The sequence below is a fragment of the Pseudodesulfovibrio thermohalotolerans genome (assembly GCF_021353295.2).
Taxonomy (GTDB): domain Bacteria; phylum Desulfobacterota; class Desulfovibrionia; order Desulfovibrionales; family Desulfovibrionaceae; genus Pseudodesulfovibrio; species Pseudodesulfovibrio thermohalotolerans.
Window position 1 is genome coordinate 2445620 of sequence record NZ_CP120635.1, and the last position, 57671, is coordinate 2503290.

48 protein-coding genes, 2 tRNA genes and 1 other RNA gene (2 of these 51 running past the window's edge) are annotated in these 57671 nt (G+C 59.9%); 19 read left to right on the top strand and 32 right to left on the bottom strand.

From position 1 onward, the window contains the following. On the bottom strand, positions 1–711 hold the 5' portion of the coding sequence (uvrC, locus tag LF599_RS11720) for an excinuclease ABC subunit UvrC (RefSeq protein WP_279520892.1). Its footprint begins 1098 nt before the window's first position; only the first 711 of its 1809 coding nucleotides appear in the window; the start codon lies at positions 709–711; the stop codon falls past the left edge of the window. A gap of 277 nt (positions 712–988) precedes the next feature. Between uvrC and LF599_RS11725 the strand changes: the two genes are divergently transcribed. From LF599_RS11725 to LF599_RS11765, 9 genes are all read left to right on the top strand, one after another. Further along, positions 989–2332: an outer membrane homotrimeric porin gene (locus LF599_RS11725; RefSeq protein ID WP_269942293.1), complete on the top strand. Its 1344-nt coding sequence runs from the start codon at positions 989–991 to the stop codon at positions 2330–2332. Between the two features lie 174 nt (positions 2333–2506). After that, a complete protein-coding gene (gene hisD / locus LF599_RS11730) occupies positions 2507–3811 on the top strand; it encodes a histidinol dehydrogenase (protein ID WP_279520893.1) in 1305 nt (434 codons plus the stop codon). A gap of 23 nt (positions 3812–3834) precedes the next feature. Continuing rightward, positions 3835–4731: a phosphoribosylaminoimidazolesuccinocarboxamide synthase gene (locus tag LF599_RS11735; RefSeq protein ID WP_279520894.1), complete on the top strand. Its 897-nt coding sequence runs from the start codon at positions 3835–3837 to the stop codon at positions 4729–4731. 269 nt (positions 4732–5000) lie between these two features. Further along, complete coding sequence (gene rpsF / locus LF599_RS11740; protein WP_269942291.1) at positions 5001–5291, top strand: 30S ribosomal protein S6; 291 nt, start codon at positions 5001–5003, stop codon at positions 5289–5291. 11 nt (positions 5292–5302) lie between these two features. Further along, positions 5303–5566, top strand: a complete 264-nt coding sequence (gene rpsR, locus LF599_RS11745) for a 30S ribosomal protein S18 (protein WP_014321549.1) — start codon at positions 5303–5305, stop codon at positions 5564–5566. Between the two features lie 12 nt (positions 5567–5578). Continuing rightward, entirely contained in the window at positions 5579–6130 is a 552-nt protein-coding gene (rplI, locus tag LF599_RS11750; protein ID WP_269942290.1) for a 50S ribosomal protein L9, read from the top strand. Next, a complete protein-coding gene (gene dnaB / locus LF599_RS11755; RefSeq protein WP_279520895.1) occupies positions 6099–7553 on the top strand; it encodes a replicative DNA helicase in 1455 nt (484 codons plus the stop codon). The genes rplI and dnaB overlap by 32 nt, the downstream gene beginning before the upstream one ends. A gap of 21 nt (positions 7554–7574) precedes the next feature. Beyond that, positions 7575–8864, top strand: a complete 1290-nt coding sequence (locus LF599_RS11760) for a phenylacetate--CoA ligase family protein (protein ID WP_279520896.1) — start codon at positions 7575–7577, stop codon at positions 8862–8864. Positions 8865–8873: 9 nt separating this feature from the next. Next, entirely contained in the window at positions 8874–9371 is a 498-nt protein-coding gene (locus LF599_RS11765) for a DUF456 domain-containing protein (RefSeq protein WP_269942289.1), read from the top strand. A gap of 237 nt (positions 9372–9608) precedes the next feature. Here the strand turns inward: LF599_RS11765 and LF599_RS11770 are convergent, their stop codons facing one another. Further along, entirely contained in the window at positions 9609–10493 is an 885-nt protein-coding gene (locus tag LF599_RS11770; RefSeq protein ID WP_279520897.1) for a patatin-like phospholipase family protein, read from the bottom strand. A gap of 167 nt (positions 10494–10660) precedes the next feature. Between LF599_RS11770 and thrC the strand changes: the two genes are divergently transcribed. The 3 genes from thrC (at position 10661) to LF599_RS11785 (ending at position 13873) form a co-directional block, all read left to right on the top strand. Continuing rightward, positions 10661–12109, top strand: a complete 1449-nt coding sequence (thrC, locus tag LF599_RS11775; protein WP_279520898.1) for a threonine synthase — start codon at positions 10661–10663, stop codon at positions 12107–12109. A gap of 134 nt (positions 12110–12243) precedes the next feature. Beyond that, the gene (locus tag LF599_RS11780) at positions 12244–12993 is read left to right on the top strand and encodes a TlyA family RNA methyltransferase (protein WP_279520899.1); all 750 of its coding nucleotides are present in this window, start codon (positions 12244–12246) and stop codon (positions 12991–12993) included. A 4-nt stretch (positions 12994–12997) separates the two neighbouring features. Then, complete coding sequence (locus LF599_RS11785; protein ID WP_269942286.1) at positions 12998–13873, top strand: DMT family transporter; 876 nt, start codon at positions 12998–13000, stop codon at positions 13871–13873. A gap of 17 nt (positions 13874–13890) precedes the next feature. On the opposite strand, the gene LF599_RS11790 is transcribed toward LF599_RS11785, so the two are convergent. The 4 genes from LF599_RS11790 to LF599_RS11805 form a co-directional block, all read right to left on the bottom strand. Next, positions 13891–14715 carry a rhodanese-like domain-containing protein gene (locus LF599_RS11790; protein ID WP_279520900.1) on the bottom strand — a complete coding sequence of 275 codons (825 nt, stop codon included), beginning with the start codon at positions 14713–14715 and terminating at the stop codon, positions 13891–13893. Positions 14716–14815: 100 nt separating this feature from the next. After that, on the bottom strand, positions 14816–15526 hold the full coding sequence (locus LF599_RS11795; protein ID WP_279520901.1) for a cobalt transporter: 711 nt from the start codon (positions 15524–15526) through the stop codon (positions 14816–14818). Then, a complete protein-coding gene (locus LF599_RS11800) occupies positions 15526–16266 on the bottom strand; it encodes an energy-coupling factor ABC transporter ATP-binding protein (protein WP_279520902.1) in 741 nt (246 codons plus the stop codon). Before LF599_RS11800 ends, LF599_RS11795 begins: the two co-directional genes overlap by 1 nt. Before the next feature lie 139 nt (positions 16267–16405). Further along, positions 16406–17620, bottom strand: a complete 1215-nt coding sequence (locus LF599_RS11805; protein WP_279520903.1) for an OmpP1/FadL family transporter — start codon at positions 17618–17620, stop codon at positions 16406–16408. 276 nt (positions 17621–17896) lie between these two features. On the opposite strand from LF599_RS11805, the gene LF599_RS11810 reads away from it, so the two are divergent. Further along, positions 17897–18334 (top strand): hypothetical protein, encoded by a 438-nt coding sequence (locus LF599_RS11810; protein ID WP_279520904.1) that lies wholly within the window; start codon positions 17897–17899, stop codon positions 18332–18334. Between the two features lie 40 nt (positions 18335–18374). On the opposite strand, the gene LF599_RS11815 is transcribed toward LF599_RS11810, so the two are convergent. Together LF599_RS11815 and LF599_RS11820 are read right to left on the bottom strand one after the other, a co-directional pair. After that, entirely contained in the window at positions 18375–19121 is a 747-nt protein-coding gene (locus LF599_RS11815) for a DUF4198 domain-containing protein (protein ID WP_279520905.1), read from the bottom strand. A 132-nt stretch (positions 19122–19253) separates the two neighbouring features. After that, positions 19254–20177, bottom strand: a complete 924-nt coding sequence (locus tag LF599_RS11820) for a bile acid:sodium symporter family protein (protein WP_279520906.1) — start codon at positions 20175–20177, stop codon at positions 19254–19256. 251 nt (positions 20178–20428) lie between these two features. Here LF599_RS11820 and ffs point away from each other — a divergent pair. Next, positions 20429–20522: signal recognition particle sRNA small type (gene ffs / locus LF599_RS11825), an RNA gene on the top strand. Between the two features lie 41 nt (positions 20523–20563). Here the strand turns inward: ffs and LF599_RS11830 are convergent. From LF599_RS11830 to LF599_RS11855, 6 genes are all read right to left on the bottom strand, one after another. After that, positions 20564–23989, bottom strand: a complete 3426-nt coding sequence (locus tag LF599_RS11830; protein ID WP_279520907.1) for a hybrid sensor histidine kinase/response regulator — start codon at positions 23987–23989, stop codon at positions 20564–20566. A gap of 311 nt (positions 23990–24300) precedes the next feature. After that, positions 24301–24951, bottom strand: a complete 651-nt coding sequence (locus LF599_RS11835) for a transporter substrate-binding domain-containing protein (protein ID WP_269942273.1) — start codon at positions 24949–24951, stop codon at positions 24301–24303. Positions 24952–25733: 782 nt separating this feature from the next. Then, positions 25734–26297 carry a pseudaminic acid biosynthesis-associated methylase gene (locus LF599_RS11840; RefSeq protein ID WP_279520908.1) on the bottom strand — a complete coding sequence of 188 codons (564 nt, stop codon included), beginning with the start codon at positions 26295–26297 and terminating at the stop codon, positions 25734–25736. Between the two features lie 317 nt (positions 26298–26614). After that, a tRNA-Ser gene (locus LF599_RS11845) sits at positions 26615–26706 on the bottom strand. 61 nt (positions 26707–26767) lie between these two features. Then, entirely contained in the window at positions 26768–27685 is a 918-nt protein-coding gene (locus LF599_RS11850; RefSeq protein WP_279520909.1) for a dihydroorotate dehydrogenase, read from the bottom strand. 9 nt (positions 27686–27694) lie between these two features. After that, the gene (locus tag LF599_RS11855; RefSeq protein WP_279520910.1) at positions 27695–28480 is read right to left on the bottom strand and encodes a dihydroorotate dehydrogenase electron transfer subunit; all 786 of its coding nucleotides are present in this window, start codon (positions 28478–28480) and stop codon (positions 27695–27697) included. 11 nt (positions 28481–28491) lie between these two features. Here LF599_RS11855 and LF599_RS11860 point away from each other — a divergent pair, with 11 nt between their 5' ends. After that, positions 28492–30480: a peptidase U32 family protein gene (locus LF599_RS11860; protein WP_279520911.1), complete on the top strand. Its 1989-nt coding sequence runs from the start codon at positions 28492–28494 to the stop codon at positions 30478–30480. 45 nt (positions 30481–30525) lie between these two features. Here LF599_RS11860 and LF599_RS11865 read toward each other — a convergent pair whose 3' ends face one another. Further along, a complete protein-coding gene (locus LF599_RS11865; RefSeq protein WP_279520912.1) occupies positions 30526–32532 on the bottom strand; it encodes a methyl-accepting chemotaxis protein in 2007 nt (668 codons plus the stop codon). A 24-nt stretch (positions 32533–32556) separates the two neighbouring features. On the opposite strand from LF599_RS11865, the gene LF599_RS11870 reads away from it, so the two are divergent. Then, positions 32557–32811 (top strand): hypothetical protein, encoded by a 255-nt coding sequence (locus LF599_RS11870; protein ID WP_279520913.1) that lies wholly within the window; start codon positions 32557–32559, stop codon positions 32809–32811. Between the two features lie 100 nt (positions 32812–32911). On the opposite strand, the gene LF599_RS11875 is transcribed toward LF599_RS11870, so the two are convergent. From LF599_RS11875 to carB, 7 genes are all read right to left on the bottom strand, one after another. Next, positions 32912–33250, bottom strand: coding sequence for a phenylpyruvate tautomerase MIF-related protein (locus LF599_RS11875; protein WP_269942268.1), 339 nt, complete (start codon positions 33248–33250; stop codon positions 32912–32914). Between the two features lie 8 nt (positions 33251–33258). Next, the gene (locus LF599_RS11880) at positions 33259–34041 is read right to left on the bottom strand and encodes a PhzF family phenazine biosynthesis protein (RefSeq protein WP_279520914.1); all 783 of its coding nucleotides are present in this window, start codon (positions 34039–34041) and stop codon (positions 33259–33261) included. Positions 34042–34058: 17 nt separating this feature from the next. Continuing rightward, positions 34059–36407: a penicillin-binding protein 1A gene (locus tag LF599_RS11885; RefSeq protein WP_279520915.1), complete on the bottom strand. Its 2349-nt coding sequence runs from the start codon at positions 36405–36407 to the stop codon at positions 34059–34061. A 10-nt stretch (positions 36408–36417) separates the two neighbouring features. Beyond that, complete coding sequence (locus LF599_RS11890; protein ID WP_279520916.1) at positions 36418–36981, bottom strand: zinc/iron-chelating domain-containing protein; 564 nt, start codon at positions 36979–36981, stop codon at positions 36418–36420. Further along, positions 36981–37994, bottom strand: a complete 1014-nt coding sequence (locus LF599_RS11895) for a KpsF/GutQ family sugar-phosphate isomerase (RefSeq protein WP_279520917.1) — start codon at positions 37992–37994, stop codon at positions 36981–36983. The genes LF599_RS11890 and LF599_RS11895 overlap by 1 nt, the downstream gene beginning before the upstream one ends. A gap of 126 nt (positions 37995–38120) precedes the next feature. Continuing rightward, on the bottom strand, positions 38121–39533 hold the full coding sequence (purF, locus tag LF599_RS11900; RefSeq protein WP_279520918.1) for an amidophosphoribosyltransferase: 1413 nt from the start codon (positions 39531–39533) through the stop codon (positions 38121–38123). 26 nt (positions 39534–39559) lie between these two features. Beyond that, positions 39560–42793, bottom strand: coding sequence for a carbamoyl-phosphate synthase large subunit (carB, locus tag LF599_RS11905; RefSeq protein ID WP_279520919.1), 3234 nt, complete (start codon positions 42791–42793; stop codon positions 39560–39562). Between the two features lie 311 nt (positions 42794–43104). On the opposite strand from carB, the gene LF599_RS11910 reads away from it, so the two are divergent. Continuing rightward, positions 43105–43374: a FeoA family protein gene (locus LF599_RS11910; RefSeq protein WP_279520920.1), complete on the top strand. Its 270-nt coding sequence runs from the start codon at positions 43105–43107 to the stop codon at positions 43372–43374. A 130-nt stretch (positions 43375–43504) separates the two neighbouring features. Next, positions 43505–44455, top strand: a complete 951-nt coding sequence (locus LF599_RS11915; RefSeq protein ID WP_279520921.1) for a YbgA family protein — start codon at positions 43505–43507, stop codon at positions 44453–44455. A gap of 54 nt (positions 44456–44509) precedes the next feature. Here LF599_RS11915 and LF599_RS11920 read toward each other — a convergent pair whose 3' ends face one another. The 8 genes from LF599_RS11920 to murA all read right to left on the bottom strand — a co-directional run bounded on the left by LF599_RS11920 (position 44510) and on the right by murA (position 55132). Then, a complete protein-coding gene (locus LF599_RS11920) occupies positions 44510–45292 on the bottom strand; it encodes a hypothetical protein (protein WP_279520922.1) in 783 nt (260 codons plus the stop codon). A gap of 364 nt (positions 45293–45656) precedes the next feature. Then, positions 45657–47600: a methionine--tRNA ligase gene (gene metG / locus LF599_RS11925; protein WP_279520923.1), complete on the bottom strand. Its 1944-nt coding sequence runs from the start codon at positions 47598–47600 to the stop codon at positions 45657–45659. A 45-nt stretch (positions 47601–47645) separates the two neighbouring features. Further along, complete coding sequence (locus LF599_RS11930; RefSeq protein ID WP_279520924.1) at positions 47646–48776, bottom strand: PSP1 domain-containing protein; 1131 nt, start codon at positions 48774–48776, stop codon at positions 47646–47648. A 177-nt stretch (positions 48777–48953) separates the two neighbouring features. Further along, positions 48954–49349 (bottom strand): response regulator, encoded by a 396-nt coding sequence (locus LF599_RS11935; RefSeq protein ID WP_279520925.1) that lies wholly within the window; start codon positions 49347–49349, stop codon positions 48954–48956. A 111-nt stretch (positions 49350–49460) separates the two neighbouring features. Then, positions 49461–50342 carry an MBL fold metallo-hydrolase gene (locus LF599_RS11940; RefSeq protein WP_279520926.1) on the bottom strand — a complete coding sequence of 294 codons (882 nt, stop codon included), beginning with the start codon at positions 50340–50342 and terminating at the stop codon, positions 49461–49463. Then, the gene (locus LF599_RS11945) at positions 50342–51205 is read right to left on the bottom strand and encodes an HDOD domain-containing protein (protein ID WP_279520927.1); all 864 of its coding nucleotides are present in this window, start codon (positions 51203–51205) and stop codon (positions 50342–50344) included. The genes LF599_RS11940 and LF599_RS11945 overlap by 1 nt, the downstream gene beginning before the upstream one ends. Before the next feature lie 49 nt (positions 51206–51254). After that, positions 51255–53714, bottom strand: coding sequence for a DNA internalization-related competence protein ComEC/Rec2 (locus LF599_RS11950; RefSeq protein WP_279520928.1), 2460 nt, complete (start codon positions 53712–53714; stop codon positions 51255–51257). A gap of 161 nt (positions 53715–53875) precedes the next feature. Beyond that, positions 53876–55132 carry a UDP-N-acetylglucosamine 1-carboxyvinyltransferase gene (murA, locus tag LF599_RS11955; RefSeq protein WP_279520929.1) on the bottom strand — a complete coding sequence of 419 codons (1257 nt, stop codon included), beginning with the start codon at positions 55130–55132 and terminating at the stop codon, positions 53876–53878. 67 nt (positions 55133–55199) lie between these two features. Between murA and LF599_RS11960 the strand changes: the two genes are divergently transcribed. Then, positions 55200–55275 (top strand) — tRNA-His (locus LF599_RS11960). Between the two features lie 7 nt (positions 55276–55282). Here the strand turns inward: LF599_RS11960 and LF599_RS11965 are convergent. Then, complete coding sequence (locus tag LF599_RS11965) at positions 55283–56032, bottom strand: lipid-binding SYLF domain-containing protein (protein ID WP_279520930.1); 750 nt, start codon at positions 56030–56032, stop codon at positions 55283–55285. Positions 56033–56063: 31 nt separating this feature from the next. Continuing rightward, a protein-coding gene (gene selB, locus LF599_RS11970) for a selenocysteine-specific translation elongation factor (RefSeq protein WP_279520931.1) crosses the window boundary here: on the bottom strand, positions 56064–57671 show its 3' portion. 300 nt of this gene lie beyond the right edge of the window; the window shows 1608 of its 1908 coding nt (coding positions 301–1908); its start codon lies off the right edge, out of view; its stop codon occupies positions 56064–56066.

The following is a 57671-nucleotide window of genomic DNA, read 5'->3' on the forward strand; positions in this document are numbered from 1 at the left end:
CTTTTGCACCGCCCTGATCTGGTCGCGATACTCGGCGGCCCGCTCGAATTCCATATCCCGGGACGCCACCTTCATCTTGCGAGTCAGGTCGTCCACCAATTCCATACTCCGCCCGGAAAGCAGCATCTCCACCCGATGCACCATCTCGGCGTAGGCCTCTCGATCCACATCGTTGACGCAGGGCCCCCAGCACTGGCCGATGTCATGGTACAGGCAGGGACGCACACGATTGCGGAAGGCGGTGTCCTTGCACTTGCGCAAGGGAAACACCTTGCCGAGCAGCTTCCAGACCGTGCGCGCTGCCGATGCCGAAGTGAACGGTCCAAAATACACCGCCCCATCGCGAACCACCTTGCGGGTCATGGCCAGACGGGGAAACTCGGACTGCCGGTCGAGGCGGAAAAGAACGTACTGCTTGTCGTCCTTGAGGACGATGTTGTAGCGCGGCCGGTGCTTCTTGATGAGTCCGGACTCCAGGAGCAGAGCTTCCTTCTCGGTGGCCGTGAGCAGTATGTCCACATGCCGGATGTGGCTGACCAGAGCGCGCGTCTTGGGTGTATGGGCGGCGGTGTTCCTGAAGTAGGAAGCGAGCCTTCGGCGCAGTCGTTTGGCCTTGCCCACATAAAGAATGCGGCCCCGCCCATCCTTCATTAAATAGACACCCGGCGTGTCGGGAAAATGATCGGCAAAAAATTTGTACTCGGTATCCATGTCGATGTGTTTTTTTCAATGTTTTTTGAACGGCATAAAATCATAGCGAAAAAAGCGACGTAAATCACTCTAGATAGAATAAAACACAACATATTGGTTTTTTTAGATTTATTCTCCTACCAAAAACAAATCGGTTCAATTTTTTTGCCGGTAAAAAATTTTTTACTCTGTTGCATTTTTTAACCGGAATTTGTTGCAAAAGCCGTCAGGCTAAGATAAACGGAATGCAGTTAAGGCGTTAACTTGGTCTTTAATTGCAAAAAAAGGAAGATTACAAATGAAACGTTTGACTCTGCTCGCAGTCGCCCTGGTCATGGTCCTGGGTATGGCTGTGTCCGCTTCCGCGGCTCCCGAGGTTTCCATCTCCGGTAACCTCCTCGTGAACGCCGTCTGGATGGACAACTGGAACTTTAACGATTCCGAACGCACCAAAAACTTCAACATCGTCGAGCGTGCCGATCTGTACTTCACTGTGACCGCCAACGAAAACCTGAAGGGTGTTCTCGGCCTGCGTTCCCAGAAGAGCGACGGCTCCCGCACCGGTCGTTGGGGTGGTCCTCAGTTCGGTCTGGACAATCCCGGTGGCGTCAACGCTGCCACGCTGGGCGTCCGTGACGCTTACATCGACTTCAACTGGCCCGGCACCGACGTCAACGTCAAAGCCGGTGTCTACACCGTCGGCCTGCCGCAGGCCGTTGGCGGTGCTTCCATGATCGTGGCCGAACGCGCTGGTGCCGTCATGGTTTCCGCTCCGCTGACCGAAAACATTGGCGTCCTGGCCGGTTACACCCGCCTGTACGACAACGACGACAACAGCGAAGGCTTCGGCGACAGCTACCTGGACGGCTACCTGGTGGCCGTGCCCCTGACCTTCGAAGGCGTGTCCGCCACCCCGTACTTCCTGTACGGCAATGCCGGCGACAACTTTGATGTTACCACCGGCGGAGCTCTCGTCAACACCGAGGATGAAGACGCCGCCGCCTACTGGGTCGGTACCGACTTCACCCTGTCCGTGCTGGATCCCTTCATCATCAAGGCTGACCTGGCCTACGGTAACCTCGACAGCGACACTGAAGCGAACGAGGCTTCCGGTTGGATGTTCGACGTGGCTTTGGACTACACCGGCTTCGACTTCATGACCGCGTCCGCCTACTTCGTGTACACCTCCGGCGCCGACGACGACAACAGCGACGGCCTGGAATCCATGCCTGTCCTCCAGGGCGACTGGGCCGTTGGCTCCTTCTACTTCGGCGGCGGCTCCATCACCGGCGACGATCTGGATGCCGAAGACGGCAACCGCCTCGGTTTCTGGGTCCTCGGTCTGTCCCTGACCGACATCCAGTCCTTTGCCCAGGGCCTGACCCACGACTTCCACGTCTTGTACGTCCAGGGTACCAACGACGAAGACTCCTACAACACTGGTGACTCCATTGGCTCTTACCTGACCGAAGAAGACTCCCTGTGGGAAGTTGACTTCAACACCACCTACGCCCTGTACGACAACCTGAGCCTCATCGGTCAGGTCGGCTACATCAGCTCCGACTTCGACGAAGATGTCTGGGGTTCCGACGTCGAGAACGACGCTTGGAAGATCGCCACTGGTGTTGTTTACAAGTTCTAAGCTCGCTTAGAACCTTAAGCTGAATAGCTTATCTGCCAAGTGACGCCAGAGGGCCGGGGAGTGCAAACCCCGGCCCTCTTTCTTTGTGAGCCCGCCCTCGACTTTTGATCTTCGCTCGGCTATTAGATATCCCCTTGGACGAACAAATAGACAACCGCCTTTCATGAGGTCGACATGCCCTGTAGAGATTTGACATACACCAACCCGGAAGACTGGACCGCCATCGGCGCGTGGCTTGAGAAACGCAAGGATCCGGACACCAAAGTAGACGCCATCGTGCGGAACATCCTCGCCGATGTCCGCGAGCGCGGAGACGATGCACTGGCCGAATACACCCGTAAATTCGACTGCCCGTCCTTTGACGCGGCCGCTCTCTGCGTTCCCGTCGAAGCCATTTCCGCCGCCCTTTCCGACATCCCCGTCGAGGACGCGGACATCCTCAGGGAGGCCATCGACCGTGTCCGCACCTTCCACCTGAACCAGAAGGAAAAGTCCTGGTGGACCACCGCCGAAGACGGCACCATACTCGGACAGATGGTTCGTCCCGTCGACCGCGTGGGCCTGTATGTACCCGGCGGGCAGGGCGGCGAAACCCCGCTCATCTCCAGCCTGATAATGAACGCCATTCCGGCCCAGGTGGCGGGTGTCGGGTCCATCGCCGTAACCTCGCCCCCGCGCAAGGACGGCACGCTCAATCCCTACATCCTGGCCACCGCGGCACTGCTCGGGCTGGACGAAATCTATTTGGCCGGTTCCGCATGGGCCATCGCGGCTCTCGCCTTCGGCACCAAATCCATCGCCCCCTGCGACGTGTTGGCCGGTCCGGGCAACATCTTCGTGGCAACCGCAAAGTCTCAGCTCATCGGTCAGGTGGGCATCGACATGGTGGCCGGTCCATCTGAAATCGTCATCCTCGCCGATGAATCGGCCAACCCCGAATGGCTGGCCGCCGACATGCTTTCCCAGGCCGAACACGACCCCTTGGCCGCTTCCATCCTTGTCACCACGGACACAGCGCTGGCCGCAAAGGTGCACGAGGCGCTCAAGCCGCAATGCGAGGCCCTGCCGCGCTGCGACATCGCCGCCAAATCCCTGGAGAACTGGGGAGCCATTATCACCGTGCCCGACATCGCGGCCGGAGCGGAGATAGTCAACCTGCTCGCCCCGGAACACCTTGAACTCGCCGTGACCGACCCGTGGTCCATCCTCGGCTCCATCCGTCACGCCGGAGCCATCTTCATGGGGCACAACTCCCCCGAACCCGTGGGCGACTACTTTGCAGGCCCCAACCACGTTCTGCCCACCCTGCGCACGGTTCGTTTTTCCTCGGCCCTTTCCGTGCAGAACTTCTGCAAGAAGTCCAGCGTGATCGCCGCAAGTCCGAGCTACGTCGCCGAACACGGCGCGAAAATCGCCCGCCTGGCCAGATTGGAAGGGCTCGAAGCCCACGCCCGCAGCGTGGAACAACGCAACAAGTAACAATACCTTAAAGAGGGAATACCATGGCTGCCGTTCTTGAAACCAACATTTCCGAATATCCGCTCATTTCCCGGGGCAAGGTCCGCGACATCTACGAAATCGACGCGGACACCCTGCTTCTGGTGACCACCGACCGCATCTCCGCCTTCGACGTGGTCATGCCCGACCCCATCGAGGGCAAGGGCAAGGTCCTCAACCAGATCACCCTGTTCTGGATGAAAATGATGGAAGACCTGGTTCCCAACCACATCATAGCCACCAATGTCGACGACTACCCGGAGCCGCTGCACAAGTACCGCGAGCAGCTCCAGGACCGCTCGGTACTGGCCAAGAAGGCCAAACCCCTGCCCATCGAGTGCATCGTTCGCGGCTTCATCACCGGCTCAGGCTGGTCCGACTACCTCAAGACCGGCGAAGTCTGCGGCCATAAGCTGCCCGAAGGCCTGAAAGAATCCGAGATGCTCGAAACGCCCCTGTTCACCCCGTCCACCAAGGCCGAACTGGGCGCGCACGACGAGAACATCTCCCTGGACAAGGCCGCCGATCTGCTCGGCGAAGAGATGATGCGCAAGGTGGAGAAGCTGGCGCTTTCCATCTACACCCGCGCCCGCGACTACGCCAAGGAGCGCGGCATCCTCATCGCGGACACCAAATTCGAATTCGGCGTCCTCGACGGCGAACTGATCTTCATCGACGAAGCCCTGACCCCCGACTCTTCGCGCTTCTGGCCCGAAGAGGGGTATGCGCCCGGCCAGACCCAGCCGAGCTTCGACAAGCAGTACTTCCGCAACTGGCTGATGGAGATCGGCTTCAACAAACAGCCGCCCGCGCCGCGTATTCCCGCTGAAATCGCCGAGCGGACCCGCGGAAAATATCTGGAAGCCTACAAGCTCCTGACCGGAGAGGACCTGAAACTTTAGGGAGATCACATGCCTGAATGGCTGCAACTCGTCCTACTGGTGATCCTGGGCCTGGTCATAGGCCGGGTGATGCGTGGGAAATTCGGCGGGGGATGAGGCCCCGGCGCGAATCAGTGCGGCTGGACGCCGCCTGACGACAAGGATAAGGATAAAGATTAGAAAAGGGAACGGGTGCGCCTCTTGACAGGCGCGTCGAATCCAAATATGTAACCTCTCTTGCCTTGCTCTCCGCCACGTGGAGGAGGGCCAATGACCAAAAGGAGTACAAAATGGCAAACAATTACGAGACGCTCGTCCTGCTCTCTCCGGAGCTGGCCCAGGAGGACAGAAGCTCCATCCTGGACGGCCTCACCGGAATCATTGAGCGCGATGGCGGCAAAATGGTTGAGACCGACGACTGGGGAATGCGCCAGTTGGCCTACCCCGTCCAGAAGCAGACCCGTGGATACTACGTTCGCATGGTGTTCGAAGCCCCCGGCGCGCTGGTTGCCGAGCTTGAACGCAACATCCGCATCACCGACGGCATCTTCAAGTTCATGACCGTCAAACTGGCTGCCTAGGAGGTTTCACCATGGCTTTCCGTAAAAAATTCACCCCGAGGAAGAAGTTCTGCCGCTTCTGCGCGGACGCAGAGCTGCCCCTGGACTACAAGCGTCCGGATATCCTCCGCGATTTCGTCACCGAGCGCGGCAAGATCATTGCCCGCCGCATCACCGGCACCTGCGCAAAGCACCAGCGTCGGCTGACCAACGAGATCAAGCGCGCCCGTCAGATGGCCCTGCTTTTCTACACCACCGTTCACAGCACCGATGTGAAGAAACGGAGCTCCATGTAGGAGGGAGGACCCATGAAACTTATCTTACGCGCTGACGTCGACGCTCTGGGTCGACTCGGAGACATCGTTACTGTCAAGCCCGGTTTCGGCCGCAACTACCTGATCCCGCAGGGTCTGGCCAAGCCCGCAACCACCGCCAACCTGAAGGCCTTCGAACTGGAACGCCGCAAGCTGCAGGAGCAGGCTGATTCCCTGCGCGCCCAGGCCGAGGGCCTGGCCGATCGCATCGCCTCCACCCCGATCGAGATCGAGGTGCGTGTCGGTGACGGCGACAAGCTGTACGGTTCCGTGACCACCGTCAACATCGGTGACGCCATGGAAGCCGCCGGCATCGAGATCGATCGCCGCAAGATCATCCTGCCCGAGCCCATCCGCTCCCTGGGCGAATACGAGATCGAAATCCGCCTGCACCCCGACGTGCGCGGCGAGCTGAAGCTCACCGTCGTCCGTCACGGCGGTTCCGTGATCGAAGAACCCGTGGAAGTTGAAGAAACCGAAGAAGTGGCCGAGGCCGTCGAGGAATCCGTAGAGAATGCCGAAGACGCCGAGACCGCAGAGGCCTAGTTCGGGCCAATACGCAGATAATCCGGAAGAGGCCCTGGACAGGGCCTCTTCCGATATCTTACGCAAAGTCCCTCCCCACTCTTTCGAGGCCGAGCAGGCAGTGCTCGGCGGTGTATTCCAGTCCGAAAGCATGTTCCACCAACTGGTGGACATCATCGGTCCGGATGATTTCTATTCGCCTGTCCACCGGGACATCTTCAAGGCGTTCACACAGCTTTACGACGACCACCAGCCCATCGACGTCGTCACCGTGGCCAACCAGTTGGCCAAGAACGATACACTTGATACCGTTGGCGGCCCTGTCTACCTCGCTGAGCTTTCCGATTCCGTGGTCAGTGCGTCCAACGCTCTGCACCACGCGCAGATCGTCCGCGACAAGCACATCCTGCGTGAACTCATCGACATCTCCAGCGGAATCATCTCCAACTGCTTCTCCTCGCACGACGTAGGGGAAGTCCTGGACGAATCCGAAAAGGAAATCTTCCGCATCGCCCAAAGCAAGGAGATGCGCGGGATGCAGTCCAGCGGGCAGTTGGTGCCCAAGGTCTTCGATGAACTGACCGCCCGGTTCAACAACAAGTCGGTGGTCACGGGCATCCAGACCCACTACCACGACTTCGACAACATGACCGCCGGGTTGCAGGACTCCGACCTGATTATCATCGCGGGCCGCCCGTCCATGGGTAAGACCGCCTTCGCCCTGAACGTGGCCCTGCGCGCCGCGGCCCGGTCCGAATGTCCCACGGCCATCTTCTCCCTGGAAATGTCCATGGAACAGCTCATGACCCGTCTGCTCGCGGTACAAAGCAAGGTGGAGCTGTCCAATCTCCGTACCGGCTACCTCGACGACTCCGACTGGAACAAGCTGTACGAGGGCGCGGACGTACTCAGCAAGGCCCCGATCTTCATCGACGACACTCCGGCCCTGTCCACGTTGGAACTACAGGCGCGTTGCCGGCGTCTCAAGGCCGAGCATAATCTCGGCCTGATCGTGATCGACTACCTCCAGCTCATGCGCTCCAGCGCCCGGCCGGACTCTCGTGAACAGGAAATTTCGGACATCTCCCGGCACCTCAAGGCTCTGGCCAAGGAGCTGAACGTACCTGTCATCGCCCTGTCCCAGCTCAACCGCAAAGTGGAAGAGCGTACGGACAAACGCCCCATGATGTCGGACCTTCGCGAATCCGGCGCTATCGAGCAGGACGCTGACATTATCATTTTTCTTTATCGCGATGCCGCCTACAACAAGAGCGAGGACAACCCGCTCAAGAACCACGCGGAAGTCATCATCGGCAAGCAGCGCAACGGTCCCACGGGCCGGTGCGAGCTCTTCTTCAAGAAGGAATACACGCTTTTCGAAAACATGGACGCCACGGCCTATCCCTCCGAACTGCCTGAGGGATTCCACCAGGACGGCGAATAACCTCAATCCCGCGGAACCGCTATGTACTACGATCCAGTAGAAACCATGGACCGCGCCGCCCTGGAAAACATCCAGGCCGAACGCCTCAGAGAGACCATCGAAATCGCCAAGCGTTCTCCCTTTTACGCCGAACGGCTCAAGGGGATCGAACCAGGCGATATCAAGACCCCGGCGGATGTGGCTGGCCTGCCCTTCACCACCAAGGAAGACCTGCGCGGCCAGTATCCCCACGGGCTGCTGACCCGCCCTCTTGAGGATTTCGTCCGTCTGCACGCTTCCAGCGGCACCACGGGCTCCCCGGTGGCTATTTTCTACACCCGCAAGGACCTGGACACCTGGGCCGATCTCATGGCCCGGTCCATGTTCTGTTGCGGCTGCCGCCGGAGCGACGTCCTGCAGAACACGTCGGGCTACGGCCTTTTCACCGGCGGACTCGGCATCCACTACGGTTCCGAGCGGCTCGGCATGTTGACCATTCCGGCAGGCACGGGCAACACCAAGCGTCAGATCAAGCTCATCCGCGACCACAACGTCACGGTCCTGCACATCATTCCGTCGTTCGCCCTCTATTTCGCGCAGAAAGTCCGTGAAGAGGGGTATGACCCCAAGGACATGCCGTGGCGCATCGCGCTCATCGGCGCGGAGCCTCACACCGAGGAGGCGCGGCGCAAGATCGAGAGGCAGATGCACATCAAGGCATACAACTGCTACGGCCTTTCCGAGATGAACGGACCGGGCGTGGCCTTCGAATGCGAACACCAGAACGGTATGCATCTGTGGGAAGACGCCTACATCCCCGAGATCATCAATCCCGAGACGGGAGAGCATGTCGCCGAAGGCGAGGTGGGCGAGCTGGTCATGACCACCCTGCGCCGCGATGGAATGCCGATCATCCGCTACCGCACCCGCGACCTGACCCGCTTCCTGCCGGGCCAATGCGAATGCGGCCGCACTCACCGACGCATCGACCGCATCTCCGGCCGCGCCGACGACATGATGATTCTCAAGGGCGTGAACATCTACCCCATGCAGGTCGAACAGTGCCTCATGACCATGCCCGAAGTGGGACAGAGCTATCTTATCGAACTTATCCGCGAAGGTGTTTCCGACCAGATGCGGGTCAAGGTCGAAATCAAGGACGAATACTTCGTTGAAGACATGCGCGCCCTCCAGGGATTGCAGAAGCGCATAGCCAAGAATCTGTGCAACGAAATCCTCGTCACCCCGCGCGTCGAACTGTGCCAGTCCAACTCCATTCCCAAGGCAGCGGGCAAGGCCGTCCGCGTCGTCGACCTTCGGGACAAGGAATAGGCAACGGCAGTGGAATACGTCTGGGCCATCCTGCTCATCCTGGGGTTAATGCTCTCCCAGGTGCTCCAGCTCTTCAGTATGCCCGCCAACTGGGTGGCGCTGGGACTGGTCGCCCTATGGAAGTACATCTATCCCGAGTCCATGGCCTGGAACTTCGTGATCGTGCTCGGCGTGGCCGCCGCCCTGGGCGAAGCCCTGGAATTCGGGCTTCAGGCCTGGGGCGCGGGCCGCTATGGCGCGTCCGTGCGCGGCAATGTGGGCGGAATAATCGGGGCCATCGCCGGAGCGATCTTCGGCGCCCCCTTCTTCCTCGGCCTGGGCGCGCTTCTCGGCGCTCTGGGCGGTGCGTATCTCGGCTGCCTCATAGCCGAAATGCCCGGCCGCACCAGGCCCGAGGCGTTCCGCGCCGCCAAGGGAGCATTCGTGGGCAAGGCGCTCGGCTTCACGCTCAAGACCGCCATCGGCGCAACCATGGTCATCCTGGCCATTCCCCGCATCTGGCCGTAACCCCTTCACGACGATCCGGTAAAATGTGCGCAAGCCCGCTTCCCGGGCCGCCGCCTTTCTCCGATAACCGCTTCCGCACACGCCCATACCGCCTATTCGCAGCACGCCATTAGAAAAGCGAATAACCACCTAGAATGCCTAGCCATTCCGCCCGGCTTTCCCCACGCACGTAAAATATTAGCGGCCCGATCAATCGGGCCGCTTTCTTTAATGACGAACGGTGGAAGACGCCGAGGACTAACGCGACTCGAAGACGGCCGGAAGATTCTTGGCAGCCAGGTTATAGCCGTGCTCGATAATCGAAACGGCCTTGTCGAAGTCCATCATGTTGCACAGATTGATGGGGATATTCAGGACCGCGTCCGGGGGATAGGCCGCGATCTTCTGCCGGGCGATGGAGCCCTGCATGGCGTCGAAGGATTTGTACAGGATGTCATAGGCACGGATATCCTTGCGCTTCATGACGATCTTGTCGGTCATGGAACCGATGAACTCGGACACGGCATGAGACATGCCCGAACCGTTTTCATCCTCGTTGAGCTTGTCGGCCGTGATCTCGACGCCCTTGACCGGAGGCGCGCACAGGTTCACGGCGATCGTGTAATCGGTAAGATCGCTGAATGTCGGCGCGATGGGTACGGGGTTGAGGATGCCGCCGTCAATGATATCCTCGCCGTTTATCACCACGGGCTTGAAAAAGAGCGGAAGCGCGATGGACGCCTTGATCGCGTCGAAGATAGGCCCGGTCCTGATCCAGACCTCCTTGCGGCGTGAAATATTCGCCGCCACCGCCGTGTAACTGACGGAGAGGTTTTCGATGCGCTCCTCGCCGACCACGTGGCGCAAGGTGTCGATGAGCCGGTCGCCCTTGATGAGACCGTCCATGCCGAAGGATACATCCATAAGGGCGAGCATGTCGCGCTTGGTGATGCCGCATGCCCAGCGTTCATACACGTCGAGCTTGCCGATGGCGTGAATGCCACCCACCAACGCGCCCATGGAGGAACCGGCGATGGACTTGATCTCGCAGCCGTGCTCCTCCAGCCAATGAATGACGCCGATGTGCGCGAGACCACGCGCTCCGCCGCTGCCCAAAACCAACGATACCGTTTTCTTTTTCATTTAATGATTCTCCGATCTGGACGTCCGGTCCGGGAATGGCCCGCCGTCCCGTTGTTCGCGGCGCCAGCCTACACAATTTTGACTTGCCATACACTACCTTTTAAGCGAACCTTTGACGCCTTTGTGGCGAGCTGAAAGAGAGAACCTTATCCCTACCGGGTGAACCAATGACTGCCGATCTTTTTCCCTCCTACCGCGGACACATGGAATATTTTTGTCTTGGCTGCGGTAAGCGATTTCCCACTGATGAGCTGTATTACACCTGTCCCAACTGCGGCGGCGTGTTCCTGCTCGACAACCTGAATTTCGACGAGCTGAAGAAAACCAGCGGTGAAGAATGGCGTGCCATCTTCGACAGGCGCGCCGCCTCCAAGCGAACCGCCCTGCGCGGCATCTTCCGTTTCTATGAACTCATGGCCCCGGTGCTTGAAGAGGAAGACATCGTCTACCTCGGCGAGGGCAACACCCCGCTGGTGTCGTCGAGCCCTGCGCTCAACGCGGCCACCGGGCTGACCACCGCCTACAAAAACGACGGCCAGAACCCTTCGGCCTCCTTCAAGGACCGCGGCATGGCCTGCGGCTTCTCCTACCTGCGCTCGCTTATCCGCCGTCATGGCTGGGACCAAATTCTGACGGTCTGCGCCTCCACGGGCGACACCTCGGCCGCAGCCGCGCTCTACGCCTCGTATGCGGGCGGCGCGATCAAATCCGTGGTCATCCTGCCGCACGGCAAGGTCACTCCGGCCCAGCTTGCCCAGCCCCTCGGCTCCGGCGCGGTCGTCCTCGAAGTGCCCGGCGTGTTCGACGACTGCATGAAGGTTGTCGAGCACCTGGCCGACAACTACCGCGTGGCCCTGCTCAACTCCAAGAACGCATGGCGCATCCTGGGCCAGGAATCCTACGCCTTTGAATGCGCCCAGTGGTACGACTGGGACATGAAGGGCAAATGCATCTTCGTGCCCATCGGCAACGCGGGCAACATCACGGCCATCATGGCGGGCTTCCTCAAGCTTTACGATCTGGGCATCATCACCGAGTTGCCGCGCATTTTCGGCGTCCAGTCCCACCACGCCGATCCGGTCTACCGCTACTACGCGGTGGACGATCCGAACGAGCGCGAATACCACCCGGTCAAGGTCGGCGCATCCGTGGCCCAGGCGGCCATGATCGGCAACCCGGTTTCCTTTCCGCGCGTGAAATACTTCGCCGAAAAGTTCGAAGCCGTGGGCGGCAAACAGGCTTTCCAGGTCATCCAGGTAACCGAACAGCAGATCATGGACTCCATGATCCAGGCCAACCGCAACGGCCACATCGCCTGCACCCAGGGCGGCGAGTCCTTTGCCGGGGCCAAGCGCGCCTTGGAGCTGGGACTGGTCTCCAAGGAAGAACTGTGCATTCTCGATTCCACGGCCCATCAGCTCAAGTTCGTGGATTTCCAGAATATGTACTTTGACAACAGCTTCCCGCCCGAGTTCGGGGTCACGCCGGACATGACGCTCGCCAACAAGCCCGAGTTGGTCATTACCCCCGAGGAAAAGGACGCCTTGTCCGAGGCCGACTTCACCCGCAGGACCGCCGACAAAGTGGTCGCCAAACTCGGTCTCGAAAAGAAATAACCCCACTTCCCCGTCCCCCTGGCCCGCCGCAAGCGGCCCAAGGCGAGGGGGATGGAGGTTCGCGGAAAGCGGATGGGAATATCCCCATAACGGGGTATCCCGTTCCTTCCCACGACCGCCGGAGGCACACCCACATGCCCAAAAAACAGCGTGCGGATCAACTCCTGGCCTCGCAGGGCCTGGTGGAGAGCCGGGAAAAAGGCAAACGGCTGATTATGGCCGGTAAAATCCATTTCATGGATCGCGGCCAGAAAACGCCGGTGAGCAAACCGGGCCAGCAATTCCCGACAGACACGGAATTCGTGGTCCCCGAGGACAATCGCTTCGTATCGCGCGGAGCGTACAAATTGCTCACGGCCATCGAGGAATTCGACATAGATTTCCTGGGGAAAATTGCGCTGGACGCGGGCGCGTCCACGGGCGGCTTCACGGATTGTATGCTACAGCATGGTGCCGTGCGGGTGCACGCCGTGGATGTCGGCTACGGCCAGTTGCACGAAAAACTCAGGCAGGACGAGCGCGTGGTCAACCTGGAACGGACCAACGTGCGCCATGCCGAGGCCGACCTCATTCCCGATCCGATAGACGTCATCGTCGCCGACGTATCGTTCATCTCGCTGACCAAGATTCTGCCCGCGTGCCTCCAATTCCTCAAACCGGGCGGCGAACTGGTAGTCCTGGTCAAACCGCAATTTGAGGTGGGCCCGGGGCTGACCGACAAGGGCGTGGTCCGCAGCAAGCGCCTCCAGCAAGAGGCCGTGGACACGGTCATCGGATTCTGTGAAGCCGAACTCGGATTGATCGTGCGGGGCGTAGTGCCCTCCAAGATCCTGGGCCCCAAGGGCAACCAGGAATATATGGCCTACATGGCCCTCCCGGAATAACCCCATGTTTCAGGGCCTTATCTATGCGGTGATCTCCGCAGCCTGTTTCGGTTCCATGGCCATCCTGGTCAAGCTCGGCTATGCCGCCGGCATGGACGGGGCGGTCATGATGCAGATGCGCTTTTCCGTAGCCGCCATCCTGCTTCTGGTCTATTTGCTGATAAAAGACAGTCGGCTGTTGCGCATATCCATGCCGGAATTGGTCAAATGCGCCCTTCTGGGGCTCGTAGTCTATTGGACGCAGACCACCTGCTTCGTCAACGCCCTGGCAACCATCCCGGCCTCCACCACTGCGCTAGTGCTCTACGGGCACCCCGTGGCCGTGACCCTGCTCGCTTCGATGTTCCTGAGTATGCGAATCAACCGGACGGTCGTTCTCTCCCTCGTACTCGTCATGGCGGGGTGCTGTCTGGTCTTCTACGATGCCTTCCTGCGCGAAGTGGACGCCACGGGGCTGGCCTATGCCCTCGGGTCCATGGCCACCTTTTCGGTGTACCTCGTCCTCGTCCAGGTCTTGCTCAAGGGGCTCAAACCGTTGACCGCCACCTTCTACGTCCTGGCCTTCGCGGCAGTTTCCTTCACGCTATCCGGCGACATCCGGGCATGGGGAACAACGAACCTGGAGCAGGTGGGCATCAGCCTCGCGCTGGGCATTTTCCCCGGCCTGGTGGCCATAACCTTCCTGTTCGCGGCCATCGAAAAGGTCGGCAGCGCCTACGCCTGCATCTTCTCGTCCGTGGAACCGGTCGTCACCTTGTTGGCGGCGGCTGCCTTCCTCGGCGAATCCGTGGTCTGGCTGCAAATCTGGGGAGCGGCCCTGATAATCCTCGGAATCGTGGTGCCGAACCTGCGTTTCGGGCACAGGCCCGCGACAAACTGACCATACCCTGAAGCGACTCAGCTCTGCTTGTCCATCTGCTTGCCGAGCACCTTGAGATGGGCCTTCTCTTCCCTTGCCAAGAGTTGGAATATATCCATGCTGTCCTTGTTCTTGGCGCGCATGGCGCAACGCAGATAATAATCCAGGGCCTGAGCCTCGACCATGAGAGCCAATTCAAGAACGCCCTGGTCGCTATCGAAAGCGCCCGGGAAGCGGTCCATGAACTCGCTGACAGGCACCCCGCCCTCGGCGGCCTCTTCGGCATTGCGCAGGGCCACCGACTCGAACTCCTCGCGGCTCATGACTTCCTCGGCGATGCGAGTGTACAGCTCGTACAGGACATCCTTGTGCCTGTCTTCGAACCCGGCCAGCTGCATGAACAGCTCGATGCGGTCCTTGGTCTCGGCCATATCCGCCCGCTGCACATAGAAGGTCTGAAGGGTGTCCTCCATGGCGTAGGCCTTGAGCAGAGCCTCGGCGGGACTCTCCGCGCCGGTGAAGTCGACCATGCCCAGCTCCATGGGGCCGAAAGCGGACTCTCCTTCCCAGGCGGACATGCCGCCCGCCAGGTTGTTGACGTCCTTGAACCCCTGCCCCTCAAGCAAAGCCGCCGCGGCCATGGAGCGGCCGCCCGATGCGCAATAGACCAGCAGGGGCATTTCCCTGTCGAGTTCGTCCAGCCGGTCCGGCAATTCCGGGAGAGGCACCAAACGGGCCCCCGGGATATGATCCGCCTCGTATTCCAGCTCCTGGCGCACGTCGAGGAGCGTATAAGCGTCTGGTTTACCCGCCTCCATGAACTTGCGGGCCTGATCCGGCGTCATCTGGGTGATGGTGGGCATGATTCCCCCTGAGGATTACGGTCTGAAGGGTAAAAAACAACCTATTACCATAAACACTATGGGAGGACGGCGCATTCCGTCAATATAACGGGGACATTTGCTATACCAAAAACATGGCCGCCGCGATCAGCAGCACGAAGGCGGACACGACGGAATCCCGGCCGGTCCAGGAAAAATCGGGTTCCCATGCTCCGGCCCGGTCCAGCCCACGACAGGCCACGGCCAGAGTCTGATTCCAGGTCTTCTGCCCAAGATTACGGACAACCGCCTGGGGAATCATGCGCATACGCCGAAAAAAACCGGCGTCGGGGCATCGTCGCGCGACCACCTCGCGCACGCCGGACATGGTGGCAAGACAGGTCGGCAGGAAGTGGACCATCAGGGAAAGCGACAGGGCGACGCGCCAGGCCCGCTCCGCGCCGAGCAGGGGCTTGAACGCCCAGGAGACGGCCAGCCCAAGTGCGCGGGCCGAAGTGGACAGGGCCAGGCTCAGGCCAAGCATGAGCAAGGCTACCAACCGCACGGTCAACTGGGCCGCGTCCGAGGCGATATATTCCGGTGGAACGTCGGAAATGCCGTCAAGTATAGCCTTTACCGCAACCCAAAAAAATACGAAGCCCAGCAGGCTGCGCACCATCTTGCCGCCGCCGGGCAGTCCGGCCGCCAGCGGCAAGGCGAGCAGAAGCAGGAACAGGGCGCAGACTGCCGCCGCCAGGACATGCACCTTCCACAGGCAGGGGCCTATCAGCAGGGCCACCGCCAGCTTGAGGCGCGGGTCCAGGGACCGGACAAAAGCCGCGAAATCGCGCATCAGCCCTCCTCCCCGTCCCAGGGAACAATGGTCCGGCAAGCGGTCCAGGAGCCGGGCGCGCGGACGCCATGCGCCTTGACCTCGTCAAGCACGGCGGCAGGCGGGCCGTCCAACGCCAACATGCCGTTGTCGAGCACGGCCAGTTCGTCCACCAAATCGATGAAGCTGTCCAGGTCGTGGCTGGAAACAACCTGGGTCAATCCAGCTTCCCGGTTGGCCCGAATCAGGGCGCGCATCTCGCGCACGCCCGGGTAATCCAGACCGCTGAACGGTTCGTCCAAAAGCAGCACACACGGCCTGTCGAGCAATGCCGCCGCCAGACAGAGCTTCCGCTTGGTGCCCCAGGAGAGGGTCTGCACCGGGCGGTCCCAGTACTTCAGCAGATTGAGCCGCTCCGCCATGTCGCGGGCCTCGGCCGTCACAGCCTCGCTCCGCTCGCGGCCAAGCAAAAGGTCCTCTTCCACCGTGGCCCCGAGAATCTGCAAGTCCGCATCCTGCATGACCAACCGGCAGACCGAACGGATGCCGCCCTCCTTGCCCGGGCTGACACGCCCGGCCACTTCAAGGCTTCCGCTGACCGGGGCATACAAACCAGCCATCAAAGCGAGCAAGGTGGACTTGCCGGAACCGTTGGCACCGGCCAGGCCGAGCAAGCCGCCCTTAATCACTTTCAGGGAAACCTCGGACAACACCTCTTCCCCCGCAGGATAGGCAAACGTAACCGTATTGAGTTCTATCATTGTATTCCTCGATCACAACACTCCATCATCCCAATCACACTGTCAACGCCCCAATACAAAAAGGTCGTCTACCACGGTCCGAGGACAGCAACAAAAAACCCCGCCGAAGCGGGGTTTGTCATTTTCCGTTCGGCGAAGCCTAGAAGTGGTATCCGATGGAAGTGCCGACACCCCAGGTGCTGCCGTTCTTGAAATCCACATCGTAATTCTGTGCGCCGTCGCTCATGGTTATGCCGGTACGCTCTTTGGTGATGATATACATGCCAGCCACATCAACGGTCCAGTCGCTCCACTTATACCCCGCGCCCAGCGTGAACATCTGACGGTCGTTGGCGGGCAACATGGGGGATGCGTACTCCCCGCGAATGGGCGTCTGGTCGTAAACATATCCGGCGCGCAGGGCGAAGGCGTCGGTCAGCAGGTACTCGGCGCCGAGCTGAAACCGCCAGGTGGACTTGTAGTTGAAGTCCTCCACCGTATCGGGCAGCGCGGAACCGTCGAAATCGAATTCGATGCGGTCGAACTGTTCCCACTGGGTGTAGACTATGTCGAATTCGAAAGTCAGGTTCTCGATAGGCTTGAAGCCCAGGCCGACGCTGTAGCTCGCCGGGAAGTCGGCCGTCATGGTACAATCGCCCTTTCCATTGATGGGCAGGGGGCTGCGGGTCACTTCCACGTCGCCGTCACCTTCGAAATGCACCGGGGAGCGGTACATCAACCCCAGGGAAAACATCTCGTTGAAGTCATAGAGCAGCCCCATGTTGAAGCCGAAGGACGTCCCTTCGACATCGGTCTTGAGCGTTCCGCCGCCGAAGGTGGGTAATTCCCTGTGAACCGTGAAGAAACCTTTAATGATCTCGATACCACCACCCACGGACAGGGAATCGTTGATCTTATAGGAAACTGTCGGAGTCATGGAGAAGGATTCCAGCAGGGCGTCCTCAATCAACGTATCGCCGGGCCAATCGCTGTCGTAGTTGGTACCCAGGCCGAACCGGGTATACAGACCCAGGCCAAGCGTCCAGTCTTCGTTGAGCTGGTGGGTCGCGAAAGCGTGAGGCACGCCGAAGACCTCTTTCTGGGTCCGGTTCTTATCTCCGTTGATGTAAACATCGGAAGATGGAGAAACAGCGGTCACGCCGCCGTATATGTTGGTCCCTTCAAGCCGGGACATCTGCGCCGGATTGTAGGCGACGACGGAAGCGTCATTACCGGTGGCGTAGTTGGCAGTACCCATTCCCAGGGCGCGGTTGCCCCATTCATACAACGCAAAACCGCCTGCATGGACCACATTGGCGGTCGCCAGCAGGCAGGCCAGAAAACCGAGCGCAAAACATGCGTAGACGCGTTTCATCCTTCCCCCTTGTGATCGCCGCGCCAGCGACGACGTTCAGTTGAATGCCTCCTGCACCCTCCCAGATGCATTGGTGTCTTTCCACCCCGGAAACATTGCGTTACCTTATGCACAAACTGCACCCTCATACACACGGCAAATAAAAATGTAAAACCAAAAAGTCTTTTCAAACAGCTGTTTAACCCATTTCCCCAAAAGGTGAAACGCGGCACGATTCTGGCACGAAACAACGGTTGGCGGCGGGAAGCGGCATAATTTACCGACGCTGGAGGTCACATGAAACGATTCATACCGAGGCTGGACGCCAAGGAAAAAAGCTTCCACGGGCTGTTGGCCGTGGGAGGGCTTGCTGGGATCATCGAGGGCTCGATCCGGTACGGCTTCACCCTGCACACGGCATTCCCCGGCATGTTGCTGACACTGCTCGGGGCGTTCCTCGGCGGGTTCACCGGCTTTTTCGTGAAGGACTGTTTCCGCGCCTGGCGGGGCCTCAAGCCCTACCGGGGGGTAAACAACGACGGCTGGATGCTGGGAGGTTTTTTGGGTTCGTTCGTGGGCGCCCTGTTCCAGGTTGCGGCCAGCCCGGACGGGGCGAACCTGGTCATCGGTTCCATAGCCGGAGCCTTCTTCGGCGCGGCAGGCGGAGCGTTGCCTGACGAATTCATCACGCCCATACTGGGTAGAATGGCGGAAAGAACGCCCGACAGATCCTGACGCCGTTTGACGGCGGCGAGAACCTGCCGGGCGGAAAAGGTTACTGCATGTTGACCCAGATGACCGCGCCCATTTCGAGCTCGCGGCCCTCATAGGGCTGCTCGGCGGCATTCAGACCGGCGAATCCCCACCATCCCTTCCACGGGCATACGAAGGTAAAGACGCCTTGCCCGTCGGCGATCACTTCCTGCGTGACCATGCGCTCGTTGGGAGCCTGACGCTTACCGTCCTTGTTATAAAACTCCACCTCCACCCGGGTGTACGGAGCGGGCTTGCCATCAAGCATGACCACACCCTGGAAAACGTTGCCTGCGTAGTTGCCGAAGGGCCTCGTCAGCGGCACGATCTCGGTATCCAGTCCGAGCGGAGTGTTCCACTCCTCTCCCTCGCCGTAAGCGTCGATCACAACCTTGGTGATGTGCCGAATGTAATTGTTCTCGGCGTCTTCCTTATAAGGAACCGGATCGAAGACGAAGGTGTACATTCCCGGTGCCTTGGGAGTGAAAGAGGTCTTCCAGGCGGTGTGTCCCATAACCTCGGTCTTGGTCAGCGAAGACAGCAGGTCCATCTTCTGCTCGTTGTTCACGGCCACGAAAAAGGCGGCGGGCTTTTCCAGCTCCATTCCCTGACCCTCGAAAGGATGGGAGAAGGACAGGGTCAACTCAACGGTCCGCTTGTCCTGGGTCAGCTCGTCCGTATCCGGAATCAACATGCCAAAATGGGCAAAAGCCTGACCGGCAAACAGAACGACGCTCAGAATCGCCAGAACAAAAGTCAGTTTTCTCATCACACACTCCTCAATGATTATTGCAGAATAAATCCAAACCCTTGATCTTTCGATGTCACTAATAGCAAATTAGTAGCACAAGTCAAGCAAGAATACGGATATGTTACTTGCAAACACCTCGGAGTCAATGAATCAATCCTGCCGGTTGCGCCAGCGGCGGGCGAGAGTCACGCCGGAGATATTGTGCCACAGGCTGAAAAGCGCGCCGGGCAGCGCGGAAGCCGCGCCAAAGTGCTTCACGGCCAGCGCCACGCCCAGGCCGGAATTCTGCATTCCCACTTCAATGGCCAGCGTTCTGGCATCGCGCCGGGAACACCTGGCGGCGCGGGCCAAACCGTATCCGGCCGCCAGCCCCAGGGTGTTGTGCAGGACCACGGCCAACAAAGCCATGGCCGGCAGGCCGAGAAGAGTCGTCTGATTCAGGCCGATGATGCAGGCGATAAGCAGCGCGATGACGATGATGGACAGGGACGGGAACCAGCGCAGAAACGGTTCAAGCCGGTGGCGGAACAAGCGGCGCAGGATAAGTCCGTCGATGAGGGGAAAGACGACTATCCAGAAAATGGATTGCACCATGGCCCAGAACTCGATCTCCACCTGACGCTCCAGCAACAAATAGATGATGGCCGGTGTAAGCAGCGGCGCTATACACGTGGAGGCCAGAGTCATGGTCACCGAAAGGGGCACGTTGGCCTTTGCCAGATAGGCGATGACATTGGACGCGGTGCCGCCCGGGCAGGCTCCAACCACGATCATGCCCACGGCGATTTCCGGCGGAAGGCCGAGAAATCGGGAAATGACCACGGCCAGGATGGGCATGATGATGTATTGCAGGGCCATGCCCAGCCCCACCACGGGCCACTTGCGCAGAATTTGAGCGAAATCGCCGAATTCCAGGGTCAGTCCCATGCCGAACATGATTACGCCCAGTCCCAGAGGAATGTGCGGCTTCACCCAGGTGAAGGAAGGAGGATACGCCAGGGCCACGGCGGACATGACAACGGCGATAAGAAGGAAGTTTTTTTCGATATAATAGGGTATGGTGTCGATTTTCATGAAGGTGGGGTGGCCCAAATACGGGTTATTGTCAACGCCGGAACCCGAGAATCGACCCGACTGCTCCCGGATGGCAATCCTGTCCGACGGACAGCCAGCGCGACGGAGAATGGCGGTCAAAGCTCCATATTCCGGGCCACGTAAGCGGATCAACCCGAGCCGGACATGCCGACGAAAGAATCCTTGAAGATCAGGACAAGGGAAGTGTTGACGAACGGCCGGGAACGCTGTAGAAACACGATTCCCGTACAGAGGGAAGCCGGACGGCGGTTGCGTTGAAAACTCCGTCAGGTCCGAGAGGAAGCAGCGGTATCGATTGCTGCCGGGTGTCCGGTTTCCACTCAAAGGCGCGTTCATGACTGAACGCGCCTTTTTCATTTGCTGCTTCAGCCGTTTGCCGCGCCCCGGCGAAGCTCCCGTTCCATCTCCTCCAGGTGCGCCAACGCCTTCTTGAAATCATATTCGGCGATGAACTTGACCAACTGGGCGGCCTCTCCCTGAAGGTTGACTGGCCAGACCAGCGCTTTCACGGCTTTGCTCCGCTCCCGGCATTCCACCGGCGCGCCTTGGGAAAGGGGGGACCGAAGACCTTCAAGGCTTGCCAACAACTCCTCCTGCGAAGCGACCTCCCCGGCCTGGGGAAACTCGGATTCCTCGGGCTGGGCCGCCTTCAGCACGCCGATGCTGTCGAGAACCTCGTCCAGCCGGATCGAAAACTCGGACAAGGATTCAGCGGGGTCCATGTCTTCCTGCGTCGCGGCCATTTCCAAAACACTCGCAGACTCGAACAGCCCCATGGCGCCAAGCATCCCGGAAGTTCCCTTGACCGCATGGGCCAGGGCCGCCGCATCCTGACGACGGCCTGCGGACAGGTGTTCTCCGATCTGCACTGCCGCGTCCGCATACTTCTCGTCCAGCAGGAGAAGCAGGGTCCGATAAAGCTTCTCATTGCCCCTGGCGCGCCTGAGGCCGAGTTGCACGTCGATGCCCTTCATGATTGCTGGAACGGCCGCTTTGTCCACGGCGGAACGACTGGGGGGCTTTCCGCCCGGGGCCGCAACCGATGCGGCCTCCCCGTCGCTCACCAGCCATTTGGTCAGGATGGCGAACAAATCGTCCGGGTCGAAGGGTTTGGCGATATGATCGTTCATGCCCACTTCCCGGCTTTTCTCGATGTCGGCGAGCATGGCATGGGCGGTCATGGCGATAATCGGCAAATCCTTGAAACGTGCCTGGGCGCGAATCCACCGAGTGGCCTCGTGGCCGTCCATGACCGGCATCTGAATGTCCATGAGCACGAGGTCCACATCGTTCTCACTGAGAGATTTCAGGGCAATTTCGCCGTTGTGGGCTTCAAGGACATCCACCCCGACCGACTCCAGAATCTCCTGGGCCACCTGGCGATTGATCTCGTTGTCCTCCACAAGCAGAACCCGCTTGCCGGAAAGTTGATCCAGCGTCTTTTCCGGCCGTGGGACATCGTGCAGGGTGACCATGCCCTTGCCCAGAGTCTCCACCACCAGATTGAACAGAAAAGATTGATTGACCGGCTTGAACAGCAGGCCGCGGAAACCCAGCTCGTTGGTCCGTTTTACCAGCGAAGCATTGCCGTAGGCCGACACCATGAACATGGGCGGCTTGACCTTGATGGCCTCGTCGGCGAGTACCGCCTCCGCAGTCTCCAGCCCGTCCATGCCCGGCATACGCCAGTCCACCACAAGCAGACTGAAACCGCCCTCCGCCTCCCGGCCATGCAGGATGTCCAGCGCCTCGCGGCCCGATTTGGCAGTAGTCACGGACAGTCCCATGTATTCGAGCATCCCCTTGAGAATGACCCGTGAGGTAGGGTTGTCGTCCACCACCAGGGCGGGCTTCCCCTGCAATTCGCAAGGCAACGTCGCGCTCACCTTCTCCTCGCGGAAGACGGGGAAATCGACCTCGAACCAAAAGAGGCTGCCCTTGCCGAAATCGCTCTCAACCCCGATTTCGCCGCCCATAAGCTCGATCAGTTGGTTGCACAGACTCAATCCCAAACCCGTGCCGCCATATTTCCGAGTGGTGGAAGCGTCGGCCTGAGTGAAGGGCTGGAACAAATCCTGAAGTTGCGCCTGTTTGATGCCGATGCCGTCGTCCCTGACGGTAAAACGCAACCTGGCCCTGTCCGCGTCCTTTTCCACGGTGGAAATGCCCACCACCACGGCCCCTTCGTCCGTAAACTTCACGGCGTTGTTGCACAGGTTGATGAGAATCTGGGCCAACCGCATGGGGTCGCCCTGAACGGCGGGCGGCACGTCACGATCCACGTTGATGAGAAATTCGAGCTTCTTTTCGTTGGCCCTCGGCGAAACAATGGAGGTCAATTGCTCAAGCACCTGTTCGAGCTTGAACCCCACGGACTCCACCGTGAGCATTCCCGCCTCGATCTTGGACAGATCAAGCACATCGTTGATGATGCCGAGCAACGACTTGGCCGAAATATCTATCTTATTCAAATAATCCCGCTGGGCAGCCGAAAGCTCAGTCATCTTGATGAGATGGGTCATGCCGATGATGGCGTTCATGGGCGTGCGTATCTCATGGCTCATGTTGGCCAGGAACTCGCTCTTGGCCTGGGTGGCCTTCTCCGCCGCCTCCTTGGCCTTGATAATCTCCTTTTCCGTCTGCTTACGGATGTAGATTTCGGAGGTAAGCAGCCGGTTGGTCTTGTTCAGTTCGTCGGTACGTTCCACGACCCGCTTTTCCAACTCGTCGTAGGCGGTCTTGAGTTTGGCCTGGGCAACGCGCACCGGGGTGATGTCCGTAATCATGGAAAACACTCCGCTGAACCGACCTTCGGCATCGAACTGCGGGCTGGCGGAAATAAGTGTCCAGACCTCGGAACCGTCCTTGCGGACAAACCGCCGTTCATACTGGGACGCCTCACCCGCCCGCCGTTTCTCGGTCTCCATGTCGTGGACGTTCCGGTCCTCGGCATGAATGAAATCCAGCACATCATTGCCAACCAGTTCCTCTTCCGTATAGCCCAGCATCTCGGCAAAGACCCCATTGACCTGGGAAATACGCTGATCCACGTCGATCATGACGATGCCTTCGATGCTCGTCTCAAACAGACGACGGTACTTCTCCTCGCTTTCACGCAACTCGGTCTCGCGCGACCGGACCTGCTTACTCATCTCGTTGAACTTGGACAGGATACGTTGAACTTCCTGAAATCCTTCCTCCGCGTCCGGGTCCTCGGTGTACTGACCGGCGGAAAGCCCTTCGATTCGCTGAATAAGCCGTCCCAGGGGCATTCGAAGATTGCGGTTCAGGATGACCCGCGTGGACAGGCCGAGCACAATGACTACGGAAAGCAAGGAGAGAAGGCTGATCCAGGTGGTTTCATAGACCTTCTCGCGGAAGATGGCCGGAGTCAGGCCCAGCCGGACCAGTCCGACCTCAATATTGTCGTAGCTGACCCGCTTTTCCTTGATGATGGTCCGCCCCTTGGTAATCTCGCCGTACCGATAGATATCGTTGCCGCGATGGTCACGGACCTCGATGAAGACCACTATGTCTATGTTGGCGAAGGTGTTGCAGAGGTTGACCACGGATTCCTCCTCCATATGCCAGAGGTAGGATTCCAGGCTGTTGGCCAGATGCGTCAGGGCCTCGTCGGCCCGCTGCTTGAATTGCGCCTCGGACTTCTCATAGAGAAGCAGAAAGATAACGGACGAAACGGCAAAGGACGAGAGCACCACCACGGTAACCAGGCTCGCGGTCAGGTGTTGCACCAGGGAGCGTCTGCTCCTGATCTTATGCAGCAACGGCATTCTCCGTACCTTCTCTCCCGGACTAATTCCACGACCGGGCTCAGCATCTCTCACGAAACATCTTATATGCCAACAGGCCAAAAGGGAACCTTTCGGCGAAACTGCCCGACGTTTCGGGCACTAGGTGCATACCCCGACAATTTCCAACAGTCGATTATAGTTGCACGCAATTTCGCCCATCAGACGGGAAAAACATCCCGCGCTCCGTACTTGGATCGATGAACGGAAGAAATCCGAAAACGCAGCGCGGCGAAACAAAGCCGACAGGCAGGCCCCCGTAAACTGGGAGTCAAGACGACATAACAGCGCGCTCATCGCACCCAACGCTCCAAGACCGGCTTCAACGCCCCTTCGCGCTTCAGGGCCTCAAGAACCGCCTCCAACCGATTACGCAACTCCTCGTTGCCTTTTTCCACGGCAAAACCAACAGGAGATCCGGGATCGCCCATGTCCATGATCCGGACAGCCACGCCATGCCTCTCGGCCAAAAGCAGTCCGACGGCCATGGGCGCAATGACCGCGACCACCCTGCCTTCGACGAGCATCTGCATGGACTGGTCTATGCTCTTGGTCTTTACAATGCGAATGGACTTGAGGAGCCCCCGGCTACGCAAGTATTGTTCGACATAAGAAGAACGGTCACCGGCGACCACCTTGGAGACAAGATCGGCGGCCTCGAAAATATCGGGATCGCCCTGGTGAACAAAAATGACGGCCTTTCTTTTGTAATACGGCGACGTAAAACTGAAACGGCCGCGCCCATGATTTCGATAAATCTCCACTCCGGTCACGCAATCCACCTGCCCAAGGCGCAAACTTGCGAGGACATCATCCCAATCCCCGGCCACAAAAACGACCTCGCGCCCAAGCTTGGCGAAAACAAGCCGGGCCACCTCCACATCGAGCCCCCAAGGCTCTCCCTCGCCGTCCAGGAACTGGTACGGCGGATGCTCCCAGGCCATGCCGCAACGAATGGCCTGCTCCGCTTGCGCGCGACACGTCCCGGCAATTATCCATAAGCAACACGCCAACACGCAACAAAACAATTTCCGCCCCATTGATGTCCCCCGGGTCGCTTTTTCCGCCCTGTCCGCCGGAATACGGACGGAGCATAGTCGAATCCTACCACACGCCCCCAATCGAACCAACAGCATTATACCCCGCAACAAAAAGATGAACCCGCCTCCTCGTCGGGCAGGTTCATCGCCTTTCTTCCACATTTCGCGATCCGGTCAACGCAAGAACACGCAAACGGCATTCAAGGGCAAGGATTCTTCTTTCGGTATGCGACGTCGCCGCTGGTTGGATGCAGGTACGACTTTCGCCAGCCGGACGAAATATAATGCGACGTCTCATCGTCCGTATTTTTCCTAGAACAGATTCAACTCCAGATATCTGACGTTCATCAGGCCGCACACGACAAGATAAACGCCGACGGCCACGGCCGTAAAACCGACAACATACGCCACCCCCCTGCCGGACACCGGAACGTCCTCAACGATGAAACGGCGCGCAGAAAACTTCCCGCACGCCGTCCAAAGAGGAGACAAGATGCCCCCATCATGATGCGGCCATCCCAAAGAAAAAAGCTTGCAGTGTATACCGCAAGCTTTGGATTAACGTGGAGTAAAGAAAAGGGAACTCATCAAATCGACATCACCCCAAACGATCTCAAAGAGTTACCTTTTCGTCTTGATGGACCGACTGTAATACAGCACTGCAATGGTTGCATTGCGGGCTTTTTTTACTTCCGCAACAGAAACCAGTTGATATCATCTTTATGGAAGTTGTTGTCTTTGTGGTATGCAAAACCATAATCGACAAGTTCGACATCAGGAAATTTTTCTAAAAACTCACCGGCAAAGTCTCTTTTAAAAAGACGACAGCTATGCCCTCTGTAGTTCACTTCCGTTGGTGACGGATTGTAATACTCAGCGATGCATATATATTGAGACGAATATTCGTATATCTTGCTATATACAGTATCAAAATCGTCAGGGTTAATGTGAATCAACACCCCTTTTGACAATACTAAATCGTATTTACGATCCGGGGTATAATCAAGGATCGAAGTGTTGTGCACATCTGCAATCCCAAGTTCACGCAACTGACCGGCAGCTTTTTCATTAATTTCTATGGCCGCCAAATCCGCTTCAGGAAGCAGTTTTTTGATGGCGATCAAATTCATTCCGATATTGGCCCCAAACTCGATGATGCCTTTGACGGAAACTGTGTGTTGTAAGACTTTTGAAAAAATATATATTCGAGGCCAAATACTTCTCGCTCTGATTTCTTGCGATGTATTCATCGCCAAAAGTCCCCGCCCAAAAATCCTCTTGCTCGGTTCTAAAAGCCATATCCTATCCCCTTAGCATCGATTTTACTACGGACACATCGAACTATTTAAAGTATAGTACATTGTTACGTTGCCGCCGATAGGAACCCGGTGGCTTAATCGTTCCGCCCAGCCTCCCGACTCATGACATCAGGAATAACACGCCCAACTTTTGCTGTCGCTGCCGCCTTCGGAATGCACTTGAAAAAAAGACAAGGTGGCCGCACCATCAGCGAGGCCACCCCAAAGAAAAAAGGCTTACAGCAATCGCTGTAAGCCCTTGTGTTTCCTGGCGGAGAGGAGAGGATTTGAACCTCCGGCTGAGTTTCCCCAGCACACGCTTTCCAGGCGTGCTCCTTAAGCCGGACTCGGACACCTCTCCGCGTCGAGAGGCAGTAACTAACTAATCTATCGGGGCTTGGCAAGTAAAAATTTTATTCTTTTTAAATCGGCAGTTGCAGGCTACCGCGAAACTCGTCCAAACTCGCCGCGCCAAGTTCCGCGAGAAGGGCTTCCATCTCGTCGGCCAGACCAAAGGCGAAGTCCGGGCGCAGGAAATTGGCGGTCCCCACCTGCACGGCCTGAGCGCCCACCAGGATGAACTCCAGGGCGTCCTCGGCCGAGGCGATGCCACCAATGCCGACCACGGGAATGTCCACGGCATGTACCACCTGATGCACACAGCGCAGAGCCACGGGCTTGATGGCGGGGCCGGACAGTCCGGCAATGACGTTGGCGATGCGCGGTTTCCTGTTCCGAATATCCACGGCCATGCCGGAGAGGGTGTTGATGAGCGACAGAGAGTCCGCCCCGCCCTCGGCCGCTGCCCGCGCGCAAACCGCGATGTCGGTCACGTTGGGCGAAAGCTTGACCATGACGTGCTTGTTTCCGGCCTTCTTCTTGACCGCCTCGGTGACCCTGCCTATCTGGGCCGGGTCCTGGCCAAACGCAATGCCGCCCTCCTTGACGTTGGGGCATGAGACGTTGACCTCCAGCGCGGCCACGCCCTCTTCGCCTGCCAGCACCCCCGCAAGCTCGCCGAACTCTTCGGCGTCGCAAGCGTACAGGTTGGCAATCACGGCCACATCCTTCCAGGGAAGCATGGGCAGCGCCTTGGTGACAAAATGCTCGACGCCGGGGTTCTGAATGCCGATGGCGTTGAGCATACCGCACGGCGTCTCGGCTATACGCGGCATGGGATTGCCCTCTCGCGGCTTGAGCGACAGCCCTTTGGCCACGATGCCGCCGAGACGGGTGAGATCGCCGTAGGGCGCGAATTCAAGGCCGAAGCCAAAGGTACCGGACGCGGTCATGACCGGGTTCTTGAGGGAAAGACCGCCGAAATTGACTTGCATATCCATGGCGGCCTCCTAAAGCTCCACCTTGTCGGCCCAGAACACCGGGCCGCGCGTGCATACCTGAACGTGATGCCCTTCGCCGTCCTTGGTCACGCACCCCAGGCACGCGCCCACGCCGCAGGCCATACGGTTCTCCAGCGACAACTGCGCCCTGGCCCCGTACTCCTTGGCGAACCGCTGCACCGTTTTCATGAACGGCGTCGGGCCGCAGGACAGGACCAGCCCGCCCTTCTTCGCGTACTCCTCGATCAGGCCGCGCATGGTCTCGATGATGCAGTCCAAATCGGAGGGCTTGGCTTCCAGCATACAGCGACTGGGCACGGCCCTGGAGAGCAGCTCGAAGGGGTAACAATCGAGCGGAAGCCGGTGCGCCAGAAAGAGGGACAGATTTTCTGGGTGCGGATGTTGCTCGACATATCCGCGAAAAGGTGCGATGCCGATGCCCCCGGCAAGCAACAGGGTCGGCGTGTCCGGCTCAACGGCAAAGGAATTGCCGAGCGGCCCCCATATGGACACCTTGTCGCCGGGCTCAAGCGCCGCGATACGCCGGGTTCCCCGTCCCACGGCCTGAATGAACAGGGTTATGGACGCATCGTCCCCGGAGCAGATGGAAAACGGCCTGCCCCAGAGCGTGTCGAGCTCCCAGGCGGTAGGCCGGATCATAACGAACTGGCCTGGCTTCCATTCGTCCCAGTCCGGACGTTCGAGCGTCAGCTCAAAAAACTCGCCGGCCGTTTTTGATTGACCGACAGGGGAAACATTCAATACCTTGACAGTGCGGCAATTCCTCAAGGACATACAGATACCTTATGAGCAATAAACATATTCCAGAAATAATGGCCCCCGCCGGGGACGGAAACGCCTTTCTAGCGGCCGTCGCGGCCGGGGCGGACGCGGTCTACGTGGGTTTGAAACACTTCTCGGCCCGTATGCAGGCCCAGAACTTCTCTATCAGCGAGCTGGCGAGGCTGGCAAGCCTGGGCCGCGATCGCGGAACCAAGACCTACGTTGCCATGAACACCCTGGTCAAGCCCCAGGATGTGGAATCCGCAGGCCGCCTCATCGACCGGCTGCAAAAAAACGTCAGGCCTTTCGCCCTCATCGTCCAGGATCTGGCCATGCTCACCCTGGCCCGCCAGGCCGGTTTCACCGGCGAGTTGCACCTGTCCACCCTGGCCAACGTCACCCACCCCGCAGGGCTGGATATCGCCAGAAAGCTGGGAGCGAACCGCGTGGTGCTGCCGCGCGAGTTGAACCTGGACGAGGTCAAACTCATGGCCGAGGCGTGCCCCAAGGATCTGGACCTGGAAATTTTCGTCCACGGCGCTTTGTGCCATTGCGTGTCGGGCCGCTGCTACTGGTCCAGCTACCTGGGCGGCAAATCCGGCCTGCGCGGTCGCTGCGTGCAGCCATGCCGCCGTTTGTACACGCAGGGCAAGGGCAAACCCGAACGGCTTTTCTCCTGTTCGGATCTCTCCCTGGACGTCCTGACCAAGCCGCTGCTCTCCATGAACCGCGTGACCGCCTGGAAGATCGAGGGCCGCAAGAAAGGACCGCATTACGTCTACTACACGGTCAAGGCATACCAGATGCTGCGGGACAACCCCCAGGACGGACAGGCCAAGAAGACCGCCATGGAGCTGCTTGACCAGGCCCTGGGCAGACCTTCCAGCCACGCCCTGTTCCTGCCTCAACGCCCCTTCCAGCCTATCCAGCCCAACGAGGAAACCAGCTCCGGACGGCTCATCGGCGAAATCAAGCGCGAACAGAAAAAGCTCTATTTCGAACCGCGCGAGCAGCTTGAGCCCGGCGATCTCGTGCGCGTGGGCTACGAGGACCAACCCGGCCACAGGACCATCCCCATACGCCGCCGCGTACCCAAGCGCGGTCGCATGGATATTCCCTTTTCCAAGCATCACACCGGCCCTGGCCTGCCCTCGGGCACCAAAGTGTTCCTCGTGGACAGACGCGAGCCGGAACTCATGAAGCGCATCAAGGAGTTGGAGAAGGAACTCGATTTCTTCCCGGCGCCGGAGCCCAAGGAATCCACCTTCACGCCGACCTGGCCCAAAGCCGCCCCGCGCAGCAAGTCCAAATCCCGGGCCGAGACCGTGACCCTGTTCCGACATCCGCCAAGCGGCAAGTTGTGGGACCGTCCCGCCTACTGGCTCGAACGTTCGGTTGTCGGCAAGGTGCCGTCCAAAATCGCAAGCCGCGCCCAATGGTGGCTGCCTCCGGTCATCTGGCCCGACGAGGACAAGAAATACCGTTCGCTCATCAAAGAGGCCGTGCGCAAGGGCGTGCGGGAGTTCGTCCTGAATGCCCCATGGCAGGCAGCCTATTTCGAGGATCGCAAGAACGTCTCCATCACTGCCGGGCCGTTCTGCAACATCGCCAACAAGTTTGCCCTGGACGTTTTGCGCACCCTGGGCTTCTCCAGGGCCATCATCAGCCCGGAGCTTCCCTTTGAGGACCTTCAGATCCTCAGCCAGAACCCGCCCATGCCGCTCGGTTTTGTCATCAAGGGTATGTGGCCCTTCGGCATCTCCCGGTTCCTGGCGGACAGCGTTCCCTTTGACGAAGCGGTCAAATCTCCCATGCACGAAGTCGCCTTCGTCCGCAAATACGGGCAGAACAACTGGATATTCCCCGGCTGGGAACTGGACCTGACCAAGGAAACCCGCACCCTGGAGCGGCTCGGCTTCAAGACCTTCGTGACCATGCTCGAACCTTGGCCGCGCAACGTTCCGCGCCCCAACCGCACCAGTGAATTCAACTGGCGGCTGAAACTGCTGTAGAAAAATCGGAACCCGCCTTTGCTTCGGCAAAGGCGGGTTCCTTCTTTAACGGCTCACTGCCTCGACAGGTTCATTCCCGAGGTTCCTGTTTTCGACGCCCAAATGACCGATGATCGCCTGCACGGTCTCGGCCAGGGACGCCAACTTGGCGATGACTGAAGCCGAATTCTGCACGGCATCGGCCGTGTCGGAAGCCAGCCTGCTCACCTCCAGCACAGCGCCGCTGATCTGCTCGGAAGCGACGGACTGCTGACGGGCGGCGATGGCGATACCCTCGACCCGCTCGGCCACATTGACTGAAAATTCCTGAATATTCCGAAACGCTCCCACGGAATTCTCCACCTCGCCATTGGCCTCGGCCACATGGGACAAGGTCGCCTTCACATCGTTGATATTGCGACCCGTCGCATCCTGAATGGCCGTTATGCGCGTCTCCACCTCCTGGGTGGCAACCATGGTCTTCTCGGCGAGTTTGCGCACCTCGTCGGCCACAACGGCAAACCCCTTGCCCGCCTCGCCCGCGCGCGCAGCCTCGATAGCCGCGTTCAGGGCAAGCAGGTTGGTCTGATCCGCTATCTCGTTGATGACGCTGATGACCTGGCCAATGGACTCCGTATCCGCGCCCAGACGGGCCACTCCTTCCTTGAGTACGGAGACCGTTCCGGCCACGGCGGTCATGGACCGCTCGGTCCGCTGCACCACGTCGATACCCAGGCTCGCCTCATTACTGGCCTCGCCCGCCATGGCAGAGGCATCGCTCACGTTTCGGGCCACCTCGTTGACCGTTACGTTCATCTCCTCCATGGCCGTTGCGGACTCGGCCATGCGTTCCTGCTGCAGGACCGCGCTCCGGGCGATCTCCCCGGTACGCTCCTTGAGGTCGAGAGACACGGTGGTCAACTCCCGGGACACCTCGCCCGCCCGGCCCGCGGCTTCGTTCATACGCTCCAGCAAGGCCTGGACGCGCTCCTGCTGACCGACGGCCTCATCACGCGCCTGGTCCGCCGCCTCGGCCTGATTGCGCGCATCCCGTTCCATATCCCGGGCTTCCCCGATGGCGGAACGCAGATTCGCAACCATATCCACCAGCACATCCTTCAATTCATCAAGCTCCGCCGCGAATTTACCCTCGGGTTCCGCATCAAGGTCACCCCGTGCGACCGCCCCGGCAAAGGCGTTGAGCCGCATCAATGGTTGATTGATGGAACGCATCACCCACAGCAGGAGGACGAGAATGGCGACGCCCACGGCCAACTCTACGCCGATCACGCAATAGTCGATCACCCGGGTGTCATGCTGCGACTGAGCCACGCTGCTGGCCGCGATTTCTCCATAGATCGGCTCCAGAGAACGGGCCGCCTCTATGAGTCCGGCGGTTATCACGTCGATGCTCTTTTCCTTGGCCACATATTTGCCGAAGGCATCAAGGTATCCCTGAAGAGCCTTCATCCGTCCAGCCGCTTCTTCGGGGGGATACAATGCCGCGAGCATCCCGCTCAGCTCCCCGGCCCCCTTGGTCACGCGATCCACATACAGATCGCCGCCCCGAATGATGTAATTTTTTTCCTGACGCCGCATCTGAAGCAGCTTGATAACGGAATCCGCCGCCATCTCCCCCTTCCCGAACTCGGCCTCCAGATTCCGGGCCGCCTTGATGAACTCCCAGCGCAATCCCTCCTTCATGGTCAACCCCATGGCAACATAGAGATCATTAACCCCGGTCAACGCGTCCCGATATTGTTGAAGGACATTCAGCGCGTCTCCGCATCTGTTGGCCAACCCGGGTTTCATCTGAGCGATTTCCTTCAGGACAGCTCCCGCCTTATCCACATTTTCCAAAGCCTTGCGCGTATATTGCTCGTCTTTGCGCAACAGAAAATTCTTTTCGTGGCGTCTTGCCTGAAGGAACAACGCGTTTCCATCGTTGGCCAGCGTCGCCAGCTTCCTGGCTTCAACCACGTATTGGCCCCCGACATAGTTCACGGCAAAGATTCCGGCCAGTCCAAACAGCACGGAAACGAAGATCAAAATCAGCTTGCTCTTGATGCTCACGGCAACCCCCTTATGAATGGCAGAATGAAAACGGGTGCCGAATTGCAAAAGACATGCACAAAAAAAATCCAATTATTTCAACAAAAGCATCTCGCAAGCCTGCGCAAGATATGTTTGCGCGACTTGGCTTGTTTGCCCATTCCGCCCGGCCGCAACGGCATACCGGCTTGCGGGATTCGTTTCCCGAAACGAAACGGCAAAACAATGACTGAAAATACGGAACCCGGTGAACTTGTGAAGAAAAAAGAGAGCGGCGAGAGAAAACGGTGGGAAACATGAAAAAGACTTCAGCCCACACGGCACCGAAATCTTGTCATGACGATCCGCCGCCCTCCATGGAAAGAAGGCGGAGCAATCCGAGTGCCGGTCTGCCGGGAACCTAGAACGTCCGGCCGTCCCAGCCGAACATATTGCGCTCAATGTTGCCGAAGGCGATGTAGATTCGATTGGCCGGGATAGCGAATGTCCTGTTCATGAAGCCGCAGATCGCGGCGGAGAGTTCTGGAGTACGCGCTTCGGGCAACCCGATGGAATCAAGGGTGACGAAAGCAGCGGGGTCCTGGGTGCCGCCGAAGAGAAGTTCCTTGCCCGGTTCGAGCACGGCCAGAACATAGGATTCGGGCTTACCGAGGATGTCGGCGGCAAGGGCGGAGATAGCCTTGAGGCAGCCTGCCTCGTCGGTAACATGGACGTTGGTTTCCACCTTGATGAACGGCATGACGCCTCCTAGAGGTGAATGGTTCCGGTCATGAAGGTTACGGCCCTTCCTGCGATCTTCACGCGGTCGCCGAGGTATTCGCATTGGATGGAACCGCCGCGCGCCGAAGCCTGAAAGGCGTGGAACTCGGACTTGCCGAGTCGATCAGCCCAATACGGCACCAGGGTGCAGTGGGCCGAGCCGGTGACCGGGTCTTCGGGAACGCTATCGCCAGAGACGAAGACGCGGGACACAAAATCATGGTCCAAGCCGGGCGCGGTGCAGATGAGGCAAAGCCCGTCCAGGGCCGACACAAGGCGGGGATCAGGATCGAGCGCCCGAATGTCATCCTCGGTCTCGAACACGGCCATCATGTCGCGGCTGCCCATATAGAGCTCCACGGGCCGTGCGCCGAGCGCAGTGGCCACGCGCTCGGTAACCTGAATCCGGGAACAGGACCAGGCCGGGAAGTCCATGGAGTAATGGTTGCCCTCCCGATCCACGAAAAGCCGCCCGCTCTTGGTCTCGAAAACCACTACAGGGTCGGTGTAATTCAGGTGTTGGCAGATGACGTGCGCGCTGGCCAGGGTGGCGTGGCCACACAGGTCGATCTCAATCTCTGGGGTAAACCACCGCAACTCGAAATACTCTCCCTTGCGAACAAAGAAAGCGGTCTCGGCCAGGTTGTTCTCCAAGGCGATGTTGCGCATCAGATCCTCGGAAAGCCACTCGTAAAGCGGGACCACAGCCGCGGGATTGCCGGTAAAGACCTCGGCCGCGAACGCATCCACCTGGTAAACATCGAGTTTCATGGAGTCCCTCCAACCACCTAGAAGGTTTGCTTGAACAGATCGTCCGCCGAAGCCGGAGCCTCTCCGTTTCCGCCGTATGGGTTGGACACTTCCGTGGGTTCGGACCCAACCTTGAATGGCAGGAAGTACTCTTCGGTCGAGGAAGACGAGGCCAGATGGCCTGTCTTGCCGTCAACTTTGACCATAACGATTCCCGGCGGCTGGGTGAAGTCCTCATAGGGATAATCTTCCTCCACGTGCTTCCGGTAATCCACCCAGATGGGGCTGGCCGCGCGAGAACCGGTCTCCCACTTGCCCATGGGCGTCAGCTCGTCGAAGCCCACGTACACGCCGGTCAGCAGATACGGCGCAAAGCCCATGAACCAGGCGTCCTGCTCCATGTTGGAGGTGCCGGTCTTGCCGGCCACAGGCCGCTTCAACACCCTGGCCCGCCAGCCGGTTCCGTTCTGGATCACTTGCTTCATCAACGAAGACATGATGTAGGCAGTCTGCGGGCTCATGGCGTCCTTGGCCTCGGGCTTGGAAGCGTAAAGTTCATCGCCCCAGGCTGACTTCACGGACAGGACCGTGCGCGATTTGATGTACGAGCCGCCACGCGGGAAAGTGGTGAAGGCCTCACAGAGATTCATGGGAGTGACCACGGCGGACCCAAGGGATACGGACAGGTCATGAGGAAAATCCGATTCCAGGCCCATGGCCTTGGCGCGGTCGATGATGGTGCGAATGCCGAGCTTCTGGGCTATGCGGATGGTGCACAGGTTCTTGGACTTGACCAGCGCGGTGCGCAGCAGGGTCGGTCCTTCGAAGGTGCCCTCGAAATTCTCGGGCCGCCACAATTTGCCCTCGGCGTCGTTGGCGTACACGATGGGCGCATCGAGAACGATGCTTGCCGCGGTGTAGCCGTTGTCCAGAGCCGCGGAGTAAACCACGGGCTTGAAGGCCGAGCCGGGCTGCCGCCTGGCCTGGGTGGCGCGGTTGAATTGGCTTTTCGCAAAGGAATAGCCGCCCACCAAGGCGACGACCTCGCCGGTGCCGGGCTTGATGGAGACAAGCGCGCCCTCGACCTTGGGCTCGCGCTCAAGGTCGAGAATCCAGGTGCCGTCCTCTTTTTTCGGGGCCTCATCCACAGTCACCCAGACCACATCGCCTTTTTTCAGGACCTTGCGGGCGTCCGTGGGATTCGGCACATCCTCATGGCTCTTCCTGATATCGGGGTCACGAATCCACCACATGGCCTTGACGGGGATAGTTCCCTTGAACTTGCCGAACTCGACCCGGGCCGCGTCCCTGGAAACGCCGGTCACGAACGCCTTCATGAGACGATCTTTCTCCATGATCCCGTCGGTGGTCTGCGGTCCTTCCTCAAGAATGCCGGGCTTGTCGGCGTCGGTGAAATGCCCGACAGGACCGAGCCAGCCACGCCGCTTGGCGGAATTGAGAAGACCGCGCCGAAGCGCTTTTTCAGCCGCAGCCTGATGCTTGAGATCGCACGGCGTCGTCACGGAAAGGCCGCCGTTATAGACCATGTCCTCGCCGAACTCGTCGACAAGCCAGCGGCGGACCTCTTCAAGGTAATACGCGCCCACCCGCCAGGACGGATCGTCCATGGACTTGAGTTCGATCGGCTCGGCAAGGGCCTCCTGGTACTGCTCCTCGGTGATCCATCCCAGTTCGCGCATGTGGCTGAGGACGTACTCCTGACGCTGCCGGGCCAACTCGAAGCTCTGATAGGGATTATACCGCGTGGGCGCCTGGGGAAGCCCCGCGATCAAGGCCGCCTGGGCAATGGTCAGGTCCTTGGAATGCTTCGCGAAATATGTCCTGGAAGCGGCTTCCACGCCATAGGAGTGCGCGCCGAGGAAGATATGATTCAGGTAGATGGTCAGAATCTCTTCCTTGGTCAGGTAGTTTTCCAGGCGAAATGCGAGAATGGCTTCCTTGAGCTTGCGTTTGTAGCTTCGCTCGGAAGTCAGCAGCAGCCGTTTGATGACCTGCTGCGTGATGGTCGAACCGCCCTGCTTGGTGCGCCCTGCCATGAGATTGGCCTTGAAGGCGCGAACGATGGCGGTCAGGTCGACGCCGTCGTGCTCGTAAAAGGACGCGTCCTCGGCGGCCAGAAATGCCTTGGGAATCCATTCGCTCATCTGGTCCAAAGTGACCAGAAAACGCTTTTCCTTATAGAAATAGCCAAGCACCTTGTTGTCCTGGGCATAAACCGTGGTCACCAAAGGCGGCTTATAATCGGTAATCTTTTTGAAGCTGGGTAGATCCTTGGCCGCCCAAAAATAGATCGCAACGGCTCCGCAAACACCGGCCACAGCGCAGCCAAGAAACAATATACCAAATATTTTCAAGAATTTATTCATATTCTACCCATCAAAAGGTTTTCTTGACCGGGCTGGCTCCCTTGGTCGGAGGCAATCCCCAGACCAGGCGCAACCGGCCGTACAAATCCTTCACGGTCGCCTTGTTGGTGTCAAGGATGTCGAGCATCCGAACCAGAGTGCCCCCTTCCCGCCGAGCAAGGCAGGTGGGGATATCGAAGAATGTGACCGTGGCTCCGGCCATCCAGAAAGGGAAAAGGCGGCAGTAATAGGGACGCGCTTCCAGCGGTATCTCGCACCCAAGCGGACCAAGAAAACGACAGGCGCCCATGGAATCCACGGCCAGCCGGAAGTGATCCTTGCCTTCGGGAAAAAGCTGCCGGACGAGTTTCTCCTCGCCGGGAAAAAGACGGCAGGCGTAATCGACGAAAGCCTTGGAGTTGGACGAGAGGACGAATCCGCCGGTATACGGCACCAGTTCCTGAATACGTTCCTTCTCGATCTGCGAGAGGGGAAAGCAGAATTCCTCCTGGCCCGAAGAGATGCGGCAACAGGTCGGCCCTTGGAAGGAGCACCTCCTGCAAACGTCCGAGTCGCCGCTCTGCGCCCGGGTCATCAATCGGCTCTCCCGGCACGCCCATCGGAAAATGTCAGCTCGCCCTTGCCGAGCAGGTCGTGCAGGTGGACCATGCCCGCCAGGCGTCCGTCGTCGCGGATCACGGGCAAAACCGTGATCTGGTTATGCTCCATGAGGTCGAGAACGCTGGCCGAGGATTCTCCGGCCGACGCGCGCCGGGGGGAACGGGTCATGACATCATGCACGGGCCGATCCATATCCAGACCGCCAGCGCAAACCATGCGGCGAACGTCGCCGTCGGTAAGCACGCCGCGAAGGAAATTGTCTTCGTCAACCACCGCGACCAGGCCGAGGCCGCCGTCATTCAAGGTGGACAATGCCGACTTGAGCGAGGCGTTTTCCAGGACCACGGGCAGGCCGTCGGTGTGCATGAGCTGATCCACGCAGGTGGACAGCCGCTGCCCCAGCGATCCGCCGGGATGAAACCGCTTGAAGTCGTCCTTGCCGAAAGACTTCCACTCCATGAGGCAAACGGCCAGCGCATCGCCCACCGCCAGTTGGGCGGTGGTGGACGAGGTCGGAGCCAAGCCCATGGGGCAGGCTTCGCGCGGCACGTGGACCTGGATGTGAATGTCGGACAGTCCGGCCATGGCCGAGGCCGGGTTGGAGGTCATGGCGATGACCTTGATCCCAAGGGATTTCAAGGTGGGCAGAATGGCGTTGACCTCGTCGGTAGCGCCGGAGTTGGAGAGAGCCAAGACCACGTCCTCGCTCCGGATCATGCCCATGTCTCCGTGTGCTCCCTCCACGGGATGGAGGAAGAAGGACGGCGTGCCGGTGGAAGACAAGGTAGCCGCGATCTTGCGGCCCACCAGCCCGGACTTGCCCAGGCCGGTGATGACGACCCGCCCCTTGCACTGCGCCATAGTGTTGAAAGCTTCGACGAACGACCCGTCCAATTGATCGCGAACGGCCTCAAGACCCTGGACCTCGATGTCCAGGACCTCGCGGGCCAGGGCGAGCCAATCCTTGCGCTCGGATATACATGCCATGCGGTATTCTCCCGAATATGAACCGGGCGGGACACGGCCGCGTCCCTGCCCGACAGGCGGCCCTCGCGCCGCCGCGGCCCGGCCGCCCGCTCAAGCGGGAAAAACCGGGCGTTGATGACTCGCTACCTAGCAGAATTCCTTGATGATGCCGGGGGTCGCCTCCAGGCAATCCTTGCCCATCCTGTCGGCCAGGGGCACCGGATAGTTGCCGTCGAAACACGCCAGACACCACTCATCCTGGGTCACTGAATCAAGCAGACCGGGAATGGACAGGTAGTGCAGAGAATCCAGATCCATGAAACGAGCGATGTCCTCCACCGAGTGGTTGGCCGCGATGAGTTCGCCCTTGGACGAAAAGTCGATGCCGTAGAAACATGGGAACCTGATGGGCGGGCAGCTCACCCGCAAGTGAATCTCCCGCGCGCCGAGTTCGCGCAGTTTCTTGACCCGTGCGCGGATGGTGGTGCCGCGGACGATGGAATCCTCGATTATGATAATGCGCTTGTTCTGGATCATGGACTTGACCGGATTGAGCTTCACCCGCACCGAAAAGTCGCGCATATCCTGGGACGGCTGAATAAATGTCCGGCCCACGTAATGGTTGCGGATCATGGCCAGTTCCAGAGGCAGGCCGGACTCCTGGGAATACCCCACGGCCGCGTAGTTGCCGGAGTCGGGGAACGGCATGACTATGTCCGCGTCCACCGGAGCCTCCTTGGCCAGCATGGCGCCCATGGCCTTGCGCCGCTCGTAAACCACGTCGCCGAAGATATGGGAATCGGGACGAGCAAAATAAATAAGCTCGAAGATGCACTTGCTGCACCGGGTCGGCTCGGCGAACCTGTGGGAAGTCAACTGGTTCTTGTGAACCACGACCATCTCACCCGGGTCCAGGGGGCGCAGGTAGTCGGCCTCGACGAGGTCGAAGGCGCAGGTCTCGGACGCGAATACGTACTTGTCCCCGACCCGGCCCAGAACCAGGGGCCGGAACCCGTGGGGGTCCTTGACCGCGATCATCTTGTCGTTGGCCAGAATGAGCATGGAATAAGCGCCGCGCACACGGTTGCACGCCTTGCCCACGGCTTCCTCGATGGTCTCGGACTCGTGCAGGTACTTGATAATCAGGTGGGCGAAGACTTCGGTGTCCATGGTGGTCTGGAAGATGGACCCATTGGCCTCCAGCTCGGAACGAAGCTCGAAGGTATTGACCAGGTTGCCGTTGTGGGCCACGGCCAGACGCAAATCGCCGTGGCGGACCAAAAACGGCTGGGCGTTGCGAATGAGCGACGCGCCCGTGGTGGAATAGCGGATGTGGCCCATGGCGATGGACCCTTTCAGTTCCTTGCTCAGATGCCGCTCGTTGAAGACGTCGGCCACCAGGCCCATACCCTTCTGCTCACGAATCTTTTCGCCGTCCCAAGTAACGATGCCCGCGGATTCCTGTCCGCGATGCTGCAACGCGTAAAGACCAAAATAGGTCATACGCGCCGCCTCCTTGTTTCCGTAGATGCCGAAAAGACCGCAATACTCTTTTTTCATGAAGACTCTCTCGTGTGTCCGGCTTGCTAGCCGTAATATTCCTGCAGGCTCTTCACTTGCAGCCCGGTTTGTCTCAATTCACATATTGCCTGCACCACAGCACGCGCCCCGGACACCGTAGTGGTATAAGGGAGGCCGTACAGAAGCGCATTCTGACGGATCATCTTGGCGTCGCCCACGGTCTTTTTTCCCGAGGGCGTATTGATGACCAGGTCGAAGACTCCGTTCTTGATATGGTCGATCACGTGAGGCCGCTGGCCTTCGTGAACCTTGTGGACCTTCTCCACATTGACGCCCTTGCTCGCCAGGAACTCAGCGGTGCCGCCCGTGGCCGCGATCTTGAAGCCCATGGCCTCGAAGTCCTTTGCCACCAGCACGATCTTGGCCTTGTCCCAGTCGTTGACGGACATGAAGACCGTGCCCGAGGTGGGCAGCTTCTGGCCCGCGCCCAGTTGCGACTTCATGTAGGCCAGACCGAAACTCGGGTCGATGCCCATGACCTCGCCGGTGGAACGCATCTCGGGTCCAAGCAGCACGTCCACGTTGGGGAAGCGGTTGAACGGAAACACGGACTCCTTGACCGAGACGTGTCCCCTCTTGCGCATGGTCCAGGGATTGAGGTCCTTGAGCTTCTCGCCGAGCATGACCCGGGTGGCCAGCTTGGCCAGGGGAACGCCCGTGGCCTTGGACACGAAGGGCACCGTGCGCGAGGCACGCGGGTTGACCTCGATGATGTAGACCTCATGGTCCTTGATGGCAAACTGGACGTTCATCAGCCCGACAACACCCAGCTCCTTGGCCATGGCGATAGTCTGCCGCTCGATCTCGCGAATGAGCTCGGCGGACAGGGAGTACGGCGGCAACACCGAGGCGGAGTCGCCCGAGTGGATGCCCGCCTCCTCGATGTGCTCCATGACCCCGCCGATATAGACATCCTCGCCGTCGGCAAGGGCATCCACGTCCACTTCGATGGCGTATTCGAGGAACTTGTCGATGAGGGTCGGATGCTCCGGGGAAACCAGAGCCGAATGGCGGAAATAGTGGTCGAACTCGTCCATGGAGTAGACGATGTCCATACCCCTGCCGCCGAGCACGTAGGACGGGCGCAGGACCAGGGGGAAGCCGAGCTTGGACGCGATCTCGCGCGCCTCGACCATGGACATGGCCGTTCCGTTGGCCGGCTGCCTGAGATTCAGCTTGTTCAGGAACTGCTTGAACCGCTCACGGTCCTCGGCGCGGTCGATGGCGTCCGGGCTGGTGCCTATGAGCGGCACGCCCGCATTCATCAGCCTGAGCGCGAGGTTGAGCGGGGTCTGGCCGCCGAACTGCACGATGACGCCGTCCGGCTTCTCGAACTCGATGATGTTCATGACATCCTCGAAGGTCAGGGGCTCGAAGTAGAGCTTGTCCGAGGTGTCGTAGTCTGTGGAGACGGTTTCCGGGTTGGAGTTGACCATGATCGACTCCACGCCCAGCTCCTTCAGCGTGAAGGAGGAATGACAGCAGCAGTAGTCGAACTCGATGCCCTGGCCGATGCGGTTCGGTCCGCCGCCCAGGATGACGATCTTCTTGCGGTCCTCGCGGACGTTCTCCTGCCCACTCTCGTAAGTGGAGTAATAATATGGAGTATAGGCCTCGAACTCCGCAGCGCAGGTATCAACGAGATAATAGGTGGGTTGGACGCCAAGCTCCTTTCTCAGGGAGCGCACCATATCCTCGCTGATCCTCCACATAGCCGCCAGTTGCGGATCGGAGTAACCGAACTCCTTGGCCTTGCGAAGCATTTCGGCCATGCCGTCGGCCTCCGGGGTCACGCCCTCGCGCTTGCCGAACTCGATAAGCTCGCGCTCCATGGCGATAATGTCGGCGAACTGGCGCAGGAACCACGGATCGATCTTGGTGGCCTCGTGCAGTTCCTCCTCGGTCATGCCGCACAACAGCGCGCCGCGCAGGGCGTAAATGCGCTGGGAGTTGGGGCGGTGCAAAAGCTTGAGAATCTCGTTCTTGTCGAATTCGAGGTCATGGAACTCGCCGCCCAGACCGAAATGGCCGGTTTCAAGCGAGCGAAGGCCCTTCTGCAACGCCTCCTTGAAGGTCCGTCCGATGGCCATGGTCTCGCCCACGGATTTCATGGCCGTGGTCAGATAATCATCGGTGCCGGGAAACTTCTCGAAGGTGAACCTGGGAATTTTGACCACGCAATAGTCAATGGCCGGCTCAAAGGAGGCCATGGTCTCGCGGGTGATGTCGTTGGGAATCTCGTCCAGGGTGTAGCCCACGGCCAGCTTGGCCGCGATCTTGGCGATGGGGAAGCCTGTGGCCTTGGAGGCCAGGGCCGAGGAACGGGACACGCGCGGGTTCATCTCGATGATTATCAGTTCGCCGTCCTCGGGATTGATCGCGAACTGGACGTTGGACCCGCCGGTTTCCACGCCGATCTCGCGCATGACCGCCAGCGAGGCGTCGCGCAAGCGCTGATACTCGTCGTCCGTCAAGGTCTGGGCCGGGGCCACGGTCACCGAGTCGCCGGTGTGCACGCCCATGGGGTCCAGGTTCTCGATGGAGCAGATGATGACACAGTTGTCCTTCTTGTCCCGCATGACCTCCAGCTCGTACTCCTTCCAGCCGAGGATGGAGCGTTCGAGCATGATCTCGTGCTTCATGGACAGGGCCAGGCCGTTGGCGCAAATCTGCTCCAGCTCCTCCATGTTGTAGGCCACGCCGCCGCCCGAGCCGCCCAGAGTGTAAGCGGGCCGGACAATGATCGGAAACGGGATCTTCTCGCCCCACTCGCGGACATCGTCCATGCTTCGGCAGATGCCGCTCTCAGGCATCCCCAGGCCGATGTTCTGCATGGCGGCGCGGAATTCCTCACGGGATTCCGCCTTGTTGATGACGTCGATATCCGCGCCGATGAGTTCGACGTCATATTTTTCGAGCACGCCCATGTCGGCCACGGCCAAGGCCGTGTTCAACCCGGTCTGCCCCCCCAAAGTTGGCAAAAGAGCGTCGGGACGCTCTTTCTCAATGATTCGGGCAACGGTTTCGGGCTCAATTGGCTCGATATAGGTAGCGTCGGCCAGCTCCGGATCGGTCATGATGGAGGCCGGATTGGAGTTGACCAGGACTACCTCGTACCCCTCCTCCTTGAGCGCCTTGAGGGCCTGGGTACCGGAATAATCGAACTCGCAGGCCTGGCCGATGACGATGGGGCCGGACCCGATCAGCATGATCTTCTTAATATCTGTGCGTTTGGGCATTATGCTCGAAGTAGTTGAAGTTACGGCGGTATTCGAGGGAAGCGCGCAGCCCCGTTCCCTCAGCCCGGCAAGGCACCACCGCCGCCCGCCGGACAAGCAAACTTTATTATAAGGTTATCCCCCGAAACGCAACGGTTATATCGGCGCGACCGTAGACGAAAGGAGACAACCCATCACCAATCCTAAGCATCCTGAGCAAGTTTGCAAGCAACGGCTTAAAGTTCGCAGATTCCCGTTGACAGGCCCATTGTTGATACCTATTCTCAACCTCAACGCAATCTTTGAGGGATTATTCAGCGATGCAAAAGCCTTTGACAGAATTTCCGACCGGCTCTGTTGTACGTATTTCCGGTATAGACGGCGGCCGTCAGGCGCGCTCCAGAATGCTCGCCCTGGGCATGACCCCCGGCTGCCCGGTAACGGTGCTGAGCGGCGGCTCCAAGGGGTGCCGAGTGCGTGTGCGCGGCTCCGACGTAGTGTTATGTTGCGGTCTGGCCGCAAAAATCCTGGCCGTGCTCGACTCCTCGGACGAAGGCCCCCGGTGCACATGCTGTCCCGGTCCGCGCGCCCGAGCGTCCTAGTTCTCCCCTTCGACGTTTCTTATTGAAGGCCGTCCACCCGGACGGTCTTTCACGCTCCCCGCCCATAGCCGATTATACTTGTCCGTTGCTCCAGCCCGGTGCTAATCTAAGGAAAAGCCCGGAGCTTCACATGCCCGACACCATCAGAATCGGCATCAGCGCATGTCTGGCCGGTCACAAGGTCCGCTACGACGGAACAACGGCCAAGGCCGAACATCTCACCGGGACTCTGGCCAAATACCTGGAGTTCGTCCCGGTGTGCCCGGAGGCGGCCTGCGGCATGGGCGTGCCCAGAGAAGCCGTGCGCCTGGTCGGCGATCCGAAAAGCCCCCGTCTCAAGGGACGGCAGACCGGCAGGGACTGGACCGACACCATGCACGCCTGGGCCGAATCCTTCCTCCCGGAATTGGAAAAGGCCCGACTGTGCGGATTCATCTTCAAGGCCAAATCACCGTCCAACGGCATAGGCCGGGTCAAGGTCTACCGCGAATCTGGCGGCCAGCCCGCCAGCTATGCGGGCGTCGGCATCTTCGCCGCCATGGTCATGAAACGATTTCCCCTGCTCCCCGTGGAGGACGACGGCCGTCTGCACGACATCGGCCTGCGAGCCAATTTCATCGAGCGTATCTTCACCGAGCGCCGCTGGCAGCAATTTCTGGACAACTCCCCTTCCCGGCGAGGACTCATCGACTTCCACACCCGTCACAAGATGCTCATTCGATCCCACGACGTGACCGGCTACCGCGAACTGGGCCGGATAGTGGCCGAAAACGGAAACTCCGACGCCCTGTTCCGCCGCTATCATGACCGGCTGGCCCGGGCCATGGCCCTCAAACCCACGGTACGCAAGAACGTGGACGTACTCATGCACATCCTCGGCTACTTCAAGAAGCTGCTCTCCGCCGACGAAAAACGGGAATGCCTCGAACTTATAGAGAGCTACCGCAATGAACTGGTCCCGCTTATCGTGCCCGTAACGCTGTTCAACCACTATGTACGCAAGTACGACGTCCGCTACCTGCGCGACCAATATTACCTCGCCCCCCACCCGTTGGACCTCAAGCTGCGCAACCACGCATGAAAAAAGCCCCCGCGACAACCGTTGCGGGGGCTTCCTGCTTCAAAATTTTGCACGCTACGAAAACGCAGAATGCTCCGGCTCCAGGTTGAGCCGCACGCCCTTTACATCGCCTCCACCGGCCAGCCATGTCCGCAGCAACTCCCTATTCCGAAAAATCACCGGATGCGGGCAGCCATACCCGGCCTGATCCAACAGTCCCGCCGCCTGATCCGGGTAGTGCTTGGCAGCGGAGAGACAGGCCAGCAGATTCAGGCACAGGTCGTTCATGGGAAAACGCAGGGTCATGGCCTTGCCCAACGGCAGCATGACGTCGCCAAGACGCCCCGCTTGGAAATAGGCCACGGCCAGATCGAACTGGGCCGCGTGCAACCCCGGCAAACGGTCCGTTATGGCCTCACGTTCGGCCACGGTGTAGGAGATTCTCTCGGCGGCGTAGGACGCACCTTCCAGATTGCGGATGCATACCTCAAACCCGTATCGTCTGGCCCAGAACAACCCTTCAACGGCCTCGTCCGGGTCAAGGCGCATTTCCAATCGCTGGCAGCCAGCCAACCGCATGGCCTTGAGCAGCCCACCCGTGGGCACGGTGTCCATCCGCGCGCTCCAAAGGACGTTCAGGTCGCGCACGCGCATGTCCAGGCACATGGCCACGACCTTCGCATGATCCGCGAACATGGCGACGTCTTCGAAGGCCAAAGCGGACAGCCCACGCTCGTTCACCGCGCGTTCCACCTCGTCCAGGCTCCAAATCCCATCGAAGCGGACAACGCCGTGCGCAAACGGATGCTTTTCCGTATCGCCCCAGCCGGGCGAAATTGTCCTTGGTTCAACACGCATACAACACCTCGGCAGCCCGTTTTTTGACGCTTCGAGCATACCTGACAGGCAATATTGCAAACACTTTGCCAAAAGAGGATCGATAAAGGGAAAAGACGAAGAATGAGCCATTTTCACGGGGAATTGGCCGATGTCCGAAAAAACCGGAAATGGAGCCGCACCCTCCCACCGAGGTTTTGCCTCCTGGACATGCCCACTTAAAATGGATTCCTTGCCGTCCTGCGCCCCCGCCTCATGCGAGTAGTCCGGGCAAAACGGAAAACAACGCGCCACGCCCGACGAATGCGCGGCATGAACGCTCCGTTTCCCAAAAAGAAAGGCCCCCGAAACGAGGGCCTTTCAGCGGGATATTCAATTTCGGCGGTTAGCTGACCTTGCTGCCGGGAGCGACCTCCCCGGAGGGAGTGAGAAGCTCCATGCCGTTGTCGGTCTTGACGGCCAGGATCATGCCCTGGGAAAGCTGTTTGCGCAGCTTGCGGGGCTTGAGGTTGGCGACCACGACCACCTGTCGGCCGACGAGGTCCTCGGGCGTGAAGAAGTCGGCTATGCCCGCTACGACCTGACGCAGATCCTTGTCGCCGGTATCGACCTTGACGATAAGAAGCCGGTCCGCGTCGGGATGCTTCTCCACCGACTTGACCGTGCCCACGCGCAGGTCGACCTTCTGAAAGTCCTCGAACTCGATCTCGGAGACAGTCTCTTCCGCCGCCTTGTCGTTCTTCTTGGAAGCTTTCTTGGCCTTCTTCGCGGGCTTTTCCTGGGCCTCTTCCTCGGGCAGATCCACACGGGGGAAGAGATTGGAGGTCTTGGCCACGGTGATGTCGGACTCCAGCAGGCCCCAGACGTCCAGCTCCTTGGGCAGGTTGACCTTTTCCGGGGCAAAAGCGATGCCGAGCTGTTCGAGCATTTTCTCGGACGCCTCGGGCATGACCGGCCACAGGTGCACGGCGATCTTGCGCATGTTCTCAAGGAGCACGTAAATGACCGTGGACAACCGCCCGGTGTTGTTCTCCTTGAAGAGCGTCCAAGGGGCGGTCTCGTCGATATACTTGTTCAGGCCGCGCACCAGTTCCCACAATCCCTCAAGGGCGCGGGAAAACTTCAGTTCGGAGAAGAAATCCTGGAAGGACTTCATGGCGTCCTGACCAAGCTTCTTGATCTCCGCGTCCACCACGTCCTCCACGTCGGGGCTGGGAATCTGGCCGCCGAAGTACTTGTGGGTCATGGACAGAGTGCGGTTGAACAGGTTGCCCAGATCGTTGGCCAAATCCGCGTTGAGACGGCCGACCAGCGCCTTTTCGGAAAAGCTGGAATCCTGGCCAAAGGACATCTCGCGCAGCAGGAAGTAGCGGAAGGCGTCCAGACCGTAGGCATCCTTCATGGCCAGAGGCTCGACCACATTGCCGATGGACTTGGACATCTTGGTGTCCTCCACCAGCCAGTAGCCGTGCACGTTGAGGTGCTGGTACGGCTCAATTCCGGCCGCTTTGAGCATGGTCGGCCAGAACACCGCATGGGGCTTGAGGATATCCTTGGCCACCAGATGGTTGGCTGCGGGCCAGAATTTCTTGAACTTGTCGCTGTCGGGGTATCCCAGAGCGGCCACATAGTTGATGAGCGCGTCGAACCAGACATAGGTGACGTAATCGGAATCGAAAGGCAGCTCGATGCCCCAGGTCAGGCGGGACTTGGGACGGGAGATGCACAGGTCTTCGAGCTCACCGGATTCAAGCAGGGAAACGACCTCGTTCTTGTAACGCTCGGGCCGGATGAAATCCGGATGCGTCTCGATGTGTTCCAGAAGCCAGTCGCGGTACTTGGACATTTTGAAGAAGTAGTTCTTCTCCGCGATGTACTCGGGCTTGGTCTGGTGGTCCGGGCACAGTCCGTTGACCAGTTCCTTCTCGGTGTAAAACCGCTCACAGCCGAAGCAGTAATGGCCTCCGTATTCGCCGAAATAGATATCTCCGGCGTCATAGACCTTCTGCAGAATCTGCTTGACGACTTCCTTGTGCCTCGGCTGAGTGGTACGAATGAAGTCGTTGTTGGAAATGTTCATGTTCGGCCAGAGGTCCTCGAAGAGCTTGCTGATGACGTCAACATACTCCTGCGGAGTCTGGCCGTTGCTTTCCGCGGCCTGGACGATCTTGTCTCCATGTTCGTCGGTGCCGGTCAGAAAGTAAGTCTCCTCGCCCATGAGCCGATGAAACCGATTCAGGGAATCGGCCACGGTGGTGGTATACGCGTGGCCCAAATGGGGCTTGGCGTTCACGTAATAAATGGGCGTGGTGATGTAAAAGCGTTGCAATTCGGATTCTCCTTGTCGTGGCGAAATCGTGCGCCCGAACGGGCGCTACTTCTTGGGAGGCCTGCGTCTGCGCCTTCTGGGTCTGCGTGCGCGCTTGGACTTGGCGTCGTCGCCTTCGTCGGAACCGGCGGCAGCCTGCTCGGGGCCACCCGCCTTGCGTGGAACGTCCTTGCGGGGACGACGTTTGCGTTCGTCCCTGACCTGTTTGGCCTCTGTAACGGGTTCCGCGTTTTGTTCGGGCTGGGCGGGCTGTTTGCCGCCTTTGCCGCTCGCCGCGCCGGACGGCACGGGATGGCGACCGCCTCTGCGCCCCTTGGGAGCAGCGACCCGGGCCTTGGCTTCCGCCTTGGCCGCGTCGCTCGGCGGCTTGTTAACTATTTCATTCCATTCGTCAATGGAAACTTCCTGCTCTTCGAAATTTTCGTCAAGCAAGGAAAGGGATTTCTTGAAAAAATTGGACCGCAGGACCTTCACTGTACCAAGCGATGTCTGGTACTTCTTGCCCACGCGCGGACACATGCCGTGAAACTCCTCATATCCCTTCTGCTCAAAGCTCAGACAACAGAGCAGCCTTCCGCAAATGCCTGAAATTTTAGTAGGATTAAGGAAAAGATTCTGTTCCTTGGCCATCTTGATGGTCACGGGCACAAACTTGCGCATGAACCGGCGGCAGCAGCACATCTGGCCGCAGTTGCCAATGGCTCCGAGCATCTGCGTCTCGTGGCGAACGCCGATCTGCCGAAGCTCGATACGGGTACGGTATTCCTTGACCAGATCCTTGATAAGCTCGCGAAAATCTATGCGGCCCGGCGCAGTGAAATAGAAGACCATTTTGGAGCGATCGAAAAAGACCTCCACATCCACCAGCTTCATGCCCAGCTTGTGGCTGCTGATGCAGGCGCGGCAGAACTTGAAGGCATCCCTGGACAGGACTTCGTTTTCGGCTACGGCCTCCATGTCCTTGTCATTGGCCAGTCTGTAGATGACCTTGTGGCCGTCTTCATCCTCGCCGCTCCCCTCCTTGGGGGCCTGGCGGACGAGAATGACCTTGCCCAGTCCCATGCCCTGATCGGTCTTGACGATGACGTGCTGCCCTTCGCGGACTACGAACGGGCCGGAGCCGAAATAATACACCTGTCCGTAATCATTAAATTTAACACCAAGTATTTGGCTCATGGATTAGTATCCTATATAAAAGCCCCCCGTCTGTGGAGGGAGTGAGTATCGCGCAAAGATGAACAACATATTAGAAAACGGCTTCAACTTCAAATCCGTTTGGGAACGCGAAGCCGGATGCCGCCTCATGGCACGGCATCCGGCTGTAATATCTTCGAATCGGCCCGAAGGCCTTTTTCAGATGAGCCCCAGGCTCTTGATCTCGCTCATGAGCTTCTCTTCGTCGATGGGCTTGACCAGATAGGAGGTGGCTCCTCCGAGAAAAAAAGCGTCGTGGGTTTCCTTTTCGTCCGCGAGCATGGTGGTGACGATGACCTTGGACTCGCTGTGCGGACCTATGCCGTGCTCCTGTTCCAGGGCGCGGATTTCCCGCAGGGCCTGCTGGCCGTCCAGTTCGGGCATAAGCAGATCGAGACAGACCAGGTCATAGGGCTCCTTGTCCAGCAGACCGCGTCTGAAGGCCTCGATGGCCTCCTCGCCATTCACGGCGATGTCGCATTTGGCGACCTGGCGCAGGATCTCATGGATCATGTTCCTGCTGTAAAAATCGTCATCCACGATCAACGCTTTCATGTCTCGCCCTCCTATCTGTCTGACCATCTCTGGGTCGGAGTTACGTTTCAATGTCACTTTCTCAAGAAAAACGCAACAGTTCGCCCTGGCGGAATCGGCACGGCGCACCCCCTACAGTTCGAGCTCCATGCCCTCCCGGGCCAGCTCGAAACGCACGCCGCTCCCCTTCCATCTGGCCCGCAAACGGGCTTCAAGTTCGTCCAGGTCCTCGTCCGTGCGCTCCATGTCGTGATGGGTCAACACGACAAGCCCGGCACCTGCGTCGCGGGCCATTTCCAGAGCGGAATCCATGGAGCCGTGCCCCCACCCCCGCTTAACGGCGAACTCCTCCGAGGTGTACTGGGCGTCCACCACAAGCAGATCAACGCCTCGCAAACGGTCGAGAATGGTCCGATTGCGCTGTTCCACCAGGGACGCATACATCTCGAAATCCCTGTCTTCCGGCGAGTAGATGTTGACGAACGGCTCATGGTCGCCGGTGAAAAACATGGATTTGCCGTCGCATTGCACCAGATAGCCGAAATTCGGCGCGGGGTGATTCATGAGCAGCGGAGAGACCCGGGCGAACCCCAGGTCAACGGTCTCGCCGTCGGCCAGAGTGCGGCATTCGAGATCGGCGGAAAGTTCGGCCGCTCGCACCGGGAAAAACGGGTATTCCATTTGCCGGTCCAGCACGGCCTCGATGCCGGTCATGTTCAGGGGATCGGCGGGACCGTAAAGGGTCACGCGGCGGCCGGGCAGGAAAAGCGGGAGAAAAAACGGCAACCCGGAGATATGATCCCAATGGAGATGGGTAATAAAAATATCGCAGGACGCGACCCCTTCGGCGACCAGCTCCCGTCCCAGCCCCCGGATGCCGGTTCCCGCGTCGAGGATGAGCAGCCCGCCGTGGTCCCCCCGCACCTCAATGCAGGTGGTGTTGCCTCCGTACCGGACGGTTTTCGGTCCGGGAACAGGCAGTGAGCCGCGCGTGCCTCGGAACCGAATACGCATCAGCGGGCCTCCCCAAGCTTGATGAAAATGCGTGCGTTCTCCACTTCCTCGCCCAGGGAAGGCAGATCCGCGACAAGCTCGTCCATGGTCACGCCGAAACGGTCGGCCACCCCGGGGGGCAGCGGCTCCACTTCGTAGTTTCCGGCCGAGCCGAAGGAAAGTTTCTTGCTTATCTGGTTGGCGGCGAACAGGCAGTCGTTGACCAGGGAATCCCCGCCATCGCCGAGGGAATGGTGGGTGGCGATGGCTTCCCGAAGTTCACCGGGCAGATGCCATTTCCCGGCCAGCAACCCGCCTATGTCGGCATGGGTAATCCCTATGGTCTTCAACTCGCAACGGTGCAGGACGGTGCCCGGCTCCGCGCATTCGCTGGCGATGGTCGCGTACTCGTCCGGCATATACAGGGCGAAGACAACCTTGCCGATATCGTGCAGCAGGCCCGCCGCGAAATAATCGGCCGCATCGTCGCGGGGAACGCCGAGCCTGCGGCCGAGCATGGAGGCGCAGGCGGCCACGGCCAGGGAATGAAGCCAGAACGCGCCCATATCCATCCGCCGGGACGCGGACTTGGGTATGGCCCCCACTGCGGCCAGCCCCAGGGCCACATTCTTGAGCGTGTTCAGCCCGAGATAGACACTGGCGTGACTGATGGATGAAATTTCGCGGGACAGCCCGAAAAAAGGAGAATTGACCAGACGCAGGATTTTGAGCGTGAAGACGGGGTCCAGCTTGATGACCTCAACCAGATCCTTTTGGGAACAGTTGATATCCCCGGCCAATTCCACGACCTGGTGCACGCTTTCGGGAAAGGCGGGCATCCTCTCCACGGCTTCAAGCATTTTCCGTCTGACGTCGTCGTTCATGAATCCATCCGTCTTTGCCGGAGCGCTCCCAAGGCGCAGCCGACCGCACTCAATCCATTCTAGAAACAGAACCTATCCGCACTCCTATATCAGGAGTGTGCCTCTGGCAAGCAGAGCCCGCAACCCAAGGCGAAACCAACAACACGCCGTTCGAACCATCCCACCGACAAACCACCCGGCCATTCCGGGCCGTGGTCCAGACTCCGCCCTCCGCCGCCGCACAGGCCGCCTCCTTCACCACCCGGGCCGGAAACCCGTATCGGTTCATGAACCCGTTGGAACAGAGGATCGCCTCCGGCCCCACCGCCGCGTAAAAGCCTTTGACGAAGCTGCCCCGGCTACCGTGATGCGGGAGAACCAGAACCTCGGCCGACAGGTCCATCCCGCCGCCAAGCAGTTCGCGGATGCCCCTGCTTCCCACGTCCCCGGGCAGCAAGGCCAGGGGGCGTCCGTCACGTTCCAGGCGCAGGACGAGCGATCGCTCGTTGGCCCTGGTCTCATCACACCCTTCGCCCGGATGCAACACGACCATCCTCGCGCCGGACGCCAATTCCACCGAATCCCCGGTGGACAGAGCGACGGGGACCACTCCACTCCCGGGCAGGACCCGCCGCAAACGCTTGCCGGTCAGGCCTCGGGGCAACATGCCGTTCGTGTAGAACGCGCCCACGTCGAAACGCTCGATGAAAAACGGCAGCCCATGGCTATGGTCCACATCCGGATGCGACAGGAATATGCCGTCCAGCCGGGGCGGCCTGCCTATGGTCAGGCTCGGCCCGACCACGGCCTCGCCCAGATCGAAGGTGGGCGATCCTCCGCCGGTGTCCACCAGCCAGCGATGCCCGCCGGGCAGGGACACGACAAGGGATTGACCAAGCCCCACGTCAAGCATGGCGAGGCTCGTCCGGTCGCGGCTGTCCTCGGCCATGACCTGAACATGGGGCGCAACGAGCAGAACAAAGCCGATCCCGGCGAGCAGGACCGGAACCCGCCGCCCGCGCAGGCAAACAGCCGCCGTCACCAGAAGCAGGGTAAAGCCGAGCAGCTCCGGCCACATGGGACGGAGGACGGCGAAGACCGGCGTAAACCCGGCTCCCTGCGCCGCGTCGAGCAACAGGAGCAGCCCGTCCGCGATGCGGGCGGCCCACCCCAACAGGAGTGCTCCGGCCGGTGCTGTCCAGCCAAAAACGGTCAACAACATTCCAAGCAGTCCGAGGGGCATGACCGCGAACCCGAGCACCGGCAGCCAGATCAAATTGAGCAGGAGATTAGGGCAAAACGTGCCGAAATACACGGAAACCAGCGGCATGATGGCCACGGTGGCGCAGACGCTGACCGCGATCACGCCCGCCGCCCAATAAAACAGACGCGCCGGCAGACTGCGCCCGACGTAAAAGAGGGACCGGAAAAGAGGATAGAGCAGACCGATCCCGGCCACGGCGGCCAGGGACATCTGCAACCCGAGATCGAACGCGGACAGAGGCGAGACGAAAATTATGGCCGCAAGGGCGAAGAACAGTCCGTCCATGAGCACCCTGCCCCGTCCCTGAAGCAGCAGGACTCCCCAGAAGCCGAACATGACGGACGCCCGGATCAGCGAAGCGGACGGCTGACCGAGCCAGGCGTAGGCGAGAACCAGAGGCGCGGCCAGAAGCACGGCCAGCTTGGGACGCGGCAGATACAGCAGCAGGCCGGGCCATAACCGCCCGGCCAGCCAGGCCAAAGCAAACCCCATGGCGGCCACGAATCCAACATGCAGGCCGGACAGGGCCAGGGTATGGGCCAGTCCCGCACTTCGGGTGGCGTCCATGGTGGCCTGATCCAGACGCGAACGGTCGCCCGTGGTCAGCGCCAGTACCATGGCCCCGCCCCGTGTGTCCGGCAGGGTTCGGGCCACCAGCGCGCGCAGACCCGCCCGCATTCCGGCCAGGGACAGCGCGGGCCGTTCACCCCAGACAGGCTTGTTCCGGCTCACCGGCCAACCCCGCCAAAAAACGGATTGCCGTTGCCAGTACCATTCGAAATCCCACATCCCGGGGTTGCCGAAACTGCGCACCGGCACCACCCGGCACACGACACGCGCACGCTGGCCGGGCAGAGGCGCGTAATTCGTGTTGCGAAGGGACAGGGCCACCCCGCCGGGCAGGGGCTCGCCCGGCTTGCCGTCCTCCCGGTCCAAAATCACCTGCTTCAGGATCACCCGCAACCGATTCCCGGTACGCGGCTCGGCCCTGTCCACCACCCCTTCCAGGACCACGGCTTTTCTGGCCGCCACCCGTTCGGGTATGGCGTCAGGCAGTGTAGGCGTCCGTTGTGAGGCATACGCGAAACCGAAAAACGCGCACAGGATCACAGCCCACACAGGCAACCGGCACGCCGATCCGCGCAACACGCTATCGGCCACGGCCAGCAGCGACAGGGCCGCGACGGCGGCAAGGGGAAAACGAATCCCCAGAATTCCTATGACAAAGGCAAGCAGATAGGTCTGCCACGGCAACAACCCCGGCATCGACGCGTCGTATGTCCAGCAAGCATCCCTCACCCCCCTTCCGTTATCAGGAAGCCGCCCGTTGAGAAAGAGGCGGAATTCCTCCCGCTCCTCAACCAAAGACGCATACAAAAAGGCCGGGATCATTGCTGACCCCGGCCTTGCCTTCACATTATTACAACTTAACCGCTGACGCGCTTGATCCTCGCGCCCACACCGGAGAGCTTGGCCTCGATATTTTCATACCCACGATCGAGGTGGTAGATGCGCTCGATGGTGGTCGTGCCTTCGGCGGCCAGCCCGGCCAGGACCAGGGAGGCGCTGGCGCGGAGATCGGAGGCCATGACGGGCGCGCCCTTGAGCTTGCCCACGCCATGAACCATGGCGGTGCGCCCCTTGAGCCGGATATCCGCTCCCAGACGGACCAGTTCGAGGACGTGCATGAAACGATTTTCGAAAATCTTCTCCTCGATGGTCCCGGTGCCCTTGCCGAAGCACATGAGCGCCATGAGCTGGGCCTGCATGTCCGTGGGGTAGCCGGGATGCGGAAGCGTGGTCACGTCCACGTTTTCAAGCAGGCCGTTGGCCCTGCGGACCAGGACGTAATTCTCCTCTTCCTGGAGCCAGAGGCCCATCTCGCGCAGCTTGTAGCTGACCGCGTCCAGGTCATGGAACGGGCAGTCCAGAATTTCCAGTTCGCCGCCGGTGATGGCCGCGGCGACCATGTAGGTCCCGGCCTCGATGCGGTCGGGCATGATGCGGTACTCGCACCCTTTAAGGGCAGACACGCCCTCGATGTGCAGGACGCTGGTCCCCTGCCCGGTGATCTTCGCTCCGCAGGCGTTGAGGAAATTGGCCAGGTCAACGACCTCGGGCTCACGGGCTGCGTTCTCGATCTCGGTTTCACCCTCGGCAAGGGTTGCGGCCATGAGAATGTTCTCGGTGCCGCCCACAGTGGGAAAGTCCAGGGTGATCCGGGCTCCCTTGAGGCCGGACTTGCAAACTCCCTTGATGTAGCCTTCGGTAATCTCGAATTCCGCGCCCATGCGCTCGAAGCCGCGCAGGTGCAGATCAACGGGGCGCGCGCCGATGGCGCAGCCGCCGGGCAGGGCGACCTTGGCCTCGCCGAGGCGCGCCAGAAGCGGACCGAGGCAGAGAACCGAAGCGCGCATGGTCTTGACCAGATCATAGGGGGCCTCGGGCTTGAGCCCGGTGCACAGACTGGTGACAGTGTTGTCCTCGAAGGTGGTTTCACAACCGAGGATGTTGAGCAGCTTCAAGGAGGTGCGGATATCCGCCAAACGCGGAACGTTGGTCAGGGACACCTTTCCCTCGGCCAGGAGACAGGCCATGAGAATAGGCAGGGCCGCGTTTTTCGCGCCGCTGACCTGAATGCTGCCCTGCAGCGGAACGCCGCCCTCAATGATAAGTTTATCCATGTGTATCCTTTTTTGATTCTTTTGCTTGACCGTGAGAAAAAGCTTGGTTAAACCAGCCCCTCACACGGTGGGTGTAGCTCAGTTGGTAGAGCACCTGGTTGTGGCCCAGGTGGCCGTGGGTTCAAGTCCCATCACTCACCCCAGACGAACTCATAAGGGCGGAACTTCGGTTCCGTCCTTTTCGTTTTCCGGAGAGGAGGAACCGGCTCCGTCGAGTAGCTCCAGCAGCCGCCCGGCGCCGTGGGGCCTCAATTTCTTCTCGAAAAGGATGGCGTCGGGGGCACCGCCCTCCACGCCGCTGAATGCCTGATTCAGCCCGATGCGATTGGAAAAACCGCCGGTGTTCAGGGCCATGCCCGCATAAAGGCCGGAACGCTCTCCCACGAAATAGATATCCCCGGACTCGTAAAACTCGGGAGTCTCGTTGACGTCGTACTCGGCGTTCAGGGCGACAATCCTGGCCTGACCGCGCAACACCGCGCCCGTCTCCAGGATATAACGGACGTCGTCCTCGTGCATGACGATCATCAGGCCGGACTGTTTAGTCACGCCCGCCTGTAACCCCCAGCCAACGGAAGTCCTCGACATGAAGACCGGGCCGGTCCATCCCTGATCGGTGCGGGCGGCCAGCAACGCGTTGCCGCCGCCAAGCGAAAAGAAGAAGCTCACATCTCCCACCGCCGGAAGGATGACAACCCCCCTGGCCTGATCGAGCAGCTTGCGCAACCGGCCGTCCTTGTCTTTCTCCAGCCATTGGGTCAGCAGCCCGGAGGATTCGTCCACAAGGGCCTGGGCCGTTCCACGGTCGGTGGCCGCCCCCTTCGCGGACGAGACTCCGCACCCGGCAAGCAGGGCCAGCAACAGCAAAACGGACACGATGTAGGTTACGCGTATCGACATAGCCCTGCCCTAAAGTGTGCGTCCTACCCTGTCAAGAACGTTTGCGCAGGCGGCGAACGTCGCCCACGCGCACGGTCAATTTTTCCTTGTCGAAATATTCCAGGACCGGAATGAGATACTTCCGGGACAGCCCGGTAATATCCTTGAAGTCCGGCGCGGACATCTCCTCGTGATCGACGAAGAAGCCGACGATCCCGTCCCGTATCCCGTTCAGGGCCTGGGCGTGATAATACATGTCGTCCTTGACGCGGACCAACTCTCCCTGGTCCTGCAAGAGCCGCAGCACGGGCGCGGCCTGCTTGGCGGTCATCCCGAGGGGGTCAAGGACATCCTTGAGATTCGGCGGCGTGACCCCGCCCCCGGCATAGGCTCCGAGGATGGTCTCGCGCACCTTGGCCTGATCCGAGGCAAGGGAGACCTTGTGCCCCTTGAGCCGGAAGACATCCTGATCGATCTCGATCTCGCCCTTCTTGAGCAGCCGCTCCAGAAGGAAGTGCATGAGCTTGGGCGGCAGGTCCCGGCCCCATGACGAAGCCAGTTCGCCCCGCTGCACGCCGGGTTTCATGGATTCCCTTCGGTGGAACTCCGCCAGGAAGTCGAGCAGTTCCGAAGCGAGCCTGTCGGCCAGCGCGCCGCCCGCATACCGGCGGGCCTCCTTGTCGAAAAGCACGGCGCGCTGCTGGCCGCCAAGCAGACCGAGGGTCTTTTCCAGCCCCTTGGTTTCCAGGTTGGTCATGGTCAGCAGCTCGGCAAAGCTCACGCCCTTGGGCCCGGCCAGCTCCAACTGGGCCGCGGCCACTTCCTCGGGCTTGTCCGAGGCGAGTTGTCCGAGTAGCTCCACGTCCTTGGAAAAACGCTTGATGCGGTGCCCGGCGGGGCCGATGACCCGCCCGCCCGCAAAGGCGCGCAAGGGTGAAAAGGAACGCAGCACGACCCGGTCGCCCCACACTCCGGCCATGGGCTCGGAGAAACGCGCCTGACACACGGCAGTCTCGCCCGGCGCAAGCTCGTCGCGGTCCAGCAGATAAATGCGGGCCAGGATATCCCGCGCGCCGTGGTGGAAATGAATCTCCCGACGATGCTTGAGCGGCAGGCGGGAGGATTCGAGCACGGTCAGCTCGATGTCCCAGACATCGGACGGAAACAGGGAGCCGGGCCTGGCCAGGACGTCGCCACGATGGACGTCGTCCACTTCAAGGCCCGCCAAATTCACGGCGGTGCGCCGCCCGGCCTGGGCCGTCTCCACGGTTTCGCCGTGGGATTGCAGCCCTCGCACCTTGGAAGTGGTCGAGCCCGGATACAAAGTCACGTCCTCGCCCAAAGAGATGGAACCCGAGATCATGGTTCCGGTCACCACTGTGCCGTGCCCCTTCATGGTGAAGACACGGTCCACGGGCAGACGGAACAGGTCCGAACGCCGCCGGGGCTTGAACTCCGCCACCAGCGTTCTGAGTTCGGCCTTGAGTTCGTCGAGCCCCTGGCCGGTATGAGCCGACACGGGCAGGATGGGCGCGCCGCCGAGGAAGGTCGGTTCGAGATAGGCAGCCACCTCCTCCTTGACCATCTCCAGCCATTCCTCATCGACCATGTCGATCTTTGTCAGGGCAACCAGCCCGGCGGACACGCCGAGAAGCTGACA

Coding starts and splice junctions, on each gene's coding strand:
- LF599_RS11880 (WP_279520914.1), bottom strand. CDS start 34,041: ATGAAACTCGATGTTTACCAGGTGGATGCGTTCGCGGCCGAGGTCTTT.
- LF599_RS11815 (WP_279520905.1), bottom strand. CDS start 19,121: ATGAGAAAACTGACTTTTGTTCTGGCGATTCTGAGCGTCGTTCTGTTT.
- dnaB (WP_279520895.1), top strand. CDS start 6,099: ATGCCGAAGACGCCGAGACCGCAGAGGCCTAGTTCGGGCCAATACGCA.
- LF599_RS11875 (WP_269942268.1), bottom strand. CDS start 33,250: ATGCCGTTCATCAAGGTGGAAACCAACGTCCATGTTACCGACGAGGCA.
- LF599_RS11855 (WP_279520910.1), bottom strand. CDS start 28,480: ATGTCCTTGAGGAATTGCCGCACTGTCAAGGTATTGAATGTTTCCCCT.
- murA (WP_279520929.1), bottom strand. CDS start 55,132: ATGGATAAACTTATCATTGAGGGCGGCGTTCCGCTGCAGGGCAGCATT.
- LF599_RS11820 (WP_279520906.1), bottom strand. CDS start 20,177: ATGAAAATCGACACCATACCCTATTATATCGAAAAAAACTTCCTTCTT.
- LF599_RS11805 (WP_279520903.1), bottom strand. CDS start 17,620: ATGAAACGCGTCTACGCATGTTTTGCGCTCGGTTTTCTGGCCTGCCTG.
- LF599_RS11780 (WP_279520899.1), top strand. CDS start 12,244: ATGCCCAAAAAACAGCGTGCGGATCAACTCCTGGCCTCGCAGGGCCTG.
- LF599_RS11860 (WP_279520911.1), top strand. CDS start 28,492: ATGAGCAATAAACATATTCCAGAAATAATGGCCCCCGCCGGGGACGGA.
- LF599_RS11870 (WP_279520913.1), top strand. CDS start 32,557: ATGAAAACGGGTGCCGAATTGCAAAAGACATGCACAAAAAAAATCCAA.
- LF599_RS11800 (WP_279520902.1), bottom strand. CDS start 16,266: ATGATAGAACTCAATACGGTTACGTTTGCCTATCCTGCGGGGGAAGAG.
- LF599_RS11935 (WP_279520925.1), bottom strand. CDS start 49,349: ATGAAAGCGTTGATCGTGGATGACGATTTTTACAGCAGGAACATGATC.
- LF599_RS11920 (WP_279520922.1), bottom strand. CDS start 45,292: ATGCGTGTTGAACCAAGGACAATTTCGCCCGGCTGGGGCGATACGGAA.
- hisD (WP_279520893.1), top strand. CDS start 2,507: ATGCCCTGTAGAGATTTGACATACACCAACCCGGAAGACTGGACCGCC.
- LF599_RS11890 (WP_279520916.1), bottom strand. CDS start 36,981: ATGACCCGGGCGCAGAGCGGCGACTCGGACGTTTGCAGGAGGTGCTCC.
- LF599_RS11760 (WP_279520896.1), top strand. CDS start 7,575: ATGTACTACGATCCAGTAGAAACCATGGACCGCGCCGCCCTGGAAAAC.
- thrC (WP_279520898.1), top strand. CDS start 10,661: ATGACTGCCGATCTTTTTCCCTCCTACCGCGGACACATGGAATATTTT.
- LF599_RS11940 (WP_279520926.1), bottom strand. CDS start 50,342: ATGCGTATTCGGTTCCGAGGCACGCGCGGCTCACTGCCTGTTCCCGGA.
- LF599_RS11950 (WP_279520928.1), bottom strand. CDS start 53,714: ATGCCGGGGTTGTTGCCGTGGCAGACCTATCTGCTTGCCTTTGTCATA.
- LF599_RS11965 (WP_279520930.1), bottom strand. CDS start 56,032: ATGTCGATACGCGTAACCTACATCGTGTCCGTTTTGCTGTTGCTGGCC.
- LF599_RS11835 (WP_269942273.1), bottom strand. CDS start 24,951: ATGGCCTGGGAGCATCCGCCGTACCAGTTCCTGGACGGCGAGGGAGAG.
- LF599_RS11930 (WP_279520924.1), bottom strand. CDS start 48,776: ATGAGCCAAATACTTGGTGTTAAATTTAATGATTACGGACAGGTGTAT.
- rplI (WP_269942290.1), top strand. CDS start 5,579: ATGAAACTTATCTTACGCGCTGACGTCGACGCTCTGGGTCGACTCGGA.
- LF599_RS11945 (WP_279520927.1), bottom strand. CDS start 51,205: ATGAACGACGACGTCAGACGGAAAATGCTTGAAGCCGTGGAGAGGATG.
- LF599_RS11850 (WP_279520909.1), bottom strand. CDS start 27,685: ATGGATATGCAAGTCAATTTCGGCGGTCTTTCCCTCAAGAACCCGGTC.
- LF599_RS11770 (WP_279520897.1), bottom strand. CDS start 10,493: ATGAAAAAGAAAACGGTATCGTTGGTTTTGGGCAGCGGCGGAGCGCGT.
- LF599_RS11795 (WP_279520901.1), bottom strand. CDS start 15,526: ATGCGCGATTTCGCGGCTTTTGTCCGGTCCCTGGACCCGCGCCTCAAG.
- LF599_RS11790 (WP_279520900.1), bottom strand. CDS start 14,715: ATGCCCACCATCACCCAGATGACGCCGGATCAGGCCCGCAAGTTCATG.
- rpsR (WP_014321549.1), top strand. CDS start 5,303: ATGGCTTTCCGTAAAAAATTCACCCCGAGGAAGAAGTTCTGCCGCTTC.
- LF599_RS11840 (WP_279520908.1), bottom strand. CDS start 26,297: ATGAATACATCGCAAGAAATCAGAGCGAGAAGTATTTGGCCTCGAATA.
- LF599_RS11810 (WP_279520904.1), top strand. CDS start 17,897: ATGAAACGATTCATACCGAGGCTGGACGCCAAGGAAAAAAGCTTCCAC.
- LF599_RS11830 (WP_279520907.1), bottom strand. CDS start 23,989: ATGCCGTTGCTGCATAAGATCAGGAGCAGACGCTCCCTGGTGCAACAC.
- rpsF (WP_269942291.1), top strand. CDS start 5,001: ATGGCAAACAATTACGAGACGCTCGTCCTGCTCTCTCCGGAGCTGGCC.
- LF599_RS11915 (WP_279520921.1), top strand. CDS start 43,505: ATGCCCGACACCATCAGAATCGGCATCAGCGCATGTCTGGCCGGTCAC.
- LF599_RS11895 (WP_279520917.1), bottom strand. CDS start 37,994: ATGGCATGTATATCCGAGCGCAAGGATTGGCTCGCCCTGGCCCGCGAG.
- purF (WP_279520918.1), bottom strand. CDS start 39,533: ATGAAAAAAGAGTATTGCGGTCTTTTCGGCATCTACGGAAACAAGGAG.
- carB (WP_279520919.1), bottom strand. CDS start 42,793: ATGCCCAAACGCACAGATATTAAGAAGATCATGCTGATCGGGTCCGGC.
- LF599_RS11885 (WP_279520915.1), bottom strand. CDS start 36,407: ATGAATAAATTCTTGAAAATATTTGGTATATTGTTTCTTGGCTGCGCT.
- LF599_RS11785 (WP_269942286.1), top strand. CDS start 12,998: ATGTTTCAGGGCCTTATCTATGCGGTGATCTCCGCAGCCTGTTTCGGT.
- LF599_RS11735 (WP_279520894.1), top strand. CDS start 3,835: ATGGCTGCCGTTCTTGAAACCAACATTTCCGAATATCCGCTCATTTCC.
- LF599_RS11725 (WP_269942293.1), top strand. CDS start 989: ATGAAACGTTTGACTCTGCTCGCAGTCGCCCTGGTCATGGTCCTGGGT.